46 protein-coding genes and 2 tRNA genes (1 of these 48 running past the window's edge) are annotated in these 51,713 nt (G+C 50.9%); 22 read left to right on the top strand and 26 right to left on the bottom strand.

Features of this window, described 5'->3' with window-relative positions; genetic code table 11:
- Positions 1–360 precede the first annotated feature (360 nt).
- Complete coding sequence (gene tyrS / locus AC4GL5_RS08580) at positions 361–1,563, bottom strand: tyrosine--tRNA ligase (protein WP_490382362.1); 1,203 nt, start codon at positions 1,561–1,563, stop codon at positions 361–363.
- A gap of 137 nt (positions 1,564–1,700) precedes the next feature.
- Between tyrS and AC4GL5_RS08575 the strand changes: the two genes are divergently transcribed.
- Both AC4GL5_RS08575 and AC4GL5_RS08570 read left to right on the top strand, forming a co-directional pair.
- On the top strand, positions 1,701–2,978 hold the full coding sequence (locus AC4GL5_RS08575) for a peptidoglycan DD-metalloendopeptidase family protein (RefSeq protein WP_490382361.1): 1,278 nt from the start codon (positions 1,701–1,703) through the stop codon (positions 2,976–2,978).
- Complete coding sequence (locus tag AC4GL5_RS08570) at positions 2,971–4,098, top strand: anhydro-N-acetylmuramic acid kinase (protein WP_490382360.1); 1,128 nt, start codon at positions 2,971–2,973, stop codon at positions 4,096–4,098. Before AC4GL5_RS08575 ends, AC4GL5_RS08570 begins: the two co-directional genes overlap by 8 nt.
- 60 nt (positions 4,099–4,158) lie before the next feature.
- Here the strand turns inward: AC4GL5_RS08570 and erpA are convergent, their stop codons facing one another.
- The 4 genes from erpA to argC all read right to left on the bottom strand — a co-directional run bounded on the left by erpA (position 4,159) and on the right by argC (position 7,024).
- Positions 4,159–4,509, bottom strand: coding sequence for an iron-sulfur cluster insertion protein ErpA (gene erpA, locus AC4GL5_RS08565; RefSeq protein ID WP_086480123.1), 351 nt, complete (start codon positions 4,507–4,509; stop codon positions 4,159–4,161).
- A gap of 145 nt (positions 4,510–4,654) precedes the next feature.
- Positions 4,655–5,221 carry a bactofilin family protein gene (locus tag AC4GL5_RS08560; RefSeq protein WP_490382359.1) on the bottom strand — a complete coding sequence of 189 codons (567 nt, stop codon included), beginning with the start codon at positions 5,219–5,221 and terminating at the stop codon, positions 4,655–4,657.
- 2 nt (positions 5,222–5,223) lie between these two features.
- The gene (locus AC4GL5_RS08555; RefSeq protein ID WP_490382358.1) at positions 5,224–5,961 is read right to left on the bottom strand and encodes a DUF6776 family protein; all 738 of its coding nucleotides are present in this window, start codon (positions 5,959–5,961) and stop codon (positions 5,224–5,226) included.
- 31 nt (positions 5,962–5,992) lie between these two features.
- Positions 5,993–7,024, bottom strand: a complete 1,032-nt coding sequence (gene argC, locus AC4GL5_RS08550; RefSeq protein ID WP_490382357.1) for an N-acetyl-gamma-glutamyl-phosphate reductase — start codon at positions 7,022–7,024, stop codon at positions 5,993–5,995.
- Positions 7,025–7,134: 110 nt separating this feature from the next.
- Between argC and AC4GL5_RS08545 the strand changes: the two genes are divergently transcribed.
- From AC4GL5_RS08545 to AC4GL5_RS08510, 8 genes are all read left to right on the top strand, one after another.
- On the top strand, positions 7,135–8,889 hold the full coding sequence (locus tag AC4GL5_RS08545) for a chloride channel protein (RefSeq protein ID WP_490382356.1): 1,755 nt from the start codon (positions 7,135–7,137) through the stop codon (positions 8,887–8,889).
- A 39-nt stretch (positions 8,890–8,928) separates the two neighbouring features.
- Entirely contained in the window at positions 8,929–9,363 is a 435-nt protein-coding gene (gene hemJ / locus AC4GL5_RS08540; RefSeq protein ID WP_490382355.1) for a protoporphyrinogen oxidase HemJ, read from the top strand.
- 52 nt (positions 9,364–9,415) lie between these two features.
- Positions 9,416–10,225, top strand: a complete 810-nt coding sequence (gene thiD / locus AC4GL5_RS08535; RefSeq protein WP_490382354.1) for a bifunctional hydroxymethylpyrimidine kinase/phosphomethylpyrimidine kinase — start codon at positions 9,416–9,418, stop codon at positions 10,223–10,225.
- Positions 10,226–10,266: 41 nt separating this feature from the next.
- Complete coding sequence (gene thiE / locus AC4GL5_RS08530; protein ID WP_490382353.1) at positions 10,267–10,926, top strand: thiamine phosphate synthase; 660 nt, start codon at positions 10,267–10,269, stop codon at positions 10,924–10,926.
- A gap of 236 nt (positions 10,927–11,162) precedes the next feature.
- The gene (gene hemL, locus AC4GL5_RS08525) at positions 11,163–12,446 is read left to right on the top strand and encodes a glutamate-1-semialdehyde 2,1-aminomutase (protein WP_490382352.1); all 1,284 of its coding nucleotides are present in this window, start codon (positions 11,163–11,165) and stop codon (positions 12,444–12,446) included.
- A 136-nt stretch (positions 12,447–12,582) separates the two neighbouring features.
- The gene (locus AC4GL5_RS08520; protein WP_490382351.1) at positions 12,583–14,166 is read left to right on the top strand and encodes a bifunctional aminoglycoside phosphotransferase/ATP-binding protein; all 1,584 of its coding nucleotides are present in this window, start codon (positions 12,583–12,585) and stop codon (positions 14,164–14,166) included.
- A 30-nt stretch (positions 14,167–14,196) separates the two neighbouring features.
- Positions 14,197–14,544 carry a pentapeptide repeat-containing protein gene (locus tag AC4GL5_RS08515; RefSeq protein ID WP_490382350.1) on the top strand — a complete coding sequence of 116 codons (348 nt, stop codon included), beginning with the start codon at positions 14,197–14,199 and terminating at the stop codon, positions 14,542–14,544.
- 292 nt (positions 14,545–14,836) lie between these two features.
- Positions 14,837–15,190, top strand: a complete 354-nt coding sequence (locus AC4GL5_RS08510) for a Rieske (2Fe-2S) protein (protein WP_490382349.1) — start codon at positions 14,837–14,839, stop codon at positions 15,188–15,190.
- 13 nt (positions 15,191–15,203) lie between these two features.
- Here the strand turns inward: AC4GL5_RS08510 and sfsA are convergent, their stop codons facing one another.
- Together sfsA and AC4GL5_RS08500 are read right to left on the bottom strand one after the other, a co-directional pair.
- Positions 15,204–15,980, bottom strand: a complete 777-nt coding sequence (gene sfsA / locus AC4GL5_RS08505) for a DNA/RNA nuclease SfsA (protein WP_490382348.1) — start codon at positions 15,978–15,980, stop codon at positions 15,204–15,206.
- A 26-nt stretch (positions 15,981–16,006) separates the two neighbouring features.
- A complete protein-coding gene (locus tag AC4GL5_RS08500; RefSeq protein WP_490382347.1) occupies positions 16,007–17,185 on the bottom strand; it encodes a pyridoxal phosphate-dependent aminotransferase in 1,179 nt (392 codons plus the stop codon).
- A gap of 298 nt (positions 17,186–17,483) precedes the next feature.
- Between AC4GL5_RS08500 and dksA the strand changes: the two genes are divergently transcribed.
- The 11 genes from dksA (at position 17,484) to AC4GL5_RS08445 (ending at position 29,915) form a co-directional block, all read left to right on the top strand.
- Complete coding sequence (gene dksA / locus AC4GL5_RS08495) at positions 17,484–17,921, top strand: RNA polymerase-binding protein DksA (RefSeq protein WP_490382346.1); 438 nt, start codon at positions 17,484–17,486, stop codon at positions 17,919–17,921.
- Positions 17,922–18,062: 141 nt separating this feature from the next.
- Positions 18,063–18,983: a tRNA glutamyl-Q(34) synthetase GluQRS gene (gluQRS, locus tag AC4GL5_RS08490; protein ID WP_490382345.1), complete on the top strand. Its 921-nt coding sequence runs from the start codon at positions 18,063–18,065 to the stop codon at positions 18,981–18,983.
- Positions 18,984–19,062: 79 nt separating this feature from the next.
- Positions 19,063–19,239 (top strand): hypothetical protein, encoded by a 177-nt coding sequence (locus AC4GL5_RS08485; RefSeq protein WP_490382344.1) that lies wholly within the window; start codon positions 19,063–19,065, stop codon positions 19,237–19,239.
- Positions 19,229–22,198: a sensor histidine kinase gene (locus tag AC4GL5_RS08480; RefSeq protein ID WP_490382343.1), complete on the top strand. Its 2,970-nt coding sequence runs from the start codon at positions 19,229–19,231 to the stop codon at positions 22,196–22,198. Before AC4GL5_RS08485 ends, AC4GL5_RS08480 begins: the two co-directional genes overlap by 11 nt.
- Complete coding sequence (locus AC4GL5_RS08475; RefSeq protein ID WP_490382342.1) at positions 22,199–23,641, top strand: sigma-54-dependent transcriptional regulator; 1,443 nt, start codon at positions 22,199–22,201, stop codon at positions 23,639–23,641.
- Between the two features lie 765 nt (positions 23,642–24,406).
- The gene (gene pcnB, locus AC4GL5_RS08470; protein ID WP_490382341.1) at positions 24,407–25,810 is read left to right on the top strand and encodes a polynucleotide adenylyltransferase PcnB; all 1,404 of its coding nucleotides are present in this window, start codon (positions 24,407–24,409) and stop codon (positions 25,808–25,810) included.
- Positions 25,807–26,316, top strand: coding sequence for a 2-amino-4-hydroxy-6-hydroxymethyldihydropteridine diphosphokinase (gene folK / locus AC4GL5_RS08465; RefSeq protein WP_490382340.1), 510 nt, complete (start codon positions 25,807–25,809; stop codon positions 26,314–26,316). Before pcnB ends, folK begins: the two co-directional genes overlap by 4 nt.
- Before the next feature lie 107 nt (positions 26,317–26,423).
- Complete coding sequence (gene panB / locus AC4GL5_RS08460; RefSeq protein ID WP_490382339.1) at positions 26,424–27,218, top strand: 3-methyl-2-oxobutanoate hydroxymethyltransferase; 795 nt, start codon at positions 26,424–26,426, stop codon at positions 27,216–27,218.
- Positions 27,215–28,075: a pantoate--beta-alanine ligase gene (panC, locus tag AC4GL5_RS08455; protein ID WP_490382338.1), complete on the top strand. Its 861-nt coding sequence runs from the start codon at positions 27,215–27,217 to the stop codon at positions 28,073–28,075. The genes panB and panC overlap by 4 nt, the downstream gene beginning before the upstream one ends.
- Before the next feature lie 128 nt (positions 28,076–28,203).
- On the top strand, positions 28,204–28,584 hold the full coding sequence (panD, locus tag AC4GL5_RS08450; RefSeq protein WP_078320584.1) for an aspartate 1-decarboxylase: 381 nt from the start codon (positions 28,204–28,206) through the stop codon (positions 28,582–28,584).
- A gap of 152 nt (positions 28,585–28,736) precedes the next feature.
- A complete protein-coding gene (locus AC4GL5_RS08445) occupies positions 28,737–29,915 on the top strand; it encodes an acetyl-CoA C-acetyltransferase (RefSeq protein ID WP_490382337.1) in 1,179 nt (392 codons plus the stop codon).
- A gap of 219 nt (positions 29,916–30,134) precedes the next feature.
- Here the strand turns inward: AC4GL5_RS08445 and pnp are convergent, their stop codons facing one another.
- The 14 genes from pnp to ftsH form a co-directional block, all read right to left on the bottom strand.
- A complete protein-coding gene (gene pnp, locus AC4GL5_RS08440; protein ID WP_490382336.1) occupies positions 30,135–32,255 on the bottom strand; it encodes a polyribonucleotide nucleotidyltransferase in 2,121 nt (706 codons plus the stop codon).
- A 156-nt stretch (positions 32,256–32,411) separates the two neighbouring features.
- On the bottom strand, positions 32,412–32,681 hold the full coding sequence (rpsO, locus tag AC4GL5_RS08435) for a 30S ribosomal protein S15 (protein WP_490382335.1): 270 nt from the start codon (positions 32,679–32,681) through the stop codon (positions 32,412–32,414).
- A 160-nt stretch (positions 32,682–32,841) separates the two neighbouring features.
- The gene (gene truB / locus AC4GL5_RS08430) at positions 32,842–33,750 is read right to left on the bottom strand and encodes a tRNA pseudouridine(55) synthase TruB (protein ID WP_490382334.1); all 909 of its coding nucleotides are present in this window, start codon (positions 33,748–33,750) and stop codon (positions 32,842–32,844) included.
- 6 nt (positions 33,751–33,756) lie between these two features.
- The gene (gene rbfA / locus AC4GL5_RS08425) at positions 33,757–34,173 is read right to left on the bottom strand and encodes a 30S ribosome-binding factor RbfA (protein ID WP_490382333.1); all 417 of its coding nucleotides are present in this window, start codon (positions 34,171–34,173) and stop codon (positions 33,757–33,759) included.
- A 39-nt stretch (positions 34,174–34,212) separates the two neighbouring features.
- Positions 34,213–36,675, bottom strand: a complete 2,463-nt coding sequence (gene infB / locus AC4GL5_RS08420; RefSeq protein WP_490382332.1) for a translation initiation factor IF-2 — start codon at positions 36,673–36,675, stop codon at positions 34,213–34,215.
- Positions 36,676–36,703: 28 nt separating this feature from the next.
- The gene (nusA, locus tag AC4GL5_RS08415; protein WP_490382331.1) at positions 36,704–38,197 is read right to left on the bottom strand and encodes a transcription termination factor NusA; all 1,494 of its coding nucleotides are present in this window, start codon (positions 38,195–38,197) and stop codon (positions 36,704–36,706) included.
- 23 nt (positions 38,198–38,220) lie between these two features.
- Complete coding sequence (rimP, locus tag AC4GL5_RS08410) at positions 38,221–38,682, bottom strand: ribosome maturation factor RimP (protein ID WP_490382330.1); 462 nt, start codon at positions 38,680–38,682, stop codon at positions 38,221–38,223.
- An 85-nt stretch (positions 38,683–38,767) separates the two neighbouring features.
- Positions 38,768–38,844 (bottom strand) — tRNA-Met (locus AC4GL5_RS08405).
- A 98-nt stretch (positions 38,845–38,942) separates the two neighbouring features.
- Positions 38,943–39,029, bottom strand: a tRNA-Leu gene (locus AC4GL5_RS08400).
- A gap of 67 nt (positions 39,030–39,096) precedes the next feature.
- Complete coding sequence (secG, locus tag AC4GL5_RS08395) at positions 39,097–39,462, bottom strand: preprotein translocase subunit SecG (protein ID WP_490382329.1); 366 nt, start codon at positions 39,460–39,462, stop codon at positions 39,097–39,099.
- A gap of 15 nt (positions 39,463–39,477) precedes the next feature.
- Positions 39,478–40,224, bottom strand: a complete 747-nt coding sequence (gene tpiA / locus AC4GL5_RS08390) for a triose-phosphate isomerase (protein WP_490382328.1) — start codon at positions 40,222–40,224, stop codon at positions 39,478–39,480.
- An 87-nt stretch (positions 40,225–40,311) separates the two neighbouring features.
- Positions 40,312–41,658, bottom strand: coding sequence for a phosphoglucosamine mutase (gene glmM, locus AC4GL5_RS08385; protein ID WP_490382327.1), 1,347 nt, complete (start codon positions 41,656–41,658; stop codon positions 40,312–40,314).
- A gap of 2 nt (positions 41,659–41,660) precedes the next feature.
- The gene (gene folP / locus AC4GL5_RS08380) at positions 41,661–42,512 is read right to left on the bottom strand and encodes a dihydropteroate synthase (protein WP_490382326.1); all 852 of its coding nucleotides are present in this window, start codon (positions 42,510–42,512) and stop codon (positions 41,661–41,663) included.
- Between the two features lie 81 nt (positions 42,513–42,593).
- The gene (ftsH, locus tag AC4GL5_RS08375) at positions 42,594–44,630 is read right to left on the bottom strand and encodes an ATP-dependent zinc metalloprotease FtsH (RefSeq protein ID WP_490382325.1); all 2,037 of its coding nucleotides are present in this window, start codon (positions 44,628–44,630) and stop codon (positions 42,594–42,596) included.
- Between the two features lie 343 nt (positions 44,631–44,973).
- On the opposite strand from ftsH, the gene yhbY reads away from it, so the two are divergent.
- Entirely contained in the window at positions 44,974–45,297 is a 324-nt protein-coding gene (gene yhbY, locus AC4GL5_RS08370) for a ribosome assembly RNA-binding protein YhbY (RefSeq protein WP_490382324.1), read from the top strand.
- Between the two features lie 100 nt (positions 45,298–45,397).
- Here yhbY and greA read toward each other — a convergent pair whose 3' ends face one another.
- The 5 genes from greA to cysE form a co-directional block, all read right to left on the bottom strand.
- The gene (gene greA / locus AC4GL5_RS08365) at positions 45,398–45,874 is read right to left on the bottom strand and encodes a transcription elongation factor GreA (protein WP_490382363.1); all 477 of its coding nucleotides are present in this window, start codon (positions 45,872–45,874) and stop codon (positions 45,398–45,400) included.
- 2 nt (positions 45,875–45,876) lie between these two features.
- A complete protein-coding gene (gene carB, locus AC4GL5_RS08360; protein ID WP_490382323.1) occupies positions 45,877–49,101 on the bottom strand; it encodes a carbamoyl-phosphate synthase large subunit in 3,225 nt (1,074 codons plus the stop codon).
- A 78-nt stretch (positions 49,102–49,179) separates the two neighbouring features.
- On the bottom strand, positions 49,180–50,325 hold the full coding sequence (carA, locus tag AC4GL5_RS08355) for a glutamine-hydrolyzing carbamoyl-phosphate synthase small subunit (protein WP_490382322.1): 1,146 nt from the start codon (positions 50,323–50,325) through the stop codon (positions 49,180–49,182).
- Positions 50,326–50,599: 274 nt separating this feature from the next.
- Positions 50,600–51,403, bottom strand: a complete 804-nt coding sequence (gene dapB / locus AC4GL5_RS08350; protein WP_490382321.1) for a 4-hydroxy-tetrahydrodipicolinate reductase — start codon at positions 51,401–51,403, stop codon at positions 50,600–50,602.
- Positions 51,404–51,514: 111 nt separating this feature from the next.
- Positions 51,515–51,713: the 3' portion of a serine O-acetyltransferase gene (cysE, locus tag AC4GL5_RS08345; RefSeq protein WP_490382320.1), read on the bottom strand. It continues 605 nt past the right edge of the window; only the last 199 of its 804 coding nucleotides appear in the window; its start codon lies beyond the right edge, outside the window; it ends in the stop codon at positions 51,515–51,517.

Genomic DNA, 51,713 nt, shown 5'->3' with positions numbered 1-51,713 from the left:
GTTAACGGTCATCGGGAGACTTGCTCCGTGACAACGAGGGCGAATTATACGCATAAAACGGGGCAGCACAACCCTTAATTACAAATAAATGGCATTTTTTGTAAATTAACTACAAGCACCCGCCTGTAGGCCACGAATGACGGGGTATTCATCTCAGAAGAAACTCTATACACCCTACGCAAAACAGCAACCACCCCGCCCTACATATTCTGAACGCCATCACAAACTAAAAAAGGCCTGCCAAAATGAGAGATACCTCTCCACCTAACAGACCTTTCTTATTTATGACTAAGCATGTAACTGCGAAAGCCACTTGTTAAATAAGCTAGCCGCAATCGACAACTGATAGCCTGTGCAACCTTAAGCTAGGGTCACTTTAGCAAACTGCTTCTTACCTGCCTGACAAACATAGGTTTTGCCCTTCTGCAGCTTCATGGCCGGATCCGCAACCTCACCATCGATCTTGACACTACCGGCGGTCAGCATATCGCGCGCTGCCTTAGAGTTCTTGGTCAGCCCCGCTTTATTGATCACGGCAGATACAGGTACTTCTTCCTGCCCTTCAAAATCCACTGTCACTTCCGGCAGATCTTCTGGCAGCTCACCATCTTTCAGGCGATTACCCGCACCTTTATGCGCATTGGCTGCAGCTTCTTCATCATGGAAACGCGCAACCAGCTCACGCGCCAGCTCCATTTTAATATCACGAGGATTGGCACCGTCTTGTTCTACAGAACGACGCAGCTCATCAATTTCGCTCATAGGACGGAAGCTGAGCAATTCGAAGTAACGCCACATCAGGGAATCCGGCATGGAAACGATTTTGCCGAACATTTCGCCGGGTGCGTCATTAATACCCACATAGTTGCCCAGAGACTTGGACATCTTCTGAACGCCATCCAGACCTTCCAGAATAGGTACAGTGATACAGATCTGTGGTTCCTGGCCTGCACCTTTCTGCAGTTCACGCCCCATCAGAAGATTGAACTTCTGATCGGTACCACCCAGCTCTACATCCGCCTTCATAGCGACAGAGTCATAACCCTGCACCAGCGGATAGAGAAATTCATGAATGGAGATGGACTGATTACCTTTATAGCGCTTGCTGAAATCATCACGCTCAAGCATACGCGCTACGGTCTGCTGCGCTGCCAGCTCGATCATCTCGGATGCGCTCATTTTGCCCATCCAGTCCGAGTTAAAACAAACTTCTGTTTTCTCAGGATCCAGAATCTTGAATACCTGTTCGGTATACGTTTTGGCATTTTTCGCTACATCTTCTTCCGTCAGCGGCTTACGGGTCACGTTCTTGCCGGTCGGGTCACCAATACGACCGGTGAAGTCACCGATCAGGAACATCACGTGATGCCCTAATTCCTGAAAGTGTCGCAGTTTGTTAATAAGCACTGTATGGCCTAAGTGGAGATCCGGCGCGGTAGGGTCAAAACCCGCTTTAATGCGAAGAACACGCCCACTTTCGAGCTTTTTGACCAGCTCGTCTTCAACCAAAATCTCTTCTGTACCACGCTTGATCAGCGCCAAAGCTTCTGCAACGGAAGTCATCTATCTATCCTATGTCAATTTCAGCAACATATATCGAATGTTTTTCACCAATTGTAACTTGGAAAAAATGGCGTACATTATAGCATTCAGGTACGGTTACCCAACGATTTCACCTACAGTTTTTGGTTTTATTTCCTATGCTTAGACGCGCTCAACAACTGAAACACCATATCATTCTTGGCTTGATCATTCTGTTAGCCGTTGTAATAGCTCTTATCTCCAGTCAGGACGTGTCTGCAAAACGCATCAACATCCCACTGGACCTTACCATTGAAGAAAAGACCCAGAGCTGGCCACGCCTTACCGATGATTGGGCATCCTATACCGTCCAGAAAGGTGAAACACTTTCAGAACTGTTTGATCGCGCTGACATACCTGCAGCTCAGCTATACCGGATTCTGCACAGCAAGCAGGTCGAAACCGATCTTTCTCTCCTAATGCCAGGTCAGAGCATTCATTTTAAATACGATAACGACAAGAATTTAAAATCCGTTCGTCTGGATACCTCTCCTCTTTCTTTGTCCCTTTTCAATCGCAATGATCAGGGAAATTATATTGAAGAGAAACTAACCCGCGAACCGGAAAAAGTACTGCGCTATTCTGAAGGCGAAATCAAAGGTGCCTTTTTTACCGCTGGTGAAAACGCAGCGATGAGCCAGCAAACTATTATGGCGCTAGCCAACATCTTCGGCTGGGATATTGACTTCTCTCTGGATATTCGCCCGGGGGATACGTTCAAAGTTCTTTATTACCAGGAATATCTCGATGGGATTCGCTTCCGCGATGGAAATATTCTTGCTGCAGAGTTCACCACCCAAGGCCAAACACACAAAGCCGTTCGCTATACAGATCAGTCCGGTAAAACAGACTACTACTCACCGGATGGCCGCAGCATGCGCAAGCAATTCCTACGCTCACCGGTAGACTTTACCCGTATTAGTTCACACTTTACCAAACGCCGCTTCCATCCTGTCCTTAACCGCTTCCGCTCACACCGCGGCACCGATTATGCTGCACGCACAGGTACACCAATCCGAGCAACCGGTGATGGCAAAATTATCAAATCACGATACAGCCGCAGCTATGGCAATCACGTTGTGCTGAAGCATGGTAGCCGCTATACCACTCTTTACGCCCATATGAGCAAATATGGCCGAGGCATAAAAGAGGGTCGTACTGTTAAGCAAGGACAGATTATTGGCTATGTTGGTAGCACAGGATTAGCCAGCGGCCCCCATCTGCATTATGAATTCCGTGTAAACGGTATTCATAAAAACCCGGTGACAATCAAATTCCCGGATGTGGAGCCTATTGCTAAAAAAGAGCGCGAGCGCTTTGACCAATATGCCAACAACCTGTTGAGCAACCTCGATACTTACCCCAATCGTCAACTGGCACAGTTAGGTAATGAGTAATCTATTCATTGGCCTTATGTCAGGAACCAGTGCTGACGGTGTCGATGTAGCCCTGGTTGACTTCCCGGAATCTGGTCAGCCTGGCTTCAGAATTATAGATGCACTGGATATTCCCTATTCAGAGACCTTTCGGGAACAACTGCTTCAGCTAGCTCTTAACGATCGCTGCAGCAAGCATCAGCTAGCGACGACCAGTGGCGAGCTCGCTGACCTCTTTGCTCAGGCCATTCACAAACTGCTGCGGCAATGTGATGTCTCTCCCCAACAGATTCGTGCTATTGGCAGCCATGGACACACCATAGACCACGCCCCCAATAACCGACTGGCTTACACTCTGCAGATCACTGACCATGCTCGGTTAACGGAGAAAACAGGTATCAGTGTTGTCTGCGACTTCCGCAGTCGGGACGTTGCGGCAGGTGGACAGGGCGCACCGCTGGTTCCCGCTTTTCATCGGTGGCTGTTCGCTCAATATCCTGAAAGCCGGCATAGCTACGAACAAGCATTCATCAATATTGGCGGCATCAGCAATCTGACACTGCTTAAGAAGGGACTGGGTTTTGACTGCGGTCCGGGTAACTGCCTGATCGACTACTGGCACCACAAACATACGTCAGAAGCATTTGATCAACAGGGTAAGACGGCGCGCAAAGGTGCTTTACTGCCGGAATTACTGGCATCGATGCTCGGTGATAACTATTTCACCCAACCAGCACCTAAAAGCACTGGCCGTGAATATTTCAATCAGGCATGGCTCGAACATTATTTAAAAGGCACTGCACAGCAGAAGCCGCTTAATTTTGATTGGCATGATGTCGCTTATACGCTGACGGCACTCACCGCCAAAGTAATTGCCGATCAGCTCAACCAGTATCACTGCCGGGAAGTTTTTATCTGCGGCGGAGGCAGTCATAACCAACTGCTGACAGAGCTACTGCAGCACTACGCCCCTGAAACCGAGCTGAAAAGCACGTCGGACCTGGGCATTGCGCCCGACTGGATAGAAGCGACAGCTTTTGCCTGGCTTGCATATCAAACAATGCTGGGCCGACCTGGCAATCTCCCAAGCGCCACCGGCGCTATAGGAGAACGCATTCTAGGCGCCATCTATCCGGCCTGACGAAGGCAAAATAAAAAAGGCAGCTGAGTCAGCTGCCTTTTAAATTCCTGAAGATACTTGTCACACCGTAAAAGATGACCCACAACCACAGGTCGTCGTCGCATTCGGGTTTTGTACGAGAAACTGAGCCCCCTGTAAACCTTCCTGATAATCTACGACTGAGCCTACCAGATATGGGTAACTCATCGGGTCAACGACCATTTTAACGCCATCATTCTCAATCACGGTGTCGTCTTCCTGATCGCTCTCATCAAAGTCAAAACCGTACTGAAACCCTGAACACCCGCCTCCAGTCACATAAACACGCAACTTCAGGTTTGGGTTTTGCTCAGCCTCAATCAATTCACGAACCTTGTTAGCCGCTGAATCGGTCAAAGTCATGGCCTGGGGAATATAAACGTCCGCCGTCATTGTTCGCTCCGAAAGTGTCAATCAAAGTGAATTATCGGCTTAACCCACCAAAACAGTCAACTACTATAGCATCAGAACTGATAAATCTGTGCCTGAAAAAAAGCCCGCACCTGTATTCAGATGCGGGCCGCAAACAGAAATGAACTTAAGCTTTGTTGCCAGTCGTCGCTTCTGCTTTTTTATCCTGAACTGCAGCAACAGGCGTTGCACCAGCAGGCTTATTAGCTGCAGCCTTTACTTCAGCCGAGGGTTTTGCCTTAGTATCGACCTCTTTACTGATACTGCCTTCATCGAATTCCGGCTTTTCATGGGTTACATTTTTCGGCATAGCGGGACGATTTTCCGGCTTGCCGCGGTAGCGATGCATCAGGTTTCCACTCACCTGAGATCCCATAACCATCTCAATCATGTTATAGAAAATGTTACCGTTTACTGCCGCACGAGAGGCCAGCTCAATATGTTCACAAGAGTGGATATCGCCGGAAACTTGGCCATTAACAATAACATGTGGAGCAGAGATCTCTCCAACAACAACTCCTTTTTCACTGATTCGAACAACGGCTTTTGAATCGTCATCGGCGACAATATTCCCGAAAACTTTGCCATCAATATGTAAGCCGCCACTGAAGTGGAGGTCGCCTACGATTTCTGCTTTTCCTGACACCAAAGTATCAAAATGATGAGTACTTGGTTTACTTTTATTCCCAAACATGCCTAAACGGCCTCCTGAACTGACCATTCATAATTCTTTTCAACCCGCATCGCCTTACGGCCAGTAGACTGCAGAATCACTTCGATTTTTTCTGGTTTAAAACCTTTCGGCAGAACCATCTCGCCACTTACATTCTGGAAGAAACGGAAACGAAATCGGACACCCAGATCTTTAACATCCGGTGACAAGTCTCTCAGTGGGAGAACTCGTCGAGTTGTCCCCTGCAGTCCTACTACACTAACCAGCGCGCGACCTTCAATGTAGTTGTTGTTATCTGCAACCTGTGTCAGTACCAGCTTGAAGCTGAAACGAGACGGATTAAGTGTTTTCGCTACCGCCCAGCTTTCAACCCTTAGGCCTTTATCTTCGCTGCTAGGAGCCATTACACGCTTATAGAAAGTAACTTCATTCTCAAGCTGAGCAATCCGTGCATTCAGATCCGTAATAGTATTACGAACCTCAGCATAAGTTTTCTGGTCAATCTGGTTGCCGCGGGACAGTACAGCAACCTTTTGACGCAGGGTTTCATTCTCTTTCTCTGACTCCGTCAGAGTATCGCGCAATTCATCACGCTCGATTACGGCTGAACGACGCTCTTCCCAACCTTGGTATTGGCCGTAACCAAACCCGGCAAGAACAATCACGATTAGAAAGAGTAAAAAAGCCGTACGGCGTACAAAACGCTCCATCGGGCTGTAAGAGACAATTTCTAACTGATCCTGTTTACTTCCTTTGACCATTGTCATACCTGGTAACTCGTTATTGTTATGGTTAAGGCATCAAACCCACCTGATTGAGGCCTGTGTTTTCCTCAAGGCCGAACATAAGATTCATATTCTGAATGGCTTGACCGGAAGCACCCTTAACCAAATTATCGATCACGGATAGTACCACAACCTTGCTGCCATTCTGGGGCCTGTGCAACGAAATTCTACACATATTAACCCCTTTTACACTACGTGTAGCTGGATGAGAGCCTGCTGGCATTACGTCGACAAAGGGCTCATTTTTATACCGATTCTCAAATAGCTTCTGAAGATCGACATCCTGCCCATCCAGAAGATCTGCGTATACCGTTGCATGGATACCACGAATCATCGGCATCAGGTGTGGAACAAAAGTCAGATCAACATCTTTCCCCGCGCCACGATTCAGCTCCTGAGAAATCTCAGGCAAGTGGCGGTGACCAGATGCCCCATAGGCCATAACAGACTCACTGGTTTCACACAACAAAGAACCTACTTTTGCTCCTCGTCCTGCGCCACTGACACCAGACTTACAGTCCGCCACAATTTCAGGTTTCACAATACCGGCTTCAAGAAGCGGTAAAGCGGCCAGCTGTACCGCTGTTGGATAGCAACCAGGTACCGCAATCAAACGGGCCGATCTGATTTTCTCACGCTGTGTTTCCGGCAGCCCATAAACCGCCTCTTTCAGCAACTCAGGTGCACCATGCGGCTGACCGTACCATTGCGCCCAAAGCTCCGGATCCCGAATACGGAAGTCCGCAGACAGATCGATAACACGGCCACCATTAGAGAGAATTTCACCCGCAAGACCATGAGCCACACCATGTGGCGTGGCAAAGAAAACCACATCACAGGCAGCCAACGCTTCAGAGTCCGGCACAGAGAATTTAAGGTCATAGTGTCCACGCAGATTCGGGTACATATCAGCGACAGCAACACCCGCCTCAGATCGCGAGGTAATAATCTCAACCTGAGCCTCAGGGTGCTGCGATAACAAACGTAATAACTCAACTCCGGTGTAACCGGTTCCGCCAACAATACCGACTTTAATCACTGTCGCTCTCCACTGTTCAGTCCTGGATCGAACTCTTGAATCGAATCCCGTTATAATACACAAAACTCAGGGCTTATGTATGCCACCCCTCTTGATCATTGGACGTCACTTTGGCTAATAACCTGTTACGGAAACCATTTCTCCAACGCCTGACATTGCAGCACTTCCGGGAGCGCCTGGCTCACCTGGACGCCCTGCCACAACTGGCTCTGCTCGGTTTGATCTCTGGCATCGCCACCGGTGGTGTTATGGTGATTTTTATTATCAGCCTCAACCTGATCACAGAGTTGCTGCTTGGCATTGAGCCTGAGGACCATGAGGCGCTTCCCCTCATCAACCGTATTCTGGCACCTGTCATCGGGTGTCTGGTTTTAGCGGTCATTTTTCGCCTGTCCAAAAGTCGCTGGCGGGCTTCAGGTGTCGGTCATGTGATTGAACGCTTCACCTTTAATCAGGGACACATGCCCTGGCCTAATGCTATTGGTCAATTCTTTAATGCCATCATTTCCCTGGGCAGCGGGCTATCTGCAGGTCGTGAAGGTCCTGCTGTGCATATGGGCGCCAGCATCAGTAGTCTGATGGGGGTGCATCTCAAACTACCCAACAACAGTATTCGCTTATTAGTTGGCTGTGGCTCTGCGGCCGCAATTGGGGCCTCGTTCAACACCCCCATTGCTGGTGTCATTTTTGCCATGGAAGTCATTATGGCGGAATACACACTCGTGGGCTTTACCCCAATCATCCTCGCGTCCGTCACCGGCACAGCGTTAAGTCAATGGTTGTTAGGGGGAGAGAGTCTGTTCAACGCGACCCCGCAAGCTCTTTACACTCTGGCTGAACTGCCTTGGGTTTCTGCCAGCGGCATAATTGTTGGCGTATTCGCAGCACTCTTTATCAGTTATTCCGGACTCTTGTTCCGCACCCATCACTGGGCAGTTGAGATTCGCTTTCTGCTGGCAGGTCTTCTGACCGCTCTTTTTGCAGCTTTACTTCCCTCTTTACTGGGTAGCGGTTTTGATCTGGTAAACCTTTCCTTCAGTGGCGATTTAGGTCTTGGCCTGCTGGTGTTTCTTGCTATTAGCAAACTCCTGCTGACAGCAACGACGTTTGGCCTTGGAGTCCCCATTGGCATTATCGGCCCCATCATGGTCGCCGGGGGGCTTCTGGGTGCAGCAACGGGTCATATCGGTGGCTATTTGGCAGGTACTCAGGTATCGGATATCAGCATCTATGCCATGATCGGTATGGCCAGCATGATGGCCGCTTGCTTACAGGCCCCTCTTGCCGCGCTAATGGCGTTGATGGAGCTGACCGCCAACCCACATATTATTATGCCGGGAATGTTAGCCGTTGTTTCTGCCACGCTGACCAGCCGATATCTTTTGCCGGATCACCCGTCTATATTCCAGTACGCACTGGAGCTCAAAGGCCTTAAATTGCATGATCCGGCCCTATCTCAGATTCTGAGCCGGACAGGCATCAGCGCGGTCATGAGTCGCGACTTCAAACGCTGCACCAATTCGATGAATCCCGGACTAGCAAAAACCATTCTTGCTGCCAAACCTCGCTGGTTACTGATTCACGAAGAGGACAACAACCATTTCGTCCTTTTGCCAACAGCGGATCTGGCTAACCACCTTTATCTCTTATCTCAGAATGGCAAAAAAGAACCCGATAAAATTATTCTGAACGAGGTGCCGTCAGAAGACCGTATAAGTGCCAGTCCTCTGCCTCAGACAGCGACACTGGCCGAAGCTCAAACACGGATAGCCGATATGCGAACCGATGCCCTCTACATCACCGGAGCCAATGGTGCGGTGATAGGTATAGTGACACCGGAAATGATTGAATCTTTTTATCGATAGTCAATGGGCTGTCATAAACGACCGTTACAAGGAGTAATTATGGATTTTTTGTGGGTTAAAGCCTTTCACCTGATGGCGATCGTGACCTGGTTCAGCGGCCTTTTCTATCTGCCAAGGCTCTATGTCTATCACGCAGGGACAACTGATGAGCCAGGAAATGAACGCTTCAAGATTATGGAGCGCAAGCTGTATCGCGGCATTACAACCCCATCAATGATTGTGGTTGTGGCGCTTGGGCTTTGGCTAATCAGCATGAACGCCAGCTATTATCTGTCCCAACCCTGGATGCACGCTAAACTGACTCTTGTGGTACTTCTGATCGGCTATCACTTTGCCTGCGGGCACTACCGCAAGCTGTTCGCTGAAGACAGAAACACCAAAAGCCACAAGTTTTATCGTGTATTCAATGAACTACCGGTATTTGCTCTGATCGGCATCATTATTCTGGTCGTCGTGAAGCCCTTTTCGGGTTAATAGACAACCAGCCTTTTGCAGGCCGCTCAGAAAACCCTTACGGAGTGCGATGATGAGTACGATTACAGGGGCTAAGCCCAACCCTGCTGTCACTCTGGTTCTGGCCGGGCATGACCCTTCCGGCGGGGCAGGTATTCAGGCTGATATTGAAAGCATACGTTCATTAGGTGGCTATGCCGCTACCGTCATTACGGCGACCACCACCCAGAACACCCATAACGTGCAGGATATTCATCCGGTTAACGCCAATGACCTGATCGCACAGGCCCGGATGATTCTGGACGACCTGCCCATCGCCGCCATCAAAATCGGCCTGCTGGGCAGTATCGACAATATCGAAGCGATTCATACCCTGCTGCAGGATTATCCCGACTTGCCGGTGATCTTTGATCCGATACTGAGAGCCGGTGGCGGTAAAAAACTGACATCGCAGGAGATGGTTGCCGCTGTCTCAGATCTGCTGCTCCCCCATACCTTACTGCTGACGCCAAATACACAGGAGCTGGAAAAATTCAGCCCCAATGCGGATTCTGTTGCCGCCCAGGCCCATCACCTGATCAGCCAGGGCTGTCAGCATGTTGCGGTGACCGGCACCCATGCCGACACCACCGATGTGGTCAACAAGCTCTTTGGCCGCCACGGTGAGATGCAGAGCAAAAACTGGCCCAGATTAGCGGGCGAATACCATGGCAGCGGCTGTACTTTCGCCGCCGCCTGCGCCGCACTGATCGCTCAGGGTGCTGATATCTGCAACGCCGTCGAGATGGCACAGAACTTCACCTGGAAGAGCCTTGAGCAGGCCCACAAACTCAGTGCCGGTCAGCATCTGCCCAACCGCTTTTTCTGGAGCGACAGATCCTGATCTGCGCTCCGAATTATTATCTACAGGATACCCCGACAGGTATGACCCCGATTCAACCAACACCGTCACAGCAGCGTTTTCTGCAAGCCCTTGAGCGATCCGCAATTTATGCCATCACCGACAGTAAGCTGATGCCCGGTGAACAACTGTTTGCAAAAGCAGAAGCCGCATTAAAGGCCGGTATCGGCTGCCTGCAATATCGTGAAAAAAATGCCTCGCCGGATGAAAAGCAGCAACGGGCAGAACGCCTGCTGACCCTATGCCGCCAATACGACACCCCTCTGATCATCAATGACGACCTGGAGCTGGCTCTGACCATCGGAGCCGACGGTGTTCATCTGGGGCAAAGTGACGGCTCACTGACTGATGCGCGCCGTAAACTGGGTGTGGATAAAATACTGGGTGCCACCTGCCATGCCTCTCTTGAGCTGGCACAACAGGCGCAGGATGCCGGAGCAGATTATCTGGCCTTTGGCCGCTTCTTCCCGTCTTCAACCAAACCTGATGCGCCTCCGGCTCCACTGGGACTGATCGCTCAGGCCAAAGCACATTTTCAGCGTCCGGTTGTCGTCATCGGCGGCATTGACCCGGAAAATGCCGGTTCAGTGTTTGAACAGGGTGCTGACATGGTAGCCGTCGTTAACAGCCTGTTCGGCCATGATCAGGTTGCGGATGCGTTAAAACAGTTTCCACGGGGCTGAATCCGCCGGTACAGATCAAAGTTTAAGCCGAATCAATCTTTAATAAGATGCAGCAACGCTGTATCACACCGCCATGCCTAGGTATGATGAGCCGATTGATTCTCAGGGGAATTTCCTCTGTTACTGAACGGCCTCTGCCGATGCTCCGTAATCAGTAAATATTCAGGTTCCGAAGCCTCTGCCTGAGCAGAGGTTTTCAATACGTTTTTTTAGCAACAACAGTTATAGGGAATCCTATGTCTACGTCAGAACAGCTATTTGCCAATGCCCAGACCGTTATTCCTGGCGGCGTAAACTCTCCGGTACGTGCGTTTAAAGGTGTCGGCGGTACTCCGGTATTTATCAAGCGTGCGAAGGGTGCATACCTGTTTGATGAAGATGGCAAAGAGTACATCGACTATGTGGGTTCATGGGGTCCTATGATCACAGGTCACGCCAACGACAAAGTACTGCAGGCGGTTAAAGATCGTCTGGATGACGGTATGAGCTTTGGTGCACCGACCGCCATCGAAACCACTATGGCGCAGCGTATCTGCGAGATCATGCCGAACATCGAAATGGTGCGCATGGTGAACTCAGGTACTGAAGCGACCATGAGTGCGATCCGTCTGGCCCGTGGTTACACCGGCCGTGACAAGATTGTGAAGTTTGAAGGCTGCTACCACGGTCACTCTGACTCTCTGCTGGTTAAAGCCGGTTCCGGCGCTCTGACCTTTGGCGAGCCAAACTCTCCGGGCGTACCCGCTGCTCTGGCTGAGCACACCATCACTCTGACTTACAACGATATCGACAACGTGCGTGAGTGCTTCAAACAGATCGGTGATCAGATCGCCTGCATCATCGTAGAACCTGTTGCCGGTAACATGAACTGCATCCCGCCTCAGCCGGGTTTCCTGGAATGCCTGCGCGAAGTGTGTGATGAAAACGGCACCGTACTGATCTTTGATGAAGTAATGACAGGTTTCCGTGTTGCTCTGGGCGGTGCTCAGGAGCGATTCAACATCAAACCGGATCTGACCACACTGGGTAAAATCATCGGTGGCGGTATGCCGGTAGGCGCCTTCGGTGGCAAAAAAGAGATCATGTCTCATATCTCACCGCTGGGCCCTGTTTATCAGGCAGGTACTCTGTCCGGTAACCCTCTGGCGATGGCGGCGGGTATCGCCCTGCTGGACAGCATCAGCGAGCCGGGTTTCCACGATGCACTGTTCGCCAAAGTCGACAAACTGTGTGCCGGTCTTGAAGCCGCGGCTAAAGAAGCCGGTGTACCTTTCATCACCCAGAAAGCGGGCGGCATGTTCGGCGTATTCTTCACCGACAAACCTGCGGTTACCGGTTTTGCTGATGTGATGGAATGCAACAACGACCACTTCAACAAGTTCTTCCACACCATGCTGGAAGAGGGCGTTTATCTGGCACCGGCATCTTACGAAGCGGGCTTTGTATCGTCTGCTCACACGGATGAAGATATTGAGAAAACCCTCGCCGCTGCCCGTAAAGCGTTTGCAGCACTGAGCTAATCCGTTACCTTACGGATATCAGGACAGTTCCGGCTGATGCCATCAGCCGGAACCCATGCTGTCCCCTGATACAACAACACGATGACCGTCGTTATCAGGTATACAGCACGAATTATGAATTTTAAGGAGATCGCCTGTGAGCCAACAGCTGATTGAGGCACTTCAGAACCCTGCTCTGTTCAACCATGACACCGGGGAATTTAAACTGTATCAAACCCATATCTCCTGGGTGCTGCTTACAGGCGATTACGCCTACAAAATCAAAAAGCCGATGGATTTCGGCTTTCTGAACTTCACCACGCTGGAAAAACGTAAGTTCTTCTGCGAACAGGAAGTGAAGCTGAACAAACGACTGGCTCCGGATCTGTATCTGGATGTCCTGCCGATCTCCGGTAGCGAAGACGCACCTCTTTTAGGTGATGATTCCGCTCCCTTTGAATACGCCATCCGCATGAAGCAGTTTGATGGTGACCGTCTGCTGAGCAACCTGCAGGCAGAAGGTCTGGTGACCTCGGCTCATATCGATTCCCTGGCGCACCAGATCGCCGATTTCCACGCCGATATCCGTCAGGCGGATGACAGCATGGTTCTGGGAAGCCCGGCAGAAGTGCTGGCTCCGGCACAGCAGAACTTCGATCAGATCCGCGAGATGCTGAGCGAAAAGCCACAACTGGACCAGCTAGCTCAACTGGAAGGCTGGATGCAGGATACCTTCACCCGTCTGGAGCACCTGTTTGCCAAGCGTAAAGCCGGCGGCATGATCCGCGAGTGCCACGGTGATATTCACCTCGGCAACGTGGCTTTGATTCAGGATAACGGTGAAGACAAGGTTGCTCTGTTTGACTGCATCGAATTTAACGATGAGTTCCGCTGGATCGATGTGATCTCTGACGCTGGTTTCCTGGTAATGGACCTGGAAGCTCGCGGTGAGAAAGCCCTGGCCCGCCACTTTATCAACCTGTATCTGGAACTGACCGGCGATTACGAAGGCATTCAGCTGCTGCCGTTCTACAAAGCTTATCGTGCCATGGTTCGAGCCAAGGTAACCCGCTTTATGCTGCTGGACCCGTCCATTGACGAAGCTGGGCGCGCCAAACTCGAAGCAGACTACCAGAGCTATATCGATCTGGCCGAGTCCTACACGGTATTTGAACAGCCCTTTATGCTGATCACCCATGGTGTGTCCGGTTCCGGTAAAAGCTCCGTTAGCCGGGGTGTGATCAAAGAGCTGGGCGTGATCCGTATTCGCTCTGACGTGGAACGCAAGCGTCTGTTTGGCCTATCCGCTGAACAGGACAGCCACTCTGAACTCAACGAAGGCATTTACACGCCGGAAGCGACTCAGAAAACCTATGAGAAGCTGGCAGAGCTGGCAGACTGCGTGATTCACTCTGCAACACCTGTGATTATCGATGCCACCAACCTTAAACGCTGGCAACGAGATGCACTGCGCGATAAAGCAGAGCAACTGGGCGTACCAGCTCTGACACTCTCATTCACCGCTTGCCAGGAAACGCTTGAACGCCGCGTGAAAAAACGCCACGCAGCAGGTAATGACGCCTCCGAAGCGGATCTGGCTGTCCTGCATAAGCAGCTGGCAGATCAGGAAGCGATTGCACCGGACGAAGCAGACTATACTGTGGTTGTTAACACCGACGAAGATGATGCCAGCACTAAACTCTTGCTCAGCATTCGTCGTCAGTTCGGTCTGCAGCACTAAAAGCGGCACAGCTTGCCTAAGGAGTCGGTTATGAGCCAGAAGCCACATCTGTTAGATAACGTCCTGTACAAAATGTTGCGGGATGAGGATATTGACGGCTTTAACCGAGCCCGTGCAGGCGGCGAGACTGCCGACCTGAGAAGCGGAGACTTTCGGGGGCTGGACCTCAGAGAGCTGGATGCCCACGGGCTTGACATGAGTAACGCTTACTTTCGTGGAGCGGACCTCAGAGGGATCGATTTCAGCCACACCCGGCTGGAGGGAGCATCCATCGCTATGGCCAATATTTCCGGCTGCCTGTTTCCAAAAGAGATCTCCGCGGATGAGCTGATCATGTCACTCAATCATGGCACCCGACTGCGTTATGACCGAGGTTAATGCAGCCGTTCTGCTGCAAACAACCGGGAAGCGTGAAACCCATTATCAAACGATGTCACCCTGTCATATTAACGTCACAACTTATTTCTATGATGGCGTTGTCCGAACAGGGGTTATCTAGTGTTCGCGGTTAGGCAACTAACCACTTTTCAGCCGTTTGCTTTGCAAACGGCTTTTTTACGTCTCATCATTTCAGATATGACATCCAACGGTCATCGAAACAAAGGCAGATTTAAGCGCTACGGCTCCGGGATAAACCGGACGCGTGTAGAACAGCCTAAAGAGAGAAACCATGTACGTACTCTGCACTCTGGACGACATCGAAAACAAAAGTAGTAAGGGTTTTCAGACGCCTATAGGCCCCATTTTTGCGGTCAAAAAGAAAGATCAGCTTTATCTCTACGCTAACGAGTGCCCTCACCTGGGCGTCAATCTGGAATGGCAACCGGATCAGTTTCTGGACACCAGCAAACAGCTGATTCAGTGCGCCATGCATGGTGCGCAATTCCTGATCGACAGTGGAAAGTGTATCCATGGCCCTTGCGCAGGTCAGAAGCTAAGAGCGATTCCCTACGAAGTTAATGAACAGGGTGACGTGATGCTCAGCACGGCTGATACCATTAGTCGCTCACAGTCTGCTGATTAACCATTCAGGCGGGTTAATCGACCACCACAGGTAACGACTGGCACAAGGTGATCGCTTTTGGATCAATATCCGCCTTATAAGCCAGAATCTCAACACCTGCCTGCAGTGCTTCACGCAGCACCTTACCGTAGGCCGGATCGATATGATCCGCCACGGACACCTGCTCAATACCGGTATGATTAACGCAGAACAGCAGCACAGCTCTGTATCCTTCTGCCACCATCTGCTGCAGTTCCCGCAGATGCTTTTGACCCCGAGCGGTTACCGCATCCGGAAAGAATCCCCGGCCTTCGCCGAAAGACTCATCCAGCAAGGTGCAGCTTTTCACCTCAACGTAGCAATCCGGTAATCCGTCCTGTGTCAGCAGAAAATCGATGCGGCTGTTTTCCGTACCGTATTTCACCTCCGCTTTCACCGAGCCATAGACGGCCAACTCTGAAATGACGTTCTGCTCCAGCGCCTCTTTAACAATGCGGTTAGCCTGCGCGGTATTCACACAGATCAGATCACCGCCCGGGGTTTCGGACAGCTCCCAGGTACAGGGGTATTTGCGCTTGGGATTACCGGAATCGGAATACCAGACGCGCCAGCCCTCACCCATACAGTTTTTCATCGAGCCGGTATTGGGGCAGTGCAGGGTTATCTGCCCGGCCTGACTCTGCGGCTCAGAGGCAGCCTCCCGGGCTTTCTCCGGCATAGTCTCCGGTACGGTCTCAGGCACGACATCCGCCATAAAACGCTTATAGCGTTTTATCAGCGTGGCAGGCTGCAGGGGTGATGACCAACGCATATCTGATGTTCCTGTTCCGTTTTCAGTTAGGCGCGCTTCTGAATAAAACGACCGATGCGCTCAACCGCTTCTTCCAGCTTGTCGATACTGGCGGCATAGGCGAAACGAACCGTAGTACGGGCACCTTCAACACCAAAATCCAGACCCGGCGTTGTCGCTACACCCTCTTCTTCCAGCAGATCCTGACACCACTGGAAACTGTCATCGGTCAGATGGTCGATACCGGCGTAAATATAAAACGCACCCTCAGGTGTGACCGGAATCGACATACCCAGCTCCCGCAGTGCCGGTAACAGATAATCGCGACGATGGGCAAACTCAGCCCGACGCTCTTCCAGCAGAGCGATGGTATCCGGCTGGAACGCCGCCAGAGCCGCATATTGGGATGGCGTTGTTGCGGACAGGAAGACATTCTGCGCCAGCTTTTCCAGTTCCGGCATGGCGCACTCAGGTGCCACCAGCCAACCCAGACGCCAGCCGGTCATGCCAAAGTATTTCGAAAAGCTGTTGATGACAAAGGCATCATCATTCACTGCCAGTGCCGTTTGCGCTTCCACACCGTAGGTCAGCCCCTGATAGATCTCATCACAGATCAGCGCCCCTTTTTTCGCGCTCACCGCCTGAGAGATCTCCGCCAGCTGCTCCAGGTTCACCAGCGTGCCGGTCGGGTTCGATGGCGTCGCCAGCATGGCGGCACGGGTTTTATCATTCCAGTGCTGCTCAATATGGGCAGCGCTGAGTTGGAAGTGACTGTCGGCCCCCACAGGTATCAGCTGAGACTGGCCTTCAAACAGGCGCATAAAGTTGCGGTTACAGGGATAAGTCGGGTCGGCCATCATCACCTGATCACCGGGGTTCACTAAAAGAGCCGCCAGCAACAACAGAGCGCCTGAGGCACCGGGGGTTACCAGAATGCGTGCCGGATCGACATTCACGCCGTATGCGGTCTGATAATGACGGGCAATCGCCTCTCTCAGTTCAGGAATACCTGCCGCCGGTGTATAGCCGGTATGGCCATCGCGTAACGCCTGATGACCCGCCTCTATAACCTGAGGTGGGGAGGAGAAATCCGGCTCACCGATTTCCATATGAATCACATCGCGACCTTCCGCCTGCAACTGACGTGCACGGGCCAGCAAAGCCATCACATGAAAAGGCGCAATATCCGCAACACGGTTTGCCCATTGGAAATCCGACAGCGACATACACTACTCCTGAATCTGAATACAGTGATTAACCACCGTAAAGTCACTCTTAGGGGGCTGAACATCATAGTGAAAAGCGAACCGATATGCAGCTCCGCCGGTAAAAACCTGAAGCGATTCCGGCAAAAAAAAGAAGAAAAAAGGCCGCTAAATTTGCTTTTTCTCTACTTTTCCGCTAAATAAGCAAGGCTTTCAAAAACGTGACAGGTTTTGTCCGTTGCTGAGGGTGCCAATGATGGACTATTTATCGGCGGGCATCCCCCAGACCACCAACAACATAATATGATGGGGCAGTCGTATGCCAGACAATGCAACCAACAACCTAGAGCTGAAATCATTCGTGCCGTACGAAACTAAAGACGGCGAAGAATATATGAATGATGATCAGCTGGAGCATTTCCGCCAGATCCTTCTGAAGTGGAAACAAGAGCTGATGGAAGAGGTTGACCGTACGGTTCAGCACCTTCAGGAAGATGCAAACAACTTTGCCGACCCTGCGGACCGCGCAACTCAGGAAGAAGAGTTCAGTCTGGAACTTCGTACCCGTGACCGCGAGCGCAAACTGATCAAAAAGATAAACGAAGCCCTGACCGATATCGATGAAGGTAACTACGGTTACTGCGAATCCTGTGGCATTGAAATTGGTATTCGTCGACTCGAAGCACGTCCAACCGCAACCCTTTGCGTGGACTGCAAGACGCTGGCGGAAATCAAAGAACGCCAGATCGGCGGCTAACCCGGCCCCCGACTCTGCCATAAAAAACCAGCTACGGCTGGTTTTTTTATGCCTGCTGTTTGCGTAATCTCTCTGTTTGATAAAGCCGATACACGACAGACTCATTTGAATCACTAACGGATACTGACCCATACAAATACCATGACACCAGCATCCTCCTTCGCATCAGAAATGCTCTACGTCGGCCGTTTTGCTCCCACACCATCTGGGCCGCTGCACTTTGGTTCTCTGGTGGCAGCCCTTGCCAGTTATCTGGATGCCAAAGCCCATAACGGCCTCTGGCTGATGCGGATTGAAGATATCGACCCGCCCCGGGAACAACCGGGTGCCAGCGATACTATTTTACGGTCACTCGAAGCCTTTGAGTTGTATTGGGATGGCGACGTGATGTATCAGAGCCAGCAGAGTGAACGATACCAGCATCAGGTGGATCAGTTGCTTAAACAGGGACAGGCATACCGCTGTCAGTGCAGCCGGAAACAGCTCAAAGACTACACTGTATATCCAAACAGTTGCCGTAAAAATCCCCCTCCCGCCGATGCCGAATGTGCGATTCGTCTTAAAACAGAGGGCATTTTCAGCATTGAAGACAGGATTCAGGGACACTGCCAATGGGCAATGGATCAGGTGGGTGACTTTATTATTCAGCGCCGGGACAAACTCTTTGCCTATCAGCTGGCGGTCGTACTGGATGATGTTGAGCAGGGCGTGAATCAGGTGGTCAGGGGTTATGACATTCTGGAGAGCACCCCGCGCCAGCTGCAGCTGATGCAACACCTTCAGCTCACGCCTCCGGTTTACGCTCATATTCCGGTTATTGTTCAGGCTAACGGACAAAAGCTGAGCAAACAGAATCTGGCTCCGGCCATCGACAGTACAGAGAAGCATCAGTTGCTACTTCGGGCACTGGCCGCCCTGCAGATATTTCCTGACCGGGAGATACAGGCTTGCACCTACTCTGATATTCTTCGCTGGGCAGTTGATCAGTGGCAACCTGAGCGGCTGGCACGTCAGCAGGAAATTCCCGAGGCCAGCCTTAGCGGGTATGGCGTGTACAAATGACAACGCCCATTCGCCGGGAAAACAAACAGCGTTTGAAAAAACAAACCCGTCTGAATAAAAACAACACAGCGAAATTGCCATGTATATGTACCGTTTGATTCTCTTTCTGGTATTTGCCGGTTATCTCTTCTCCCCGGTTCTGATGGACTGGTGGGGCGACAGTAACGGCAGCTGGTACCGCCCCTATCTGGTTTGGGGTGCTCTGATCGGCATTTCTATCTGGCTTGAGCAGAAGAGAAAATTGGATGAACTTTAGCTTCAGTCTGGGGCAAGTCTCCGCTATCGGCGTGGGTTACCTGCTATTCCTGTTTGCAGCCGCTTACGCCACAGAGCGCCGCTGGCTACCCCGTAAAGTCACCCGTCACCCTCTGATCTATGTGCTCTCACTGGGTGTTTATGCCAGCGCATGGGCGGTCTACGGATCTGTCGGTTTGGCCAACCAATACGGCTATGGATTTCTTTCTTATTACCTTGGGGTCGCCGGAGCCTTCGTATTAGCCCCTGTGCTTCTGGTACCCATACTCAGAATTACGCGAACCTATCAGCTGTCATCGCTGGCAGATCTCTTTGCCTTCCGGTTTCGGAGCCGCTGGATTGGCAGTCTGGTAACCGTCTTTATGCTGATGGGCGCTCTCCCTTTGTTAGCCCTTCAGATTCAGGCAGTAGCCGACTCCATCTATATTCTGACCAATGAAGCCTCTCCGCATACACTCGCCTTAGGCTTCTGCATGGTGATGATTCTGTTCGCCATACTCTTTGGTGCCCGCCATACCTCCTTGCGGGAGAAGCATGAAAGCCTTGTCGTAGCGATCGCCTTCGAATCCGTCATCAAACTGGTGCTGATGTTGGCCATTGGCGCCTACGTGCTGTTTGAGGTTTTCGGTGGCTTCCAGGGGTTAGATGTCTGGCTAACCGCCCATGCGGACCAACTTCAGGCCCTGCAAAAGCCACTGGAAGCGGGTCAGTGGCGCACCATGTTACTGCTGTTCTTTGCTGCCGCCGTGGCGATGCCGCACATGTTCCACATTATCTTTACCGAGAACCAATCCACCGATGTGCTGTTTCGTTCCAGCTGGGCGGTGCCACTTTATCTGTTACTGCTCAGCCTGCCGGTGCCTCTGATTCTGTGGGCAGGTATGGCAGAGGGTAACCCCCTCAAACCGGAATATATGGTGCTGGGCATCGGTATTAACGGGGCTGAAAACTGGGTGGGTATCTTTGCCTTTATTGCCGGACTGTCTGCCGCAAGCGGCACCATCATTCTTGTAACACTGGCGCTGGCAGCGATGACCCTGAACCATCTGGTACTGGCGGTCTATCAGCCGGGAGCCAAGTTCGATATCTACAACTGGTTGCTCTGGTTCCGCCGTCTGCTGATCGGCCTGATTATTCTGGCCGCCTATCTGTTTTACCGTACCCTTGGGGTAAAACATGATCTGGCCAGCCTCGGCTTAACCTCTTTTGTCGGTATCCTGCAGTTTCTACCGGGGATTCTGGCGGTGCTCTACTGGCCAACCGCAAACCGGATCGGCCTGATTGCCGGGCTCTGCGCCGGTATCGGCATCTGGATTTTTGGTCAGGTGATCCCTCTCATTTACAACATTGAGCAGGTAACACTGCCGGCGACCAATCTGGTCTTTCACTCCGGTGGCGATGGCTGGTATGAGGTAGCTCTGGCATCCATCATTCTGAATATTGTGGTCTTTATCTTTACCTCTCTGTTTCTGCAACCCAGTGATGAAGAAAAAGCCGGTGCCAGTTCCTGTTCGGTCGATGCCCTGTCACGCCCCCACCGGCTACAGCTAAATGCACGAACCTGCGAAGATTTTATCGGCTTTCTGGCGATCCCTCTCGGCAAGATGACCGCTGAGCGGGAGGTACAAACCGCTCTGCATGATCTGCAGCTCAACCCGGATGATGGCAGGCCCTATGCTTTGCGGCGTCTGCGGGATCAGATTCAGGCTAACTTGTCCGGCCTGATGGGCCCGGCCATCGCTCAGGAAATTGTCGATCAGTACCTGCCCTATCAGTCCAACGGCAGCAGCCATAATTCTGAGGATATTCACTTTGTTGAGACCCGGTTAGAGAATTACCGTTATCAGCTGACGGGGCTGGCAAAGGAGCTGGATTCCCTGCGCCGCTACCACCGGCAGACGTTGCAGTATCTGCCCATCGGCGTCTGCTCTCTGGGTAACGATTATGAAATTCTGATGTGGAACAACACCATGTCTGGGCTGACGGGCATCCCCATGGATCAGGTGGTGGGCTCCCGTTTTGACAGCTTACCCCCCCCTTGGAAGGACCTGCTGGGCGAGTTTGTCAGTAGTCATACGCCCCATCTGTTTCAGAAGGTACAACAGGACAACGGTAAGCCGCGCTGGTTCTCACTACACAAGGCGCATATCGAGGAGCCCCTGTCACACATGGGCGGCTCGGTGATTCTGCTGGAAGATCATACTGAAACCCAGCAACTGGAAGAGGAACTGGTTCATAGTGAACGCCTTGCCAGTATCGGTCGTCTGGCGGCGGGTGTAGCCCATGAGATTGGTAATCCGATTACCGGTATTTCGTCTCTGGTACAGAACCTCAAATATGAAACCGACAACCCGGAAGTGATTGGTGAAACCGCTGATCAGATCCTACAGCTGACCAAACGGGTAACACGTATCGTGCACTCTCTCGTCAGCTTTGCCCATGCGGGCCGACACTCCAGTCAGGCAACACAGGAACCACTTCTGGTCGGCCATGCTGTGGATGAAGCGGTCAACCTTATCTCCTTGAGTTCTAAAGGAAAAGATATCACTTTTGATAACCAGTGCCCGGACGATCTCTACGTCATCGGTGACATTCAAAAACTGATCCAGGTATTTGTTAATCTATTAGGTAACGCAAGGGATGCCTCAGATGTGGGCGATAGTGTTACTATAACTGCTACCGTTCAGGACAATACTGCCCAGGTAAATGTTACCGATCGTGGCTGTGGTATCCCTGAAGAACAGTTAGAGCATATTTTTGAGCCCTTCTTCACCACCAAAGATCCAGGAGAAGGAACCGGTCTCGGCTTAGCTCTGGTCTACAGCATCATAGAAGAACACTATGGCCATATTCAGATCAGCAGTCCGGCAGACCGGACGCAGGGTCGCGGGACAAAGGTCACCATCACCTTGCCTCTCTACCATGCTGAAGCCAAAAGCGAATCCGCGTGGAATGACTAAATGAGCAAGATTCTGATAGTAGAAGACGAAGATATTATCCGCTCCGCTCTGAAAAGGTTGCTGGAACGACATAATTTCACCGTCAACGAAGCGGCATCCGTTGATGATGCCCTGAGCCATCTGAAAAGTAACCGTTATGATCTGGTCATTTCCGACCTCCGATTGCCTAAAGCACCGGGAACCGATCTGATTGAACTGGCTGAAGGCACGCCGGTTCTGATCATGACCAGTTACGCCAGCATGCGCTCCGCTGTGGATGCGATGAAACAGGGTGCTGTAGATTACATCGCCAAGCCTTTTGATCATGACGAGATGCTGGAAACCGTTAACCGGATTCTGACTAAGCGCCAATCAGAGCAATCGGCAGACAGCCTTGTTGAAGAAACCGAAGCAGCCTCAACCGAAGCAGGAACCATGGGCATGATCGGTCACTGCGCGCCCATGCAGGTGGTTTATCAGCGCATCCGTAAAGTTGCCCCAACAGAAGCAACCGTATTGGTTCAGGGTGAATCCGGTACCGGTAAAGAGCTGGTCGCTAAAGCGATTCACAACCATAGTCGCCGAAAAGGCGAGCCTATGATCTCAGTAAACTGTGCCGCAATCCCGGAAACCCTGATCGAATCCGAACTCTTCGGTTATGAAAAGGGTGCCTTTACCGGTGCCAATACCAACCGAAGCGGTCTGGTAGAAGCAGCCGATGGCGGTACCTTATTTCTCGATGAGATCGGGGAGCTACCTTTAGAAGCCCAGGCCCGCTTATTGCGTGTCCTGCAGGAAGGTGAAATCCGCCGCATCGGCTCGGTGCAATCAAAAAAGGTGAATGTGCGCCTTGTGGCAGCAACGCACCGAAATCTGAAGAAGCTTTCCAGCGAAGGTGAGTTCCGTCTCGACCTTTATTACCGCCTTAACGTCATGGAAATCGCCCTACCAGCACTGAGAGAGCGTGGCGAAGATATTCTGGAGATTGCCGAATATCTGTTGGGCGAAGCCTGCAAGCGTATGGATCGACCTAATCTGCGTTTCAGTAAACATGCATCCGATGCCATCATGCAACATGACTGGCCCGGTAACGTACGTGAACTGGAAAATGCCATTGAGCGCGGTGTTATTCTGGCAGAAGGAAACCTGATCCATAGCGATGATATGGGGATCGTGCCAGAAACGATTGCTCCGGCACGTATGCCTCCTCAGGCACAGTCTGCACTGCCTTCCGTCAGCATGGCTCCACCACCCCAGCGCTCCGCGGGGCGTAACGATGGCACAAAGGCCCCGGAAGACCTGTCACTGGAAGATTACTTCCAACACTTTGTTCTGGAACATCAGGATCAGATGAGTGAAACCGAACTAGCCCAGCGACTGGGCATCAGCCGGAAGTGTCTCTGGGAGCGTCGTCAACGCCTTGGGATTCCAAGAAAAAAAGCAGCCTCTAAAAAGAGCGGGTAGATCCCGCTCTTTTTTTTGACCCTAATCAAAAAAGCATGACCCGCCCGTCAGAGTGACAAATTGAGAGTGTTACCGTAACACACAGACACAGAGCCAAATAATGGTTTCACAGGTAACAATCTTCTGTTTGATCTTGGGCGAACTTTACTGCACTACACCTAACTATATGTTTTTAAAGGCATTTCTAAAAAGTGGCACAGCAAGTGCAATCTATACGGGCAAGAACAACAAGAACACGGTTAACTAACAGCCAACTCAACAAAAATAATAATTGGCAGATTTTGTAACGCTCATACAACAAAAACAAAAATCAGAGCGGAAAAGATCAGGCAACAACGGAAACAACAACAATAAATATCCGATAAGTGCCAAACCTGAAACAACAACAATAAATCAGGTCGATGTTAACCACAGCGAACTCATGCATCTCAGGCTCGTAACAACAATAATAAAGCGATGCTTTAAGATGCCAGTCCGAATAACAAAAATAAAAACCGGACTGAGAAAAAATCCTTGGATTAATTGTTTTGAATACGAGGCGGTCCAAACCAGAAGTAGTGATACTTCGCATTGGAAAACAAAAATAATAAGGCATAAGCCACCAAGGTTTGTCACCGATAGACTGTCATTGCGTATTCAGAGCGATTTACCGAAGTCTGACATACCGTCCGCATGGAAGTGGACAGTTCCGGCGGGGCCAATTTGGCCCCGCTTTTATTTTTAGGGTACACTCCCCTCTCCTATTCAGAGATTCAAGACCCAGCGATGCTAAAAGGAATTCCTTCTTTTCTAAAGCGTCCCGGCGATTCAATTCGGCAGCTGCTTAAATCAGAGCGCCCCAAGCAATCCGAACAACACGAATTGCGCATCGTTTCCCGTGACGAACACCCCATCAGCCGCTCCGGCATTTCAGAAAGCGCTTTGAAAGTGCTCTATCGCCTGAAAAAAGCAAATTATGATGCCTTTCTCGTAGGCGGCTGTGTTCGTGATGCCCTTTTGGATCTGCATCCAAAAGATTTTGATGTGGCGACCAACGCAACGCCAGAGCAGGTTAACAGCCTGTTCCATAACGCCCGTATTATTGGCCGACGCTTTCGTATTGTGCATGTTCGTTATGGTCGCGAGATTATTGAGGTGACCACCTTCCGCGCCCCTCATGATACGTCTGATGCCAAGTCACATGCCTCGCAGACCGATCAGGGACTACTGGTTCGGGATAATGTTTTCGGTACCATTGAAGAAGATGCGATGCGTCGCGACTTCACCATCAATGCTCTCTATTACAATATTCGTGATTTCTCCATTCACGATTATGCCGGTGGTATCCGTGATATCGAGCAACGCCTGATCCGAATGATAGGTGACCCCGAAACCCGTTACCGTGAAGACCCGGTGCGCATGCTGCGTGCCATACGTTTTGCTGCCAAGCTAAGCTTTAAGATAGAAGCCGCTACTGAGGCTCCGATACGAACCTCAGCGAATCTGCTGCGACAAATTCCGGCAGCACGTCTGTTTGAAGAAGTTCTTAAGCTTTTCCTGTCAGGGCAAGCTGTCGAGACATTCAAGCTACTCCGGGAATACCATCTGTTTGAGCCGCTGTTCCCTTACACGGAAGACGCCCTGAAAGAGAATCCGGAACGGGAAGCATTTGTTATCCGTGCCCTGGAAAATACGGACAAACGTATCCGTCAGAATAAACCAGTGACACCGGCTTTTCTGTTCGCTGCGCTTCTATGGCCAGTCGTCCAAAGAGCATTTGGCGATCTGATTCGCTCGGGCATACCTCCCGTACCGGCAATGCAACAGGCAGGGCAGCAGGCAACAGCAGCTCAGGTCGATTTCACTTCGATACCGAAGCGCTTCAGCCAGCCAATGCGTGAGATCTGGGAGTTCCAGCTCCGGCTTGAACGACGTCAGGGTAAGCGGGCCTTCCAGACGGCAGAACACCCGAGATTCCGGGCGGCCTACGACTTCCTCGTATTGCGGGGAGAAACCGGCGAAAACGTTCAGGATCTCGCTCAATGGTGGACTGATTTTCAGGAAAGCGACACACACTCCCGACGCAATCTGGTTCAGCACAGTGAGAAGCATAACAAGCCAGCGCCCCGAAAGCGCCGTCGTCGTCGCAGCAACCATAAAGGCAGTCAGAACCGGAATCATCAGGAATGAGTGTAAACGCCCCGAAAAGCCATACGGCTTACATCGGCCTTGGCAGCAATCTTGAAGATCCGATACAACAGCTGAGAACGGCTTTGGCGGAGTTGAATGAACTGACGGGCACTCGTCTGATCACGGCTTCATCGCTATACAGCAGCAAACCGGTTGGCCCCCAGGACCAGCCGGATTTTGTCAATGCGGTGGCACAGCTGGAAACAGCCCTTGAGCCGCTTGAGTTACTCGACCAGCTTCAGGCTCTGGAGCAAGCCCACCGACGGGTACGTGAACGCCACTGGGGACCACGAACACTGGACCTCGATCTGTTACTGTTTGATGATACGATTATTACCCACCCACGCCTTACCGTTCCCCATGCTCATATGCATGAACGGGGCTTTGTTCTGTTACCTTTAGCCGAAATAAGCCCCAAATTGACCCTACCCGGTAAAGGTTCTATTACAGACATTCTGTCTAATATCGCGACAGATGACTTGCAGATACTGACAAAGTCAGAGTAAAGTTACCGCAGCTTGTTACCTTTAGATGCAGGTAACGTCAAAGTAACACATTCCGAAACGCCCACCGCCACAAGCAGTGGGCGTTATTGTAATGGCGGAACATAATAATGAAGACAGTGACAATCAGTACACTGAATAAGCTAAAGCAGGCCGGTGATAAATTCAGCTGCCTGACTGCGTACGATGCAACTTTCTCAGGGCAAGCCAGTCTGGCAGGAATCGAAGTTCTGCTGGTGGGAGATTCTCTGGGTATGGTTCTGCAGGGACATAACACCACACTGCCGGTAAGTGTTGACGATATCGCTTACCATACCCAATGCGTTACCCGCGGCAATCAGGGTGCTCTGGTTATGGCGGATATGCCATTTATGAGTAACGCCTCCACCGAACAGATGCTGATCAATGCCGGTAAGCTGATGCAGGCCGGTGCTCACATGGTGAAAATTGAGGGTGAAGCCTGGCTGGCAGAAGGCATTACCGAGCTAACCCGCCGGGGCGTTCCCGTTTGCGCGCACTTAGGCCTGACCCCTCAGATGGTGAATCAGTTTGGCGGGTACAAGGTGCAGGGCAAAACCGAAGCCGCTGCTCAGGCGATCATTGAAGCCAGCCAAAAGCTGGTGGATGCCGGTGCCAGTATGATCCTGCTGGAATGCGTTCCATCTGAAGTGGGCCGACTGGTAACAGAAGCGGTTTCGGTACCTGTTATTGGTATTGGTGCCGGACCTCATACCGATGGCCAGATTCTGGTTATTCAGGACATGCTAGGCATCACCATGGGCCGCACAGCTAAGTTTGTGAAAAACTTTATGACTGATGCCTCTAGCATTCAGGAAGCTCTGAGCAATTATCACCAGGAAGTTAAAGCCAATACCTTCCCTGCTGAGGAGCACTGTTTCTCATGATTATCTGCCACTCCATTGCTGAGTTACGCTCTGCCATCGCAGAGCGGAGCAGGAATGAAGCCGGCAGGGTCGCCTTCGTTCCGACAATGGGCAACCTGCATTCCGGGCATATTCACCTCATTCATGAAGCCCATAAAGTAGGTAGTACCGTCGTATGCAGCATCTTTGTCAACCCGATGCAGTTCGGCCCCAACGAAGATCTGGATTCTTATCCGCGTACTCTGGAAGCAGACAGCGATAAACTGTCTGCAGCAGACTGTCATATTTTGTTTGCGCCCAATGCCAGTGAGATCTACCCCAAGGGTCTGGACGACCAGACTCAGGTGAAGGTACCTGAACTGGGCGAAGAACTTTGCGGTGCCGCACGCCCTGGCCACTTCACGGGTGTTACCACGATTGTCAGTAAACTGTTCAATATTGTTCAGCCCGATGTCGCTCTGTTTGGTCAGAAAGATTTCCAGCAATTGGCGATCATTCGCAAAATGGCAAAGGACCTTTGCATGCCCCTTGAAATCAGAGGCGTCCCAACGGTTCGCGCTGAATCCGGGTTGGCACTCAGCTCCCGAAATGGCTATCTGACACCGGATGAGCTTTCTAACGCTCCGGCTCTGTATCAGACATTAGTCAAAATTCGTCAATCGATCGAAGCGGGTGAGTCAGATTTTGATACACTCTGCCAGCAAGGCAAAAACGAGTTGACCGCCCACGGTTTTACTCCCGATTATCTGAGCGTTCGCCGTCAGTCTGACCTTAAAATAGCAGACAGCAATGACACAGAACTCGTTATTCTGGCAGCCGCTCATCTGGGTAAAGCACGACTGATTGATAACATCGCATTTGCGTTGAATCAAAAATAACATTAAGGCATACTGCGCAACTTAGCTGCTATTTGCAGCAAACCTGCGTGCTTCTATAGCATTTCCAGTATGCTTTTAAATAAAGCTTTTAAATAAAGCTTTTCAGAAAGAAATAAAGGTTAATCATCATGCAATCCATCATGCTTAAAGCAAAGCTGCATCAGGCTCGTGTCACTCACGCGGTACTGGAGTATGAGGGTTCTTGCGCTATTGACGGCAACTTGCTGGATATGGCCGGCATCCGTGAATACGAGCAAATTCAGATTTATAACATTGAGGGCGGCCAGCGCTTCACAACCTACGCAATCCGTGGTGAAGAAGGTTCAGGCATTATCTCTGTTAACGGTGCTGCGGCTCATCAGGCTAAAGTTGGCGACCGCGTTATCATTTGCGCCTACGCAAACTACACTGAGGCTGAACTGGCTAACTTCAAACCTGCCCTGATCTATATGACAGAAGGCAACGAAGTCAGCCATACCAGTAATGCGATTCCTGTTCAGGTTGCATAAAAGCAGACCGCACAACGCATTCAGAAAAAGCTGACCTAAGGTCAGCTTTTTTTTTGTCATCATTTAGGCGTATTCTGTCTCTGGAACTGCGAAAAAGTGCTATGCTGCATAGCACAATAATAGATCTCTATCTGATGAAAAAGGAAATACTTATGCAAGACGTTGTTATCGTCGCGGCCGGTCGTACCGCTATCGGCAGCTTTAACGGTGGTCTGAGCTCTGTTTCTGCCAGCGATCTGGGTGCTGTTGTGATTAAAGGCCTGTTGGAAAAAACCGGCATCGATCCAAAACTAGTCGACGAAGTACTGCTGGGTCAGGTACTGACCGCAGGTGCAGGCCAGAACCCTGCCCGACAAGCTGCTATCAAAGGTGGCCTGACAGAATCTACTCCGGCCATGACGATCAACAAGGTCTGCGGTTCAGGCCTGAAGGCTCTGCACCTGGCAACTCAGGCCATTCGCTGTGGCGATGCCGATGTGATCATCGCAGGTGGCCAGGAAAACATGTCCCAATCTGCACACATCCTGCCGAACTCCCGTAACGGTCAGCGCATGGGTAACTGGGCACTACAGGACACCATGATTGTTGATGGCCTGTGGGACGCCTTTAATGATATCCACATGGGGATCACGGCAGAGAATCTGGCTGAGAAATACTCGATCAGCCGTGAAGAGCAGGATGCGTTCGCTGCTCAGTCTCAGCAGAAAGCCGAAGAAGCGATCAAAGGTGGCCGTTTCTCTGATGAGATCATTCCCGTAACCATTCCTCAGCGGAAAGGTGACCCGGTTGTTTTCGATACTGATGAAAATGCCCGCTTCGGTACTACCGCTGAAAAACTGGCCGGTATGCGCCCTGCCTTTAAGAAAGATGGCACCGTCACTGCGGGTAACGCTTCGACTCTGAATGATGGCGCTGCAGCGGTTATGCTGTGTAGCGCTAAGAAAGCGGAAGAACTGGGTTTGCCAGTTCTGGCCAAGATCTCTGCATACTCCAATGCGGGTGTTGATCCTAAGATTATGGGTATTGGTCCTGTTCCGGCAACTCAGCGTTGTCTGGAAAAAGCGGGCTGGGATATCAACGATCTGGATCTGGTTGAAGCCAACGAAGCTTTCGCTGCTCAGGCTCTGAGTGTTAATAAAGAGCTGGGCTGGGACACCAGCAAGGTGAATGTTAACGGTGGTGCTATCGCCTTGGGTCACCCGATTGGTGCTTCCGGCTGCCGTGTATTGGTTAGCCTGATTCACGAAATGATTAAGCAGGATGCCAAGAAAGGTCTGGCAACCCTGTGTATCGGTGGTGGTCAGGGTGTTGCGCTGGCGGTTGAACGCTAAGCCTGCTCCCTGTTAAGGACTAAGCTTTTCGCTGAGTCCTTAACAGGTTTTAATGGCTATAAACCACTAAAACCGGAACATAAAAAAACCTCGCAGATTCGCTTTTAGCAAAACACTGCGAGGTTTTTTTGTGCCTGATGAAAACCTTAGGCGATCATCAGGGAACCCTACTCCGATGACACCTTCCAAAGAAGGCTCACCGGATCAGAAGATCACAGATTACTCAGCGGCTTCTTCAGCCAGAGTTGCTGCTTTCTCTTCTTCGGTTACTTCTTTAATGCTCAGCTTAACGCGGCCACGGTTGTCCACATCCAGAACCTTAACAGCAACCATGTCACCTTCTTTCAGGTAATCGCTCACTGCGTTAACACGCTCCTGTGCAACCTGAGAGATGTGCACCAGACCGTCCTGACCTGGCAGGAAGTTAACGAAGGCACCAAAGTCAGCCAGACGTACAACCTTACCTTTGTACACAGTACCGATTTCAGCTTCAGCAGTGATGCCAGCAACTTCGTTGATCGCCATCTGCGCTGCTGCTTTGTTTTCTGCGTAGATCTTAACCAGACCGTTATCGTCGATATCGATAGAAGCTCCGGTACGCTCACACAGTGAACGGATGGTTGCGCCACCTTTACCGATAACGTCACGGATTTTCTCAGGGTCGATCTTGATAGTGGTCATCGCAGGTGCGTTCTCAGACAGATCTTCACGACCTTCACTGATCACCTTGTTCATCTCACCCAGGATGTGCAGGCGGGCTTTGTTAGCGCGCTGCAGAGCCACTTCCATGATCTCTTCGTTGATACCTTCGATCTTGATATCCATCTGCAGAGCAGTGATACCTTCAGATGTACCGGCTACTTTAAAGTCCATGTCACCCAGGTGATCTTCGTCACCCAGGATGTCGGTCAGTACAGCGAAACCTTCGCCTTCTTTAACCAGACCCATCGCGATACCGGCAACCGGTGCCTTCAGAGGTACACCAGCGTCCATCAGTGCCAGAGACGCACCACACACGGAAGCCATAGAGCTTGAACCGTTAGATTCAGTGATCTCGGAAACCACACGGATGGAGTACGGGAATTCCTCTTCAGTCGGCAGAACCGCCTGAACACCACGACGAGCCAGACGACCGTGACCGATTTCACGACGCTTAGGACCACCCATGAAGCCCGCTTCACCAACAGAGTATGGAGGGAAGTTATAGTGCAGCATGAACGGATCGCGAACTTCGCCTGCCAGAGACTCGCTGATCTGTGCATCACGGGCAGTACCCAGTGTTGCGGTAACGATCGCCTGAGTTTCACCACGGGTGAACAGAGCCGAACCATGAGTCTTCTGCAGCATGCCAACTTCAACACGGATATCACGAACAGTGTCCTGATCACGACCGTCGATACGTGGCTCGCCATTTACAACAGACTGACGAACAACCTGTTTTTCAATGCTGGAGAATGCGGATTTAACGGCATCAGCCGCTGGGCCTTCTTCATTAGCCAGTTTCTCAACCGCTTCTGCTTTCAGCTCGCCCAGCTGAGCGTAGCGATCCTGCTTAACAGTGATCTTGTACGCGTCTTTAATCTTGTCAGCGTAAGCCATAGAAACCAGCTGTTTGGTTTCAGTGTCTTCTGCCGCTGGCTGCCAGTCCCATGCGGGAGTTGCAACCTCAGCTGCGAACGCTTTGATTGCCGCGTTAACAGCCTGAAGCTCTTTATGAGCAAACAGTACTGCACCCAGCATTTCGTCTTCAGTCAGTTCTTCTGCTTCTGACTCAACCATCAGGACGGCACTTTCAGTACCCGCCACAACCATGTCCAGAAGAGACTCTTCCAGTTTCTCGTTGGTTGGGTTCAGGATATAACCATCTTCGTCGGTGAAACCAACGCGCGCAGCACCCAGAGGACCGTTAAAAGGTACACCGGAAACGGCCAGGGCCGCAGAGGTACCGATCATCGCTGCGATATCAGGGTTGTTATCCTTGTCTGCAGACATAACTGTACAGATCACCTGAACTTCGTTCATAAAGCCGTTCGGGAACAGCGGACGAATCGGACGATCGATCAGACGGGAAGTCAGTGTTTCGTTTTCAGTCGGACGGCCTTCACGCTTGAAGTAACCACCAGGGATTTTACCTACAGCGTAAGTCTTTTCCTGATAGTGAACAGACAATGGAAAAAATGCCGCGTCCGGTGCTGCGTCTTTTTTAGCGACAACAGTACACAGCACAGAGGTGCTGCCCATAGTAACCATAACAGCACCAGTAGCCTGGCGCGCGATACGACCCGTTTCGAGTGTTACGACCTGATCGCCGTAATTAAATGTCTTAGTAACCGGATTCACGGTAATTTCCTTCCAATGTCTATTGCTTTCATGTGTGCGCTATTTTCACACAAAGAAGCCCGCTATCAAAGCGATAGCGGGCTTCAGAGGGCAAACATTTTCAGTCACTAAATTGCAACGGAAACATTTACCAATGTCCTAAGGACAACGTCGGTATTAACGACGCAGACCCAGACGTTTGATCAGATCGCTGTAACGACCCAGATCTTTCTTCTTCAGGTAATCCAGCAGCTTACGACGCTGGTTAACCATGCGAATCAGACCACGACGTGAGTGGTGATCCTGTTTGTTCGCTTTGAAGTGTTCCTGCAGACCGTTGATGTTGAACGTCAGCAGTGCAACCTGAACCTCTGGGGAACCGGTGTCACCTTCGCCACGTGCGTAGTCTTTAACGATTTCTGCTTTCTTTTCTGCAGTTAAAGCCATGATGCTTCTCCTGATAAAATATGCGAAAAATAAATTCAGGATAACCGCGCATATTTACAGTTACCCTAACTTTGCCTCTGATTGAAGCAGTCCTGCCCTCAGGCCAAAATCTGGCGGGACATGGAAATCTTTGTTCGCTGCTATTAAAACAGGATCACTGCTATTCGAACACCACCTGTCGTTTGGGTTTCAAGCGACCCGGTTCTGACGATTCAGCCAGACCGATAAATCGGGCCTGATCATCGTACAAACGGACTTTATCGACATATACCTGATCACAGGCAATATCCTGGCCGTGGAGGATACGCGCAGTTTCCTCCGCAGACAAATCTTTCTTAGGAAAATGAGCCACCAATACATCGGTATCCAGCAGATAACCGTCAAGAGATTGTTCCAGATCTCTTTCAGACTGCAGGCGGTCAAAATCCAGCATCTCGGTGGCATCAAAACCACCGGTATGGGTCCTGTGCAGCATCACCAAATGCGCACCGCAACCCAGAGCCTCTCCAATGTCCTGAGCCAAAGTACGAACATAGGTACCCTTGGAGCAACGGACAGAGAAGGTCAGATCAGGTGCATTCCATTCCAGAAGCTCTAATTCAAAGATGGTGACCGCCCGAGCCTTACGCTCAACGGTTTTACCTTCGCGGGCCAGTTTATAAAGCGGCTGACCGTTCTGTTTAAGTGCCGAATACATTGGCGGTACCTGCTCGATATCTCCCAGAAAACGCGCCATAGCCTCTTTGATCTGAGCTTCATTAAGCTCAGGGACCGGGCGTTCCTGAATGATCGTGCCTTCGGCATCACCGGTATCAGACACCTGGCCCAGACGGGCGGTGGCGATATAGGCTTTGTCAGCATCAAGCAGGTAACTGGAGAATTTAGTCGCTTCGCCAAAACATAACGGCAAAAGTCCGGTTGCCATAGGGTCAAGATTGCCCGTATGACCGGCTTTGCTGGCATTAAACATCGCACGGACACGTTGCAGCGCACGGTTGCTGGAGATGCCTTTAGGTTTGTTCAGCAGAAGGACGCCGGAGATATTCCGGCCTTTACCACGACGAGCCACCGGAGCTTAATCCTCCGCTGTATCGTTTTTGTGACCTTCGGGGTCGGTTGAATCGGTACGTGATTTATCCGCCGCTACGGCTTCTTCAATCAGGCTGGACAACTTGCGTCCATGTACCAGGCTGGAGTCATAGTCGAACTTGAGTTGCGGCACGATGCGCAACTTGATCGATTTACCGATCTCGCGACGCAGAAAACCTGCAGCACGGTTCAACACGCCAAGATCTTCTTTGGCTTCTTCAGCACTATCTTTACCCAGAACGGTGATGTAGACGTTAGCAAAGCTCAGATCACGACTGATCTGCACATCATTAACGGTCACCATCCCCAGACGAGGGTCTTTAATCGAAAACTGAATTATCCGAGCCAGCTCCTTCTGGAGCTGCTCGGAAATTCGGTCAGTTCGTTTGAACTCACGGGACATTCAGACTGATCCTTGGCGCACTTAAATTACGCGGGGTAATTAAAGGGTGCGCTCAACTTTAACTTTGTCAAAGACTTCGATCTTGTCGCCTTCTTTAACATCGTTGTAGTTCTTAACACCGATACCACACTCAACACCGTTACGGACTTCGTTAACGTCGTCTTTGAAGCGGCGCAGAGATTCCAGCTCACCTTCATAGATCACAACGTTGTCACGCAATACACGGATCTTCTTGTTGCGGAATACGGTACCTTCAACAACCATACAGCCTGCAATTGCACCCAGCTTAGGAGAGCGGAAGACATCACGTACTTCGGCGATACCCACAATCTCTTCTTTATACTCAGGAGCCAGCATACCGGTCATGGCCTGCTTAACGTGGTCGATCAGCTCATAGATCACGCTGTAGTAGCGCAGATCGATCTCTTCACGTTCAACAATGCTACGGGCTGTTGCATCAGCACGGACGTTGAAACCAACCAGAATCGCGCTGGAAGCAAGAGCCAGGTTAGCGTCAGTTTCAGCGATACCACCAACACCGGAAGAGATGATGTTCACTTTCACTTCTTCGGTAGACAGATCAAGCAGTGCTGCAGTGATCGCTTCCAGAGAGCCACGTACGTCAGTTTTCAGTACGATGTTCAGGTTAGCGACTTCACCTTTGCCCATGTTCTCGAACATGTTCTCTAGTTTCGCGGCCTGCTGGCGTGCCAGTTTCACATCACGGAATTTGCCCTGACGGAACAGTGCAACTTCACGGGCTTTACGCTCATCCTGTACAACGGTGAACTCGTCACCGGCATCAGGCGTGCCATCCAGACCAAGAATCTCAACAGGGATCGCAGGACCGGCTTCATCAATCGGCTTGCCGTTCTCGTCAATCAGAGCACGTACACGGCCGTAGTTCAGACCGGCCAGAACCATATCACCCTTACGCAGGGTACCGTTCTGAATCAGAACAGTGGATACCGGACCACGACCTTTATCCAGACGCGCTTCAACAACCACACCTTTACCCGGTGCTTCAGGAACCGCTTTCAGTTCCAGAATTTCAGATTGCAGCAGTACCGCATCCAGCAGAGCGTCGATACCTTCACCCGACTTGGCGGATACGTGGATGAACTGAACATCACCGCCCCAGTCTTCAGGAATCACGTCTTTAGCAGCCAGTTCGGTTTTAACACGATCCGGATCAGCCGCTTCTTTATCGATCTTATTCACAGCAACGACGATAGGCACACCAGCCGCTTTCGCGTGATGGATCGCTTCTTCCGTCTGAGGCATCACGCCATCATCAGCGGCAACAACCAGAATAACAACGTCAGTCGCTTTCGCACCACGTGCACGCATTGCCGTAAAGGCCGCGTGTCCCGGAGTATCCAGGAAGGTGATCATGCCGTGACCGGTTTCTACATGGTAAGCGCCAATATGCTGGGTAATACCACCGGACTCACCGGAAGCTACTTTCGCACGACGAATGTAATCCAGCAGAGAAGTCTTACCGTGGTCAACGTGACCCATTACGGTAACAACCGGCGCGCGGGTTACTTCATGGCCGTCGTAGCTGATGTTGTCCAGAACGTCGTCTTCCAGAGCGTTGTCATTCAGAAGCTTGAACTTGTGGCCCATCTCTTCAACAACGATCTGAGCTGTATCCTGATCGATTACCTGGTTAATGGTAACCATAGCACCCATCTTGAACATCACCTTGATCACTTCTGCTGCTTTAACAGCCATCTTATCGGCAAGTTCTGCAACAGTGATCGCTTCAGGGATCGCTACTTCACGAACGATAGGTGCAGCCGGTTTCTCAAAACCATGCTCACGCTTAGGTCCGTTGTTACGGTTATCAGAACCACGACGTGCATTCTTCTTCGCACTGCGTACTTCTTTCTTACCGCGACGAGGGGCGTTCTCTTTCTCTTTTTTACGCTCGCCATACTCTGGCTTAGCAGAAGTCTTTTTGCCTTTACTTGGCTTATTACCGGCAGTGTTGTTCTCATCACGGAACTTCTTAGCCGGAGCCTCTGAAGGAGCTGCAGCTGCTGCCGGAGCAGCTTCAGCAGGTTTCTGAGGTGCTGCTTCAGCCTGAGCTTTCTGCTCTTCAGCTTTGCGCTTGGCCTCTGCCTGACGCTTAGCTTCCTGCTCAGCTTGTAGCTTCGCTTCTTCTTCCGCTTTCTTCTTCGCTTCTTCAGCAGCCTGATCAACTTCAGGACGCTTCACGTAAGTACGCTTTTTACGCACTTCAATATTAACGGTCTTCTTACCGGCACCTGCTTTCAGCTTAGTCGTGGTACGACGCTTCAGGGTGATTTTACCCGGCTCACTTGCTTTACCACCGTGGCTTTCTTTCAGGTGGTTCAGAAGGGTTTGCTTGTCTTGCTCTGAAACCGGCTGATCCGCTTTCTTATGTGGCAGGCCTGCTTCGCTCATCTGCTCCAGCAAACGTTCCACAGGTCGGCCAACACTTTCAGCAAACTCTTTTACGGTTGATTCTGCCATTCATTCTTCTCCTGTGACTTTGCTGCGCTTACTCGCCGCCCTCGAACCAAGGTGCACGGGCCGTCATAATTAACTGGCCGGCTTTTTCCTCAGACATACCATCAATATCAAGCAAGTCGTCAATGGACTGTTCAGCAAGGTCTTCCATGGTACAGATACCTTTACTTGCCAATACATATGCAAGGTGTTTGTCGATACCTTCCATATTCAACAGATCTTCAGCTGGTTCAGAATCTTCCAGTTGCTCTTCATCAGCAATCGCCAGATTCAGCAGCTCATCTTTTGCACGGCTGCGCAGTTCTTTAACTAAATCTTCATCAAAGCCTTCAATGGCCAACATTTCATCAATTGGCACATAGGCCACTTCTTCCAGACTGGTGAAACCTTCTTCCACCAGTACGCGAGCCAGCTCTTCATCAACATCCATATGATTGATGAAAACCTGTACCACGCTGTCGAACTCTTCGCCCTGCTTAGCTTCGGCTTCTTCTTCGGTCATCACATTGATCTTCCAGCCCGTCAGCTCACTGGCCAAACGAACATTCTGACCGTTGCGACCGATCGCCTGTGCAAGATTCTCGGAATCTACCGCAACATCCATTTCATTTTTGTCTTCATCAACAATAATGGATGCTACTTCAGCCGGAGCCATCGCATTGATGACCAGTTGTGCAGGGTTGTCATCCCACATAACAATATCAACGCGCTCATTACCCAGTTCAGACGAAACCGCCTGTACACGGGAGCCACGCATACCAACACAAGCACCAACAGGGTCAATGCGCTTGTCATTGGTTTTAACGGCGATTTTAGCTCGCAGACCCGGATCTCGGGCTGCACCGCGAATCTCGATCAGCTGTTCTGCAATTTCAGGAACTTCGATGCGGAACAACTCGATCAGGAACTGGGGACGAGCCCGGCTCAGCAGTAGCTGGCCGGAACGCGCTTCCGGGCGTACTTCTGCAAGCAGCGCTCGAACACGGTCATTCATGCGGTATTTTTCACCGGCAATCATCTCATCGCGTGGCAGGAAACCTTCTGCATTACTACCCAGATCGACAATAACGCCATCACGAGTGGTTTTCTTAACAGTACCGTTAACAATCTCGCCTTCGCGTTCGGAATACTGACGCACAATTTCTGCACGCTCTGCTTCACGAACTTTCTGAACGATAACCTGTTTTGCGGTCTGTGCAGCGATACGACCAAAAGCGATCGATTCGATCTGCTCTTCAATCACATCACCGATATTCAGGGAGGGGTCTTTCTTCTGAGCATTAGTCAGTGAGATTTCATAATCCACATCATCCAGCTCAATATCTTCAACAATTGTCCAGCGACGGAAAGTATCGTAGTCACCTGTTTTACGGTCAATTGCTACGCGGACGTCCGCCTCTTCATCGTCGAAACGTTTTTTGGAGGCACTAGCCAGAGCTAATTCGATCGCCTCAAAAATAACTTCTTTAGAAACGCCTTTCTCGTTTGAAACGGCATCTACTACCAGAAGAATCTCTTTACTCATGCCATTGCCTCAACAAAAAGTCCTTAGTTATCAAACTGCGGCACTATCCGAGCCTGTTCAATATTCTCGATTGGAAAGCAGTACTCTTCCTGATCGACTACAACCAGCACCTCATCTTCTTCGATGCCGTTAAGAATACCGGAAAATTTTCGTCTTCCTTCATACGCAAGGTTCAGTTTCAGGGCTACTTTGTAGCCTTTGTAACGAGCAAACTGATCCAGAGTAAACAGAGGACGATCCATACCCGGGGAGGATACTTCCAGCGTATATTCACTGCTGATCGGGTCTTCTACATCCAGAACACCGCTGAACTGACGACTGACTTCTGCACAGTTATCAACTGTGACGCCATCCGGTCCATCGATAAATACCCGCAACATAGAATGATTGCCCTGAGGTTTATATTCCAACCCCCAGAACTCAAGCCCCAGTGCTTCGACAACTGGCTTGGCCAGATCGATCAGCAAAGTCTCTTTCTTTGCCATCTAATCACCCTGAAAAATAAGAAAGCTGAACTTTTTTGCAGCTAACAAAAAGCCCCTATAAAAGGGGCTTTTTGTTATAGAAAATTGGTAGCGGGGGCCGGATTTGAACCGACGACCTTCGGGTTATGAGCCCGACGAGCTACCAGGCTGCTCCACCCCGCATCAATGAAGGTGCACATTCTATGACCAATGCCAACAATAGTCAACCGACTATTTCACAGGAGCCATAAATACAGCCTTTAAAGACTGCCGTGCTAATTTGGTGCCGAAAGCGGGACTTGAACCCGCACGACCATAAGGTCACCACCCCCTCAAGATGGCGTGTCTACCAATTCCACCACTTCGGCATATAGAACAAACAAAATCACAGAGGATCTTGCGACAGCGCTGAAAAAAAGCGCCTACGATCAACAATTAACGCTCTGCAGGTACATCGCTATCTGCAGGAGCTGGAGTAGCATCCTCCAGAGCAGGAAGACCACCAGCAGCTTCTTTCTGCGCCTGCTCAGTCACGATACCCGTGTCTGCAGACCGGCTGCTGCTTTTCGCTTGTTGACTGGCATAAAAAGCCAAAGCCAAGCTTGTCGCAAAAAACAGGGCCGCAAGTATAGCGGTAATACGACCCAAAAAGCTAGCATTTCCTGTACTGCCGAAAACAGTTTGCGAAGCACCGCCACCAAATGAAGCGCCCGCCTCCGCACCCTTACCCTGTTGAATCATCACCAGACCCACCAGAGCAATCGCCAGAACTACGTGTACTGCCAGAATTACAGTTTCCATTATCTCGACCTATGCTTAACTTGCCGCGCGGCAAATTGAAATAAATTCGTCTACATCCAATGATGCACCACCAACCAGGCCACCATCGATATCAGGACAGGCAAAAAGCTCAGCAGCATTTGCCGCCTTCACACTCCCACCATACAGAATGCGCATTGCATCAGCATGCTCCGGACTTATAACTGCCAGAGCTTCACGGATAGCCTTGTGAACGTCCTGAGCCTGATCATTGCTTGCGGTTTTACCGGTACCGATTGCCCAAACAGGCTCATAGGCGATAACCAGTTTCGCCCAGTCAGAAAGAGCTATCTTCTCAACAACAGCTTTTACCTGACCCAGAACCACGTCAAGAGTGCGGCCAGATTCTCTTTCTTCAAGAGTTTCACCCACACAAAGAACTGCCGTCAGCCCCACCCCAATTGCCGCTTTTGTTTTATCGGCTATTAAAGCGTCTGTTTCACCATACATGGCTCGACGCTCTGAATGACCAACAAGAACATGAGTCAACTGCATCTCAGCCAGCATACTTGCCGAGATTTCTCCCGTGTACGCACCGGAAAAAGCCTCGTGGCAGTTTTGGGCACCAATCTGCAGAAACTCCCCTGCCAAACGGGTTGCTTCATTGAGAAACAACGCTGGCGGACAAACCAGAATTTCTGCTTGAGCCTCTTTAGCTTCTTCAGCTAAGGCAGGAACCAGAGAATTTAAAAGCTCAATGGAGCCATTCATCTTCCAGTTACCAGCGACAATTTTTTTACGCATAACAATTCCTGTATTTCAGGGCGCAAAATATTACTTCATGCCAACCCGACTGACAAGGTGAAGCCACGTTATCTGGTGACTTCTTACTCATCCTCTAACTTCCTGAGCAATTATCGCTGCCAGATCTTTTGCCAGGGCAGCAACCTCGGCCTCATCTTCCCCTTCTGTCATAACCCGAATCAGCGGCTCCGTCCCGGACGGGCGCAATAGCAGGCGGCCACGCCCCTGAAGAGCAGACTCGACCTCTGAAATTTTAGCTCTGACAGCCTCAGCCTGCTGAATCTCAGCCGCTGAAGCACTACCCAGACGAACATTAATCAACACCTGTGGCAGCTTTTTCAAGGGTGCTAACAGTGCTTCCAGACTCTTTCCACTTCGGGCCACGGCAGCCATCACCTGAAGCGCTGAAACAATGCCATCTCCGGTCGTCTGAACGTGCTGACAGACCAGATGCCCTGAGTTTTCACCACCGACACGCCAACCATTAGCTTTAAGTTCAGCCATCACATAGCGATCACCGACTTTGGCCCGTGAAAAAGGAATCTCAAGCTCCGCAAATGCTTTTTCCAGCCCGAAGTTACTCATCAACGTACCGACCACCCCTCCGCACAGCGTGCCCTGAGAATGCATATCCGTTGCTATGATATAAAGCAGATCATCGCCATCCAGTAGGCGACCTTCTTTATCCACCATGGCAACACGATCGCCATCACCATCAAAGGCGATACCCAGATCAGCCTGATGCTCAACAACAGCAGCCTGCAAAGCAGCTGGAGATGTCGACCCAACTTCTTTATTGATATTCAGACCATCAGGCTTATCGCCAATGGAGATAACCTCTGCACCCAGCTCAGTAAATACAGATGGCGCAATATGGTAAGTCGCACCATGGGCACAATCGAGAACAATTTTCAAACCATTCAGATCGTACTCATTTGGGAAGGTGCTTTTACAAAACTCGATATAACGACCCGCAGCATCATCAATGCGCTTAGCTTTGCCCAGCTTATCCGGACCAACCGTCACCATAGGCTCATCAAGCATCGCTTCAATAGCCGCTTCGATATCATCCGGCAGCTTAGTGCCCTGTGAGGAGAAGAATTTGATGCCATTATCTTCAAAAGAGTTATGGGAAGCACTGATCACAATACCTGCCTGGGCATGGAAAGTACGTGTCAGGTAAGCAATACCAGGGGTCGGCATAGGCCCCAACAGATAAACATCAACGCCTGCAGCCGACAAGCCCGCTTCAAGTGCCGACTCAAACATATAGCCTGAAATCCGCGTATCTTTACCGATCAGAATCTTGTTGTGCCCCTTTTGATTGAACACCTTTCCGGCTGCCCAACCCAGCTTCAGCATAAATTCAGCGGTTACAGCACCTTCGCCAACACGCCCACGGATGCCATCAGTACCAAAATACTTTCGACTCATTATTATTCTGCCCCCTGCACTGCCTGGTAAACCTTCAGCGCATCAATTGTCTCTTCCACATCATGGACCCGCAAAATCCACGCTCCCTGCTGAGCACAGATCAGAGCGCTGGCAACACTTGCCGTAATACGATCAGCGGGAATCTCTTTACCCGTAATAGCCCCCAGCATACTTTTCCGGGAGGTTCCGGTCAGCAAGGGGTAACCCATTGCTGATATATCACTTAAGTGTTTGATCAGACTGCAATTATGCTCAACACTCTTGCCAAAACCATAACCGGGATCAAGAATGATCTGACCTTTTCCTATACCGGCATCGAGGCAGGCATCAATACGTTGCTGCAGATAGCCCGTGACCTCTTTCAGCAGATTTCCGTAAGAGGGATCATCCTGCATTGTTTGTGGTTGCCCCTGCATATGCATCAGACAAACCGGCAACCCTGTAGCTGCAGCGGCCTGCAAGGCTCCCTCTTTCTCCAGGGCGCGCACATCGTTAATCAATCCGGCCCCCGCTTTAGCTGACTCACTAATAACTTCCGCGGTACTGGTATCCACTGATACCAGTGCATCAAACTCTTTTACCAACGCTTCAACAACGGGAACCACACGATCTAACTCTTCAGCCTCAGGCACAACGGCGGCGCCCGGCCGGGTAGACTCACCACCAACATCGATAAGAGTTGCTCCCGCTTTGATCATACTCTCGGCATGTCGCAGAGCATCATCAAGAGCGTTATGGCGACCACCATCAGAAAATGAATCAGGCGTTACATTGAGAATGCCCATTACCTGAACAGTATTCAGATCAAGGGTGTGATGAGCAAAAGAAAAAGGGCGTGATTCAAGGTTCGACATCAAGCTTTCCCGCTTTAAAATCGAACACTTTAAATCACGCCCTTCGCATTAAGCAAGTGATTAAGAAGTAATCACTTAGCTCTAATCTTTCGGCTTATCACTATCAGAATCGGCATCTTTTCCAGAATCGGAAACTGCCCCCTTCTCTCCATCTGACTCAGAAAGATTTTCTATTGAGACGTCACTCTTAGACTGATCGCCATCAGTCTCTGGACGAATCGGAGACACATTCGATGGCTCCACAACCTCAGCCTTAGATTCAGCGGCAGCATGCCCTTTCTCAACCCAACCTTCAGGGGCCTCAGGCTCACGGCCTTCCATAATGGCATCAATCTGCTTCACGTCGATGGTTTCATACTTCATCAAGGCTTCAGCCATCATATCAAGCTTATCGCGGTTATCCGTCAACAGCTTGTAGGCACGCTCGTAGCATTCATCAATCACGCTACGAACTTCCTTATCCAGCTTGCTGGAGATCTCTGCAGAAGAGAACTTACCAGGACCGGCGCCACCCGGACCACCCAGGAACTGATGCGACTCATCTTCGTTATACATCAGTGGGCCAAGCTCACGGGACAACCCCCACTTAGTCACCATGCTATGAGCAATCTCAGTAGCACGCTTGATATCGTTAGCTGCACCTGTGGTAACGCCGTCAAAGCCCAACGTCATCTCTTCAGCAATACGGCCACCGTAGAGACTGCAAATCTGACTCAGCAAACCAGTACGACTTTGACTGTAACGGTCTTCTTCCGGAAGGAACATGGTCACACCCAAGGCACGGCCACGAGGAATAATACTCACTTTATAGACCGGATCATGCTCAGGAACCAAGCGCCCTACAATGGCATGCCCCGCCTCATGATAGGCCGTGTTCAGCTTCTCTTTCTCCGACATCACCATGGTCTTACGCTCAGTACCCATGATGATCTTGTCTTTTGCCAGATCAAATTCGTTCATGCGAACCAGACGACTGTCACTACGCGCAGCAAAAAGAGCGGCTTCGTTTACGAGGTTCGCCAGATCCGCGCCAGAGAAACCCGGAGTACCACGGGCGATAATCGCCGGATCGACATCATCTGCGATCGGCACTTTACGCATGTGTACTTTCAGAATCTGCTCACGGCCACGGATATCAGGCAGACCAACGGTTACCTGACGGTCAAAACGCCCCGGACGCAGCAGAGCAGCATCCAGTACATCCGGACGGTTTGTCGCAGCGATAACGATAATACCTTCGTTACCTTCAAAACCATCCATCTCAACCAGCAACTGGTTCAGAGTCTGTTCACGCTCATCATGACCACCACCCATGCCGGAGCCACGCTGACGGCCTACCGCATCGATCTCATCGATAAAGATGATGCAAGGCGCCTGCTTCTTAGCCTGTTCAAACATGTCACGGACACGGGACGCTCCCACACCCACAAACATCTCAACAAAGTCAGAGCCGGAAATGGTAAAGAACGGCACCTTGGCTTCACCGGCAATCGCTTTCGCCAGCATGGTCTTACCAGTACCCGGCTGACCCACCATCAGTACGCCGCGGGGAATCTTACCGCCCAGACGCTGGAATTTGCCCGGATCACGCAGGAAATCCACCAGCTCTTTTACTTCTTCCTTCGCTTCATCAACACCCGCCACATCAGCAAACGTCGTTTTGATCTGATCCTGAGGAAGCAGTCGCGCTTTGGACTTACCAAAGCTCATGGGGCCTTTGCCGCCACCGCCGCCGCCCTGCATCTGACGCATAAAGAAGAAGAAAATCGCAAGGATAATCAGGATAGGGAAACTGGCCACTAACAAGCGGGACCAGACACTTTGCTGCTCAGGCTGACGACCTTCTACGGTAACCTGGTGTTTAATCAGGTCATCCATCAGTTTAGGATCCTGAACCGACGGACGAATCGTCTCAAAACGACTACCATCGATGCGCTCACCGGAAATCACATAACCGTCGACCACAATTTTGCGCACCTGATCACGCTGCACCTCTTCAATGAAGTCGGTGTAGTTCATGCGCAGTGGAGAGGAATCAACACTGAAATTATTAAAAACTGTTAATAAAACTGCAGCGATAATCAGCCACAGAATTAAATTTTTTGCCATATCGTTCAAGGGCTCACCCTCTGTTTGATCGCTTTGATTGCCTGCATTTCAGGATCCTTAATAGACAATACTATACTCTAATCGGTTCAACCATCCGACCAGGGTTTAGCCTTTAAATCCTTATTCGAGAAGATAAACTTCTCCGGATCTTGCCCGTGAGGCATCCGGTGTTTGTGTCATCACGGTTTTAAACTGGTTTCTGAACTCTTTCAATCAACCTGCCGGAAATTTTGATCCCGTCACCAAATTTCCTGTAAACAAACGTCGGTCAGAGATTACCATCCGCCCTGCACTTAGCTACAATGTGGGTTTTACCCAAGCCAAATTCAAGGCAAGCACTTCTGGAAGTTTTATGTCCCTGACATCTGCAGTTAAAAAACAGTACCGTTCTATCGCCCATCATCTGGATCCTGTGGTGATCGTTTCTGAAAACGGTCTGAGCGACGGACTTCTGGCCGAAGTAGACCGCGCACTGAACGATCACGAACTAATCAAGGTTCGCATCAGCGTTGCAGACCGCGAAAGCAAAGTGTTGCTGATCGAAGAGATCCGCAAAGAAACAGGTTCAGAGCTGGTTCAGACCATTGGCAAAATAGCTGTTCTTTTCCGCAAAGCCAAAGAGCAGAACAGCAAGTTGTCTAATCTCGTTCGTTACGAGCACTACCTGAACCGCTAAGGCTGACAATGAACTGAATCGCTGATAAGCAGCAGATCAGTTCATCCGGGTAAGTTCTACGGTAAAAATCAAATAAGGGGGCAAAAGCCCCCTTATTTTTTTAGATGTGGTGTACTTCTGAGATCTCGTACTCCACCTCGCCGCCTGGGGTTACCACAACAACGACATCACCTTCTTCTTTGCCGATCAGCGCACGTGCGATAGGCGAATTCACCGAGATTTTTCCGGCTTTAATATCCGCCTCATCGTCACCCACGATCTGGTAGCGCACTTCAGCTTCAGTATCCAGGTTATACAGATCAACCGTGGTACCAAAGATCACCTTGCCACTTTTCGGAATCGTGGTGATATCAATCACCTGAGCGGTGGACAGCTTGCCCTCCAGCTCCTGAATACGGCCTTCAATAAAGCCCTGCTGCTCACGAGCCGCATGATATTCAGCATTCTCTTTCAGATCACCATGCTCACGGGCTTCAGCAATAGCTTCAATAACACGCGGGCGCTGAACACTTTTCAGATCGTCCAGCTCTGCGCGCAGGCGCTGTTCGCCCTCGACCGTCATTGGAAAACGATTGATGCTCATGCATTAACTCCTGAATGAATGTCCTGCAGACGACGTACATTGATCTCATCGCCATACTCCAGAGCCATGCAGACAGCCTTAGCAGCCGCCAGAGTCGTAGTATAAGCAACCTTATGCTGCAAAGCGGAGCGACGGATTGTAGAAGAGTCAGCAATCGCTTTACGGCCTTCAGTAGTATTCAGCACGTAGGCGATCTCGTCATTCTTAATCATATCAACCAGATGTGGTCGACCTTCATTCACCTTGTTAACAACTTCAACCGGAATGTTCGCATCTTCCAGAACCTTAGCCGTACCGCGAGTCGCCAGCAGCTCAAAGCCCAGTTTCTGCAGAGAACGGGCGACATCAACAACGGACAGTTTGTCAGCCTCACGAACACTCAGAATGGCGCGACCGCCATTTCGCGGCATATGCTCACCGGCACCTTGCTGCGCTTTCAGGAAGGCTTCCGCGAAGGTTTCACCGGTACCCATCACTTCACCGGTCGACTTCATCTCAGGACTGAGAATCGGATCCACACCCTGGAACTTGTTGAACGGGAATACCGCTTCTTTTACGTTGTACAACGTTGGTACGATCTCTTTGGTGAAGCCCTGCTCCTCCAGAGAGATACCGGTCATGCAGCGCGCCGCCACTTTGGCCAGAGAGGTACCGATACACTTGGACACGAAAGGAACCGTACGGGATGCACGAGGATTCACCTCGATCACGTAGATTTCACCATCCTGCCACGCCAGCTGAACGTTCATCAGGCCAACAACACCCAGCTCCAGCGCCATACGCTTAACCTGATCGCGCATCAGATCCTGTACGTCAGATGGCAGGCTGTACGGAGGCAGAGAACACGCCGAGTCACCGGAGTGAACGCCCGCCTGCTCGATGTGCTGCATGATGCTGCCGATAACCACCTGCTTACCGTCAGATACCGCATCGATATCGATCTCGATCGCTGCGTTCAGGAAGTGATCCAGCAGAACCGGGCTGTCGTTAGACACTTTAACCGCAGTATTCATGTAGCGGTTAAGCTCTTCATCGCTGTATACGATTTCCATCGCGCGACCACCCAGAACGTAGGATGGACGTACCACCAGCGGATAACCGATCTTCTGAGCCAGCAGCAGCGCTTCATCCAGGCTACGAGCCGTCGCATTAGGTGGCTGCTTCAGTTCCAGACGCTCAATCATCTTCTGGAAACGCTCACGGTCTTCTGCACGGTCAATCGCATCAGGCGTCGTACCAATGATAGGTACACCAGCGGCTTCCAGCTCTCGGGCCAGTTTCAGTGGCGTCTGGCCACCAAACTGCACGATCACACCTTTTGGCTGCTCTTTATCTACAATTTCCAGCACATCTTCCAGCGTGATCGGCTCGAAGAACAGACGATCAGACGTGTCGTAGTCGGTAGAAACAGTCTCCGGGTTACAGTTAACCATGATGGTTTCGTAACCATCTTCACGGGCAGCCAGTGCTGCGTGTACACAGCAGTAGTCGAACTCGATACCCTGACCGATACGGTTAGGGCCGCCACCGATAACCATGATCTTCTCACGGTCGCTTGGATCAGCCTCGCACTCCTCTTCATAAGTGGAGTACATGTAAGCAGTATCAGAGGCAAATTCTGCCGCACAGGTATCAACGCGCTTATAAACCGGGCGAACACCCAGTTTCTGACGCAGCTTACGGAACTCTTTCTCAGATACATCCAGCAGATCCGCCAAACGTGCATCGGAGAAACCTTTGCGTTTCAGACGGTAGATTACATCTTCAGTCAGCTCAGCCATGCCCATTTTGGCAACACGCTGCTCATCTTTGATGAGGTCTTCGATCTGCACCAGGAACCAGGGATCAACACCGGTAATGGCGTACAGTTCTTCAACACTCATGCCCAGACGGAAAGCGTCACCGATGTACCAGATACGGTCCGCACCCGGGTTCTGCAGTTCGCCTTTCAGCTTGTCCAGATGATCTTCAGCTGACATATCCAGAATAGGATCGAAGCCGGTAGCACCAACTTCCAGACCACGCAGGGCTTTCTGCATCGATTCCTGTAGCGTACGGCCAATCGCCATCACCTCACCAACAGACTTCATCTGAGTGGTCAGACGGTCATTGGCCTGCGGGAATTTCTCGAAGGTGAAACGAGGAATCTTAGTAACCACGTAGTCGATAGACGGCTCGAAAGACGCCGGAGTACGACCACCGGTGATATCATTCTGCAGCTCATCTAGGGTGTAACCCACCGCCAGTTTGGCTGCGATCTTAGCGATCGGGAAACCAGTTGCTTTGGATGCCAGCGCCGAAGAACGGGATACACGCGGGTTCATCTCGATCACAACCATACGGCCGGTCTTAGGATCCATACCGAACTGCACGTTGGAACCACCGGTTTCTACGCCGATTTCACGCAGTACCGCCAGGGAGGCGTCACGCATGATCTGATATTCTTTGTCGGTCAGAGTCTGCGCCGGTGCAACAGTGATAGAGTCACCGGTGTGAACACCCATGGCATCGAAGTTTTCGATAGCACACACGATGATGCAGTTGTCGTTTTTGTCACGAACAACTTCCATCTCGTACTCTTTCCAGCCGATCAGAGATTCGTCGATCAGCAGCTCGTTGGTTGGCGACAGGTCCAGACCACGGGTACAGATCTCTTCAAACTCTTCTTTGTTGTACGCGATACCACCACCGGTACCACCCATGGTGAAAGAAGGACGGATAATGCACGGGAAACCCAGACGGGACTGCACATCCCAGGCTTCTTCCATGGTGTGTGCAATTTCAGCACGCGGGCATTCCAGACCGATGTTTTTCATCGCCTGATCGAAACGCTCACGGTTTTCCGCTTTGTCGATGGTGTCAGCGTTAGCGCCGATCATCTCAACGCCAAACTCTGCCAGAACACCGTGTTTTTCCAGATCCAGTGCACAGTTCAGTGCGGTCTGACCACCCATCGTCGGCAGCACTGCGTCCGGACGCTCTTTCTCGATGATCTTAGCAACAGTCTGCCAGGTAATTGGCTCGATGTAGGTCGCATCAGCCATCGCCGGATCAGTCATGATGGTGGCTGGGTTAGAGTTCACCAGAATGACGCGATAACCCTCTTCGCGCAGGGCTTTACAAGCCTGTGCGCCGGAATAGTCAAACTCGCAGGCCTGACCAATAATGATAGGGCCTGCGCCCAGAATCAGAATACTTTCTATGTCGGTACGTTTTGGCATGGTCGCTCACACACTAAAAATTCGGTTGGTATCAGTTCAGTATCGCTGACCCGGCTCACCGGGTCGTATCAGATACTGTTAACCGCGCTTTTCTACGTAGGCCTTAATGTTGTCGATAAAACGATCAAACAAAGGTGCTACATCGCGAGGGCCTGGGCTGGCTTCAGGGTGTCCCTGGAAGCTGAACGCTTTCTTGTCGGTACGTTCAATACCCTGCAGAGAACCGTCAAACAGTGATTTGTGTGTTGCTCGCAGGTTAGTTGGCAACGCATCTTCTTTCACCGCAAAACCGTGGTTCTGGCTGGTGATCATGACCGTTTTGTCGTCCAGACTCTGCACCGGATGGTTAGCACCGTGGTGACCGAACTTCATTTTTTCCGTTTGCGCACCACTGGCCAGAGCCAACAGCTGGTGACCCAGACAGATACCAAATACAGGAATATCAGTTTCCAGAATCTCTTTGATCGCCGTGATCGCGTAATCACATGGCTCCGGATCACCCGGGCCGTTCGACAGGAAAACACCATCCGGATTCAGAGCCAGAATTTCACTCGCAGGGGTCTGAGCCGGAACAACCGTCAGCTGGCAACCGCGTTCAACCAACATGCGCAGAATGTTGTACTTCACACCATAATCATAAGCCACAACATGATAAGGCAGCTCGCTGTCATCACGATGGATATACCCTTTACCCAGTTCCCAGCTTGACTGGTTCCAGCGGTATGACTGACGGGTAGTCACTTCTTTGGCCAGATCCATGCCTTTCAGGCCAGGGAAAGCGTTAGCCGCTTCCAGTGCCTGCTGTTCAGAGATATCGCTGCCGGCAACAATCGCGCCACGCAGAGAACCTTTCTCACGCAAAATACGGGTCAGACGGCGGGTATCAATATCAGCGATCGCAACAATGCCGTTTTCTTTCAGATAGTCATCAAGTGATTTCTGATTACGGAAGCTGCTGGCCAGAAGAGGCAGGTCACGAATAATAAGACCGGAAGCACACACGCTGTCGGATTCGACGTCTTCGCTGTTGGTGCCGGTATTACCGATATGGGGATAAGTGAGGGTAACAATCTGTTTGGTATAGGATGGATCTGTCAGGATTTCCTGATATCCGGTCATTGAGGTGTTAAATACCACCTCACCGCTGGTGATGCCATCATTACCAATGGCCACACCCTGAAATACACTGCCGTCTTCAAGGGCCAATATGGCTGGTCTGTTCAAGTCAACCTCCTCCCGTCACGCGATTCTGATCTGATAAGCTCTGCTCTGTAGGGGTTATTTCTGCAAAAAACCCCGACCTACAGCTGCAAAAAAGCGAGATGAAACATAGTTCCATCCCGCTTTTTTATAATTTGGTGTGATTTGGCCCTTAGGCTGGCCAGTAATCCGCCGTATTCTAGGCAATTTAGCCCGCTGCGTCCATGACTTCCTTTGCCTAATTTCAGACAAAGTCTGAAAGCATCGGGCTTACAGCCAGTTAGTTACGCTTCAAACTTTACTTCAGGTTTAGCACATCCTGCATATCAAACAGACCGGTTTCTTTATCTGCCAACCAGTTACAGGCACGTACGGCACCTTTAGCAAAGGTCATACGGCTGGATGCTTTGTGGGTAATCTCTACGCGCTCGCCTTCCGTCGCGAACAGAACCGTATGATCACCGACCACATCACCGGCACGGATGGTTTCAAAACCGATCTCTTTCTGAGTGCGCGGGCCAATCTGACCTTCACGACCATAAACGGCACATTCTTTCAGATCGCGACCTAAGGCATCAGCGACCGCCTCACCCATGCGCAGCGCCGTACCGGACGGAGAATCAACCTTGTGACGATGGTGCGCTTCGATGATCTCAACATCGTAGTCATCACCCAGCACACTGGCAGCCATCTCCAGCAATTTCAGGGTCACATTCACACCAACACTCATGTTCGGCGCAAACATAATAGCTACTTTATCCGCAAAGGATTCCAGCTCGGCTTTCTCTTCGTCGTTCAGACCTGTGGTACCGATCACGATCTTTTTGCCATGTTCGGCACAGAACGCCAGATTGGACAGGGTGACCTGAGGCGCTGTGAAATCGATCAGCACATCAAAGTCATCTTTCGCGTCTTCCAGAGAACCGACAACCGCCACACCCAGCTTACCAACGCCTGCCATTTCACCGGCATCAACACCAATCAGACTGCTGTCCGGCTCTACAATGGCAGCACCCAGCTGAACGCCTTCTGCCTGAGTGACCGCTTCAATATTGGTTTTGCCCATGCGGCCGGCTGCACCGATTACAGCTACTTTGATCATCTTGCTTTCCTTTATTCTTTCTTAACGACGCAGTGCGCCTGACAGGGTTCTGTAGCACAGAAAGCCAACATCCAAAGCTTTCTGATGAGAATTCGGATCAGCGACCAGCGCTTAACTCTTTGATTCCGAGATCTGCTGATTCATATCCAGCGCCGGTTTTTCACAGCCCGAGCTGCCGACAATCTTGGCAGGGACCCCTACGGCAGTCATATGCGGCGGCACATCATTCAACACCACGGAGCCACCCCCAATACGGGCACCGGCACCGATCTCGATATTGCCGAAAATCTTAGCACCGGCTGCAATCAGC

Source organism: Oceanospirillum sp., assembly GCF_982874595.1.
The sequence above is the reverse complement of the archived record's forward strand: the minus strand, read 5'-3'. Positions and strand labels throughout refer to the sequence as shown.

Excerpts from the sequence above, each read along its gene's own strand:
- AC4GL5_RS08570 (WP_490382360.1), top strand. The coding sequence starts at position 2,971 with ATGAGTAATCTATTCATTGGCCTTATGTCAGGAACCAGTGCTGACGGT.
- folK (WP_490382340.1), top strand. The coding sequence starts at position 25,807 with ATGAGTGTAAACGCCCCGAAAAGCCATACGGCTTACATCGGCCTTGGC.
- rimP (WP_490382330.1), bottom strand. The coding sequence starts at position 38,682 with ATGGCAAAGAAAGAGACTTTGCTGATCGATCTGGCCAAGCCAGTTGTC.
- gluQRS (WP_490382345.1), top strand. The coding sequence starts at position 18,063 with ATGACACCAGCATCCTCCTTCGCATCAGAAATGCTCTACGTCGGCCGT.
- erpA (WP_086480123.1), bottom strand. The coding sequence starts at position 4,509 with ATGACGGCGGACGTTTATATTCCCCAGGCCATGACTTTGACCGATTCA.
- AC4GL5_RS08560 (WP_490382359.1), bottom strand. The coding sequence starts at position 5,221 with ATGTTTGGGAATAAAAGTAAACCAAGTACTCATCATTTTGATACTTTG.
- AC4GL5_RS08510 (WP_490382349.1), top strand. The coding sequence starts at position 14,837 with ATGTACGTACTCTGCACTCTGGACGACATCGAAAACAAAAGTAGTAAG.
- AC4GL5_RS08475 (WP_490382342.1), top strand. The coding sequence starts at position 22,199 with ATGAGCAAGATTCTGATAGTAGAAGACGAAGATATTATCCGCTCCGCT.
- sfsA (WP_490382348.1), bottom strand. The coding sequence starts at position 15,980 with ATGCGTTGGTCATCACCCCTGCAGCCTGCCACGCTGATAAAACGCTAT.
- AC4GL5_RS08555 (WP_490382358.1), bottom strand. The coding sequence starts at position 5,961 with ATGGTCAAAGGAAGTAAACAGGATCAGTTAGAAATTGTCTCTTACAGC.
- thiE (WP_490382353.1), top strand. The coding sequence starts at position 10,267 with ATGACCCCGATTCAACCAACACCGTCACAGCAGCGTTTTCTGCAAGCC.
- tpiA (WP_490382328.1), bottom strand. The coding sequence starts at position 40,224 with ATGCGTAAAAAAATTGTCGCTGGTAACTGGAAGATGAATGGCTCCATT.
- panB (WP_490382339.1), top strand. The coding sequence starts at position 26,424 with ATGAAGACAGTGACAATCAGTACACTGAATAAGCTAAAGCAGGCCGGT.
- hemJ (WP_490382355.1), top strand. The coding sequence starts at position 8,929 with ATGGATTTTTTGTGGGTTAAAGCCTTTCACCTGATGGCGATCGTGACC.
- panC (WP_490382338.1), top strand. The coding sequence starts at position 27,215 with ATGATTATCTGCCACTCCATTGCTGAGTTACGCTCTGCCATCGCAGAG.
- secG (WP_490382329.1), bottom strand. The coding sequence starts at position 39,462 with ATGGAAACTGTAATTCTGGCAGTACACGTAGTTCTGGCGATTGCTCTG.
- nusA (WP_490382331.1), bottom strand. The coding sequence starts at position 38,197 with ATGAGTAAAGAGATTCTTCTGGTAGTAGATGCCGTTTCAAACGAGAAA.
- pcnB (WP_490382341.1), top strand. The coding sequence starts at position 24,407 with ATGCTAAAAGGAATTCCTTCTTTTCTAAAGCGTCCCGGCGATTCAATT.
- folP (WP_490382326.1), bottom strand. The coding sequence starts at position 42,512 with ATGTCGAACCTTGAATCACGCCCTTTTTCTTTTGCTCATCACACCCTT.
- glmM (WP_490382327.1), bottom strand. The coding sequence starts at position 41,658 with ATGAGTCGAAAGTATTTTGGTACTGATGGCATCCGTGGGCGTGTTGGC.
- rbfA (WP_490382333.1), bottom strand. The coding sequence starts at position 34,173 with ATGTCCCGTGAGTTCAAACGAACTGACCGAATTTCCGAGCAGCTCCAG.
- carB (WP_490382323.1), bottom strand. The coding sequence starts at position 49,101 with ATGCCAAAACGTACCGACATAGAAAGTATTCTGATTCTGGGCGCAGGC.
- panD (WP_078320584.1), top strand. The coding sequence starts at position 28,204 with ATGCAATCCATCATGCTTAAAGCAAAGCTGCATCAGGCTCGTGTCACT.
- dapB (WP_490382321.1), bottom strand. The coding sequence starts at position 51,403 with ATGATCAAAGTAGCTGTAATCGGTGCAGCCGGCCGCATGGGCAAAACC.
- AC4GL5_RS08575 (WP_490382361.1), top strand. The coding sequence starts at position 1,701 with ATGCTTAGACGCGCTCAACAACTGAAACACCATATCATTCTTGGCTTG.
- AC4GL5_RS08480 (WP_490382343.1), top strand. The coding sequence starts at position 19,229 with ATGAACTTTAGCTTCAGTCTGGGGCAAGTCTCCGCTATCGGCGTGGGT.
- rpsO (WP_490382335.1), bottom strand. The coding sequence starts at position 32,681 with ATGGCTTTAACTGCAGAAAAGAAAGCAGAAATCGTTAAAGACTACGCA.
- AC4GL5_RS08515 (WP_490382350.1), top strand. The coding sequence starts at position 14,197 with ATGAGCCAGAAGCCACATCTGTTAGATAACGTCCTGTACAAAATGTTG.
- tyrS (WP_490382362.1), bottom strand. The coding sequence starts at position 1,563 with ATGACTTCCGTTGCAGAAGCTTTGGCGCTGATCAAGCGTGGTACAGAA.
- AC4GL5_RS08445 (WP_490382337.1), top strand. The coding sequence starts at position 28,737 with ATGCAAGACGTTGTTATCGTCGCGGCCGGTCGTACCGCTATCGGCAGC.
- yhbY (WP_490382324.1), top strand. The coding sequence starts at position 44,974 with ATGTCCCTGACATCTGCAGTTAAAAAACAGTACCGTTCTATCGCCCAT.
- infB (WP_490382332.1), bottom strand. The coding sequence starts at position 36,675 with ATGGCAGAATCAACCGTAAAAGAGTTTGCTGAAAGTGTTGGCCGACCT.
- AC4GL5_RS08500 (WP_490382347.1), bottom strand. The coding sequence starts at position 17,185 with ATGTCGCTGTCGGATTTCCAATGGGCAAACCGTGTTGCGGATATTGCG.
- thiD (WP_490382354.1), top strand. The coding sequence starts at position 9,416 with ATGAGTACGATTACAGGGGCTAAGCCCAACCCTGCTGTCACTCTGGTT.
- AC4GL5_RS08485 (WP_490382344.1), top strand. The coding sequence starts at position 19,063 with ATGTATATGTACCGTTTGATTCTCTTTCTGGTATTTGCCGGTTATCTC.
- hemL (WP_490382352.1), top strand. The coding sequence starts at position 11,163 with ATGTCTACGTCAGAACAGCTATTTGCCAATGCCCAGACCGTTATTCCT.
- dksA (WP_490382346.1), top strand. The coding sequence starts at position 17,484 with ATGCCAGACAATGCAACCAACAACCTAGAGCTGAAATCATTCGTGCCG.